Raw genomic sequence first — 56,981 nt, 5'->3', positions numbered from 1 at the left:
ACGAGATCGGCCACCGGCATCGCCATGTTGGGGAATTTGGCCAGGAAGTCGGCCGGCAGGCTTTCCATCGCCGGCTTGTTCGGCACCTTGTAGTCGATGTTCTGCGCCGCCCAGGCGTGGTTCTTGGCGTCGAGCATGAAGTTGATGAACTTGAAGGCGTCGTCCTTGTGCTCGGACGCCTTCATCACCACCATCGTGTCGACCCACAGGTCCGAACCTTCTTTAGGGATGACGTATTTGATCTCCGGCTTGTCGGCGATGCCGTAATTGCACCAGCCGTCCCAGGCCTGCACCATCAGCGCCTCGCCGGAAACCAGCTTGGAATAGAAGGTGGTGTCGTCATAGGCGAGCAGGGTCTTCTTGGCGGAGATCAAGAGGTCCTTGACCTCGGCCATCTTGGCCGGGTCGGTCTCGTTGACCGAATAGCCCTTGTCGAGCTGCCCGGCGGCCAGCAGCCAGCGATCGGTCGCCAGCATGGTGGTCTTGCCCTTCATCTCGTCGGAAGGGGCGAGCAGGTCGCTCCAGCTCGTGGGCGCCGTCTTGACAAGGTCAGAGCGGTAGCAGAGGCCCGTCGTGCCCCAGGTGTAAGGCACGGAGAAAGCGTTGCCGACATCGTGCGGCAGCTTGGTCGCTTCGGGATAGAGGTTGGCGAGGTTGGGGATCTTGGCATGGTCGATCGGCTCGGTCAGGCCAAGCTTGTTTAATACTTCGGCGAAGGGCGAGGAGACGAAGACCACGTCATAGCCCTTGCCGCCGGCGGCAATCAGCTTGCCCATGATCTCTTCATTGGTGGCGTGCACCACCACTTCGCCGGCAACGCCGGTGGCGGTCTTGAAAGCGGCCATGGCGTCGGGTGCCATGTACCCATCCCAGTTCGAAATAACGAGGTCGGCTGCGGCGGCCGGCACCGAGAGCGTCAGGGCGAGACCGAGAGCGATTGAGGATGTATTGAGCGCACGGCGCCGCAGGCTGGTAGCGGTCATGGCAGTCTCCCATTCGGTTTGATCGTCGAAATCATTTGCCGGACCAAGGCCGGCGACGCGCGCGCCTGCCTTGATCCTGTTCCCTCGGTCTTTTCTCGCCGATTGTGCCGACAGTACTATTGCAGAAAAAAGTACGTCAATCCATAATCTGTCAACGACGGAGGAATTTGGCCGATTGTCCCTGTTCCGGCGATCAGCCAGACCAATGCGCCACATTCGCATTCGAGAAAAGTCATGCAAGCCGTAGCCAGACGACCTCGCACCAACCATCTCGATCTGGCGCAGCGCATCCTGGATGTGGCGCGGCAGCGTGGCTTCGAGCCTGGCGCCCGCCTGCCCGAACAGCAGATCGCCTCGCTGTGCAATGTCTCGCGCACGCCGGTACGCGCCGCACTCGGCCTGCTCGCGGAACGGGGCGTGGTGCGCTGGGAGGCCGACAGCGGTTATCATCTGACGGTCGACCTCGCCGCCCAGCCCGCCATTGCCGCCGAACTACCCAGTGCGGAGGAAGACGAGCTCGCCGAAGCCATCCTGCGCGACCGCTCGGCGCGACGGTTGGACCAGACGGTGACCATCGCGGGGCTGATGCGACGCTACGACGCTGATCGCAAGACGGTACTAAAAGCACTTAACAAACTGACCGACGAGAATCTTCTGGATCGTGCGCCTGGGCAATCCTGGTTGTTTCGCCGCGCGCCGGACGATCCGGAGGCGCAAGGCGAAAGCTACGAGTTCCGCCTGGTGCTGGAGCCGGCGGCCATCCTGACGCCAGGCTTTCGGCTGGACGGGGCGCGGGCAGCAATGTTGCGGCAAGGCATGGAAGCGCTTGCAGCGCTGCCGGACGAGACATTCGACACGCGCGAGTTCCAGCGGCTGGACATGGATTTTCATGGCATGATCGCCGAGGGCTGCGCCAACCGTTTTGTGTCGGATGCATTGGCCGATCATCTCCGCCTGCGCCGGCTGCCGGGCATCTATTCCGGCGTCAACGTGTTTCGGCTGCGGCAATCGCTGCGCGAACACTCGGGCATACTCGACTATCTTGAAAGCCGGCAGTATGAGGTGGCTGCCGATCTGCTTCGCATCCACCTGCGGCTCTCCCGCAGCCAGCGACCGCAAGCAGCCAGCCGCGGAGCTCCCGCACTGTTCGGCATGATCAGCCGGCCGGATTGAAGAGGAATAATTGACGCGTAAAGCCAGCCCGACCATCGCGCTGTTTCCCGAAGCCAGTTTCGGCGCCGCGTTGAATTGCGTCGGTATCGCACAGGCATTGCGCGCACGGGGCGCTCGCCCCGTCTTCATCTGCCATGCCGGCTTCTCCGGCGTCTTTACCGACTATGGCTTCCAGGAATACCATCTGCCGACGGATGAGCCGCTGAGCGACAGCGACCGCCAGAGCTATTGGCAGGCCTTCGTGCGCCGGCACCTGCCGCATTTCCGGCTGAGCCCGATCGACCAGCTCGAGACCTATGTCGCGCCGACCTGGCAAGCGATCGTCGACACCGCCGTCAACGCCGAGGCGCCGCTGCGCCAATTGCTGGCGCGGCTGAAGCCGGACGCGGTGGTGCTCGACAACGTCATCATGTTCCCGGCGATCGCCGCCGCCGGCTGCCCGTGGGTGCGCGTCGTCTCCTGTGCCGAGACGGAACTGCNATCATGTTCCCGGCGATCGCCGCCGCCGGCTGCCCGTGGGTGCGCGTCGTCTCCTGTGCCGAGACGGAACTGCCGGATGCCGAGGTGCCGCCTTATCTCTCGGGGATGGGTGCCGAGGACCCGCAACGTGCGGCGTTCGAAGCGCGCTATCTCGCGGCCTCCGCACCCGCGCATGAGTGCTTCAACCGTTTTCGCGCGGATGCCGGCCTGGCGCCGTTGCCCAAGGGCCTGTTCCTCGAGACATCTCCCGACCTCAATCTGCTGCTGACGCCAGCGATCGTACGGCGTGAGCGGGCCGAGCCGCTCGACCCCAAACGCTTCGTTTATCTCGAAGGCTGCGTGCGCTCGGAAGGGCCGTTCGAGGTGCCGGTGTTTCCGCGCAATGGCGGGCCGCTGGTCTATGTCAGCTTCGGCAGTCTCGGCGCGATGGATGTCGGGCTGATCGAACGCATGCTCGCCGTCTTCGACCGGCTGCCGGCGCGCTTCATCGTCAATGCCGGCGGCCTGCGCGACGCCTACCGCGCGGTGCCGGACAATGTCTATCTCGACGCCTGGTTTCCGCAGCCTTCGGTGGTGGCGAAGTCGGACCTGTTTATTCATCACGGAGGAAACAACAGTTTTTGCGAGGCGCTGCGCTTCGGCGTGCCATCGCTGATCATGCCCTATTGCTGGGACGGACATGACAATGCGCAACGCGCGGGAGAGACGGGCGTGGGCGACCATATCGGCCGCGACGCCTGGACCGAAGGGGGATTGGAGAGAGCCATTCTCGGCCTGCTGGCCGACGATGCGATGCGCGCCCGCCTCAGGGACAATGCTGCCAAGATGGCGCTGACCCCTGGAACGGATGTGGCCGCGCAAGCCATACTCTCTCTCATAGGTACGTGAACCAAAATGCAGGACAAAAATACCAACACCGCTCTCTTCACCGGCAACGATCCCAAGGCCTGGCTCGCCCAGCACGGCATCACGGAGGTCGAGTGCCTGGTGCCCGACATGAATGGCGTGCTGCGCGGCAAGGCGCTGCCGACAGCAAAATTCCTCAAGGCGCTGGAAGACCGCGCACTCTACCTGCCGAGCAGCGCTTTCCTGGTCAGCATCGATGGCCGCTACTCCGGTTCGATCGACGAAGGCTTTGCCTATCAAGACCCGGATATGCGCATGGTGCCTGATATGTCGACGCTGTGCCTGGCGCCGGGCGGTGGCGCTGGCAAAGCCTATGTCTTCGCCGACGCCTTCCACATGGAAGGCAAGCCCTGGATGGCCTCGCCACGACATGTGCTGCGCGCCGTGCTCGATCTCTACCGGAAGCGCGGTTGGCGCGCGGTGGTGGCGCCGGAAGTCGAATTCTATCTGGCCGCGCCCAATCCGAATCCCGACCAGCCGCTGACGGCACCGGTTGGCGCCAATGGCCGCGCCGAGGGCTCGCAGCATCCCTATGACATGGTGGCGCTGGAAGAATTCGAGCCGGTGATAAGGCGCGTCTATGATTATGCCGCAGCCGCCGGCCTGCCGCTCGACACGCTGATCCATGAATCGGGCACCGCGCAGCTGGAGATCAATCTGCTGCACGGCGACGCGGTGCCACTCGCCGACCAGGTGCTGCTGTTCAAGCGGCTGACTCGCCAAGCGGCGCAGCAGAGCGGCATGCACGCCACCTTCATGGCCAAGCCGATCGCCGCGCAGGCCGGCAGTTCGATGCATCTGCACATGTCTGTCGTCGATGAAACGACAGGCGCCGCGCTGTTTGCCGACAGAGATGATGCAGACACCGAAATGTTCGGCCATTTCATCGGCGGCCTGCAGAGATATGTGCCCGAGATCATGCCGCTGTTCGCACCCAACGTGAACTCGTTCCGCCGCATCCGGCCGAACCACAGCGCACCGGCCAACATCGAATGGTCGCATGACAACCGCTCTTGCGGCCTGCGCGTGCCGGCAGGTGGCCGCGCCGCCCGGCGGGTAGAGAACCGCTTGCCGGGAGCGGATTGCAATCCCTATCTGGCGATCGCCGGTTCGCTGCTTGCCGGCTATCTCGGCGTCGAGCAGAAGCTGGCGCGCTCGGCTGAGGCCTCGGGCAATGCCTACAAGATCAAAAGCACGCTGCCGAAAACGATGGAGGAGGCGCTTGATCGTTTCATTGCTTGCGAGCCGGTGCGGGCATTGCTCGGCGAGGATTTTTTCCAGACCTATCTGCGCGTCAAGAGCGTCGAACTCGACCTGTTCCAGAGCGTGGTGACGAGCTGGGAACGCGACCATTTGCTGCTGAAGGTGTGATCATGGCCTCCGGCTCAACGGGTTTCAATTCGAGCCTCGATATCGGCAATTCCTATTATGTCGCCACCGCCAATCCGGCGCCGGACCATCCGGCGCTGGTGGGAGATGTCGGCGCCGATCTGGTGGTGGTCGGTGGCGGCTGCACCGGCCTGTCGGCCGCCCTTCATGCCGCCGAGCGCGGCCTGAAAGTAGTGCTGCTCGAAGGCGGCAAGATCGGCTGGGGCGCGTCGGGCCGCAATGGCGGCCAGATGATCCCCGGCCTGCGCAAAGGCGCCAAGGGGCTGGTCAAGCTCTATGGCCCCGAGCGGGCGAAGGCGCTGTTCGATCTCGCCTTCGAGGCGCGGGGCCTGGTGCTCGACATCATCGAGCGCCACGCCATCGACTGCGATCTGTGGCTGACCGGCCACCTCGTCGGTGCCGTTAATGGCTCCGACCTCAGGGATCTCGAAGACGAGGCCAAATGCCTCGAGAGCGTGATGAAGTTCCGCGACGTCGAGATCCTGTCGGCGGCGCAGGCACGCGGCAAGGTGGACACGCCCTATCATGGCGCGATGTATGAGCCGCTCGGCGGCCATATGCATCCGCTGAACTACACGCTCGGCCTTGCCCGTGCCGCCGTGGCGGCCGGTGTCGTCATCCACGAGAATTCGGTGGCGGTGAAACTTGAGCGCGAACCTTCGATCCGGGTCTCGACATCAAAGGGTTCGGTCAGGGCCAGGCATGTCGTGCTGGCGGGCGATGCGCTGCTGCATGGGCTGGAGCCGCGCGTCAACAGCTGCATCATGCCGGTAGGCAACTATATCGTCGCCACCGAACCGCTGGAGGGCAAACACAATGTGATCCCGGCCAATGTCGCGGTGTCCGACACACGCTTCGTCGTCAACTACTACCGCATGTCGGCGGACGGTCGGCTGCTGTTCGGCGGCGGCGAGCGCTACACGCCATCGCCGCCGGCCGACATCGCCGGCTTCGTGCGGCCGCACATGGAGGCCACCTTCCCGCAACTGAAGGGCTGCCGCATCGATCATGCCTGGGGCGGCCTGGTGTCGGTGACCACGTCGCGGCTGCCGCATGTCGGGCACTATGGCGAGGTCTATTTCGCGCATGGCTATTCCGGCAAGGGCGTCATCCTGTCAACGCTGTCGGGCAAGCTCTTGGCCGAAGCGATTACGGGCGACGCCTCGCGGCTGGACCTGTTCTCGACGCTGACGCCGATGCCGTTCCCGGGCGGTACGGCGCTGCGGGGCCCGCTCTATGTGCTGGGGATGTTGTGGTACGCCATGCGCGACCGTATCAAGCATTGAGGTTAGTACCGGCGGGTGGATCATCGGAGGATTGCATGCGTGATTTTCAGTTCCCCGGCCGCTCGCCGGTTCGCGCAACGGAAGTTATGGCGGCGACATCGCATCCGCTGGCGACGCTGGCCGCCATCGACATGCTGCGCTCAGGCGGAAATGCGATGGACGCCGCCGTCTGCGCGGCGGCGGTGCAAGGCGTCGTCGAGCCGCAATCGACCGGCATCGGCGGCGACTGTTTTGTGCTCTACAGTCCCAAAAGCGAGGGCGAGGTGCTGGCCTTCAACGGCTCGGGGCGGTCGCCTGCTGCTGCAAATGCCGATTGGTATCTGGAGCGGGGCCATGGCGAACTGCCTGCGGCCGGACCGCATGCCGTCACCATACCAGGCGCCATCGATGCATGGTGCCGGCTACTCGAGGACCACGGAAAAAAGGGCATCGACGCCGCGCTGGCGCCAGCCATTCGCTATGCCGAACAAGGCTATGTCGTTCATGATCGCGTCGCCTTCGACTGGGCCGACGAGGTCGCCCTGCTCTCAGCCGATGAACATGCCGCGCGCATATTCCTGCCCGAGGGAAGGGCGCCGCAAGCCGGCGATGTGCATCGGCAGCCGCACTTGGCGGACACCTTGCGCATCATCGCCAACCGAGGCCGTGCAGGGTTTTATGAAGGTGAAGTCGCGGACGATCTGGTGGAACGTCTTCGCGCGCTGGGCGGGCTGCATGCATTGGAGGATTTCGCCGAGACCCAAGGCGACTACGTCACGTCGGTGAATACGTCCTATCGCGGCTACGATATCCATCAGATGCCACCGAACAATCAGGGCATGACGGCGCTGATCATGCTGAATGTGCTTTCGGGCTTCAGCCTTGGTTCGTTGGAGCCGAACAGTGCCCAGCGGCTGCATCTCGAGATCGAAGCCGGCCGGCTTGCCTACCAGGACCGCGATACTTTCATCGGCGACCAGGATTTCGTCCAGGTCCCCGTCGAACAACTGCTGTCGGGAGCTTATGCGGAGCGGCTGCGCGCCGCCATCGATCCGGCCCGCGCCATGACGCATCTGCCGCGGCTTGAGCTGCCGCGCAGCGACACGGTCTATATCTCCGTGGTCGACCGCGACCGCAATGCAGTCAGCTTCATCAACTCGACCTTCGGTTCCTTCGGCAGCGGCGTCGTCGGTCCCAAGACAGGCGTCGTGCTGCAGAATCGCGGCAGCAGTTTTCGCCTCACGGAAGGCCATCCAAATCGTATCGCGGCGCGAAAGCGACCGATGCACACCATCATGCCTGGCATGGCGACGCGAGGGGGTAAGGTGGTGATGCCGTTCGGGGTGATGGGCGGCGGCTACCAGCCGTTCGGCCATGTCCATCTGTTGACCAACATGATCGATTTCGGGATGGACCCGCAGCAGGCACTGGATGCGCCACGGGTGTTCTACAAGGACAATGCCGTGCTGGCCGAGCGCGGGATTCCGGCTGAGGCGATCGCCGGCCTGCGTCAGCGCGGCCATCAGGTTTCGATCGCCGAGGAGCCGCATGGCGGCGGCCAGTTGGTGCTGATCGATTGGGAAAAGGGCACGCTCACCGGTGCCTCCGATCCGCGCAAGGACGGTTGTGCGCTGGGCTACTGATCTGCGTTGCTGGAATGCGCATTCAGAACCAGATCAGCCAGACAAGCTGCAGGATTACCAGTGCAATGGCGTCCCAGAAGATGAGTTCCCCCATCGAGAACCAGCGCCGCGACAGGTTGAAGCTGTAGAACAGCCGCCAGACAAGTGCCGCGGCGGCCAGCGGCACCAAAGCGAGTAGCGAGCTCACGGCAGCCGCGCTCCCGAAACCGCATCGAACGTGTGCAGCGCCGCCGGCGGAAAGCGTAGATAAAGCGGCTGGCCGGGATCGAAAGCGCGATCGTCATTCACAGTCCTGACGATCAGCGCGTTGGCCTCGCTCTTGGCGAAGATCAGGACGTCCGGCTCGACCGGTTCGACGACGTCGACGGCAAACTGGATGGCATCGCTTGCGGAGGCGTCGACCAGCTGGATCTGTTCCGGGCGAATGCCGAGCACGATCGGGCCGTCAGGCTTTCCCGGCAGCGGGCAAGTGAAACCGCTGGCGTGGAAGACGCCGGCGCGGACATCGCCATCGAACGTGTTCATCGCTGGACGGCCGATGAATTCGGCGATGAAGCGATTGGCAGGCCGCCGATAAATCTCGCGCGGGTCGTCGTACTGGATCAGCGCGCCTTCGCGCAGCACCGCGACCCTGGTCGCCAGCGTCATCGCCTCTTCCTGGTCGTGGGTGACGAAGACGAAGGTCTTTTTCAGCTCGCGATGCAGCCGCTTCAGCTCGGTGCGCATGTGGAGCCGCAACAAGGCGTCGAGATTGGACAGCGGCTCATCCATCAGACAGAGGCTAGGTTGCCAGACCAGGGCGCGGGCCACAGCGACGCGCTGCGCCTGGCCGCCCGACAATTGCGAAGGGCGGCGGTCGAGGTAACGGGTGATTTCGAGCAGCTCGGCCATGGCGCGGACGCAGCGGTCGAGCTCGGCGGCCGGCATCTTTCGGATGCGCAAGGGATAGGCGATGTTCTCGTAGACGCTCTTATGGCTGTAGAGCGCATAGTTCTGGAACACCATGCCCATGCCGCGCAGGCGCGGCGGCAGGTCGGTGACATCAAGGCCCTCGACCATGATGCGCCCGGCGGTCGGCCGCTCCAGCCCGGCGAGCAGCCGGCAGGCTGTCGTCTTGCCGGAACCAGAGGGCCCGAGCAGAACCAGGAATTCGCCGGGCTCGAAAGCAAGATCGAGCGCCTGCAGCGCCACCGTCCCGTCCGGGAAGGCCTTGGTGACGCCGTCGAAAACAATTGCCATGCAAGGATCCCTTCAACCCTTGACCGCGCCGAAGGTGAGGCCGCGGACGAGCTGTTTCTGGACAAGGAAAGTGAAAAGCACGATCGGCAGCGTCGCCACGATGGCGACCGCCGCGACTTGGCCCCATAGCGTGCCATGCGGCGTCACCAGCCCCGGTATGCCGACGGTCAGCGGCCGCCCGTCGAAAGCGACGAGGATGAAGGCATAGAGGAACTCGTTCCACGACAGGATGAAGCAGAGCACCGCTGTGGCGCCCATGCCGGGTGCGGCCAGCGGCGCGACGACGAAGAAGAATGCGCCGAGCCGCGAGCGGCCGTCCATCATCGCGGCTTCGTCGATCTCCCTGGGGATTTCGGCGAAGAAGCCGCGCATCATCCAGACGACGAGCGACAGGTTGAAGGAGGTGTGGGCGATCACCACGGCGTAGATGGTGTCGATCAGGCCGAGCGAGGTGAAGAACAGGAACAGCGGCACGGCGATCGAGATCGGCGGTGCCATGCGCGTGGTCAGGAAGAAGAAGAACAGGTCTTCCTTGCCGGGGAAATTGGAGCGGGCAAAGCCGTAGGCAGCCGGCGCGCCGATGACGATGCAGAGCACCGTAGACGACACCGAGATCAGCACCGAGTTGATTGCCAGCGGCCAGTATTCCTTGTCGATGAAGACGGCGGGATAGTTGGCAAGCGTCGGCGAAAAAATCCATTTCGGCACAGAAGACAGAAGATCGACGCGGTTCTTGAACGACGCCAGCACCATCCAGACATAAGGCGTCAGCGCCACCACGACGGCGACGAGCAGCACGGCCCAGGCAAAGCTCCTCCAGGCGCGGTTGGTGGATTGATCGATCATCGCAGCGCCCTCAAAACGCCCCCACCTGCTTGCGGCTCGACCAGTAGACGGCCTTGTAGAAGACCGAGCACAGGATCAGCACGACGAGATAGATCATGAAGGCGACCGCGGCGCCGTAGCCGAGGTCCCAGTTACGGAAATTGACGCGGTAGGCGTAGATCGAGACCAGCTCGGTCAGCGTTCCCGGTCCGCCGCCGGTCATCAGGAAAACCTTGTCGAACTCCTTGAAGGCGTCGATGCCGCGCAGCAGCAGCACGAGCGCGATGACCGGCCGCAGCAGCGGCAGCATGACGTCTCGGAAAATCTGGAACGGTTTGGCGCCATCCATCATCGCCGCCTCGAACGGCGCGCGCGGCAGGCTCATCATCCCGGCGAGCATGATCAGGGTGACGAAAGGCGTCCACTGCCAGACATCGATGGCGACGATGGTCGGAAACACCAGGTCGGGTGCCGAAAGCACCGCCGAATTCTGCGCCAGCAGGCCGACCTTGCGCATGTAGAAGGTGAGCATGCCGAAATCGCCCTGCAACAGCAGCCGCCAGATCAGCCCGACGGCGACCGGCGCGATCATCATCGGGATGAGCAGCAGTGTGGTGAGAAGCCGCTGGCTGGCGACGAAGCGGAAGATCAGGAAGGCCAGCGCAAAGCCGAGCAGGAATTCCAGGCCGACGGCGATGATGACGAATTTCAGCGTCAGCAGGAACGATGCCCAGAAGAATGGGTCGTTGCGCATCAGCTTGCGGAAATTGTCGAAACCGACGAAGGCGCCGGCATGGCTGGCGTCGGCGAAGCTGAGGTCGGTCAGCGCGGTGTAGACCATGTAGTAGAACGGGCCGACCAGGAAGACGACGACGAGCAGCGTCGCCGGCAGCATCAAGAGCGGCCCCACCCCACGGTCGAGAAGCGGCATTCCGCGCGGCGATGGAGTGCGGTTCGTCACGGGCGTTTCCTGCGGACAAGAACGGCTACCCGCTTGTGCGGGTAGCCTCTGCGCGACATCTCAAGGCCTATCGTGCCGGATAGGTCATGGGTGCGCAAGAACCGAGCAGTGTCGAGATGTCGGTGGCGGCGGTGTCGAGGGCGGCCTGCGCCTCCTTTTCGCCGGCGAGGTAGGATGACAGTTCGCGCACCAGTATGTCGGTCATCTCGGCCGATTGCGGCAGCGTCGCCTTCGGCACCGCATGCTCGTTGGCCTCCATCGAGGCCTTGGCGTAGGGCAGTTTCTGCACCTCCGCCGAGGCATAGACATCGGGCCGGCCCGAGGCGCCGCCATTGAGATGCTGCTCGAGCTGGCGGTCATAGCCCATCATCCACTGGACGAAGAGGAAGGCGGCCTGTGGGTTCTTCGAATAGATAGGGATGAGATAGGTCCAGCCTTCGACCTGGCCGATCTTGCCGCCTTCGCCTTGCGGCACGAGATCGAAGCCGACCTTGCCGACGACGGTGGAGGCGGTTGTGTCGACCGACACGGCATAGGTGGCGTCGTTCCACATGATCAGCTCGGCGACCTTGGCTTGCTGCATCAGCGCCATGACGTCGTCCCAGAAATAGTTGAGGCTGTCCGGCGGCGAGAATTGCAGCAGGCTCTTGTAATATTCGAGCGAGGCGACGGCCTTGGGGCTGTTGACGATGACCGGGCCGCAGGCCGAGCCGCTCTTCACGTCGAGCACGTCGCCGCCGAAGGAATAAAGGAAGTTGAGCCACTCATACCACAGCGCCTCGTGGCGCTTGCCCTGCAGGGCGGTGCCGTAAAAGCCCTGGTCGGGGCGATAGAACCATTCGGCGATATCGCGATACTGCTTCCAGTCCTTGGCGGGAGCGAGGTCGTAGCCATACTTGGCCTTGAAGCCTGCCTGCTCCTTGGGATCGGCGAGCAGGTCCGACCGATACCACATGAACATGTTGAGCACGGTGAAGGGGAAACCGTACTCCTTGCCGTCATACCAGGAGATTTCGTGCCAGGCAGTCTGGTAGAGCTGCTTCTCCGGCTCGAAGCTCGGATCGCGCAAAGCCGGGTCGGCCATCATCTTGGCGATTTCGACCAGATGGTTGTTGGTGGCGAACTTGCCGAGTTCGCGATGCGGCTGGATGATGACGTCGTAGCGGCCGCGGTGCGAGTTGAGATCGAGCTGCACCTTGTTGACGGCTTCCGAGTGCTCGTACATCTCGACTTCGACATGGATGCCGGTCTGTTTTTCAAACTCCGGCGCCATCTTCTTTAGCGCTTCGAGCGGCGGCAGCGCCTCGCCGACCATGCGGATGGTCTGGCCGGTATAGGGTTTCGACGCCTCTTTCAGATCCCACGCGGCCGCTTGTGTCACTTGCCACGTCAGGGGCCACACAAATACGGCTGCGACGAGCAGTCTGGACGCGGTACGTCTCAGCGGCTTGAGCATTCTTCCCTCTCCCTAGACGTCGTGCCTGGCGGGCCGGCGCCCGTTCTGTCATAAAATGTGTGGTACTGCAAATCAAAATGTGGCACCTTGCAACAAATGGTTGGGAGGTGTTAACAGACCGGCAGCAAACCGGCTTTCCCGACCAGGCGAGGGACCTTTCGGATGGACTTCATCTTCATGCTGACGCGCCACGATCGCACGGTCGAGGACTGTCTCGACCTGGTCGATTTGATTGAGCCGGTCGGCCTGAAGCATGTCGGCTTCAAGGATATTGGCGTCGCGCCGGATGTGCTGCGCAAGCTCGCTGTCGCCATTGGCCGGACAGGCGCCACCACTTACATGGAAGTTGTCTCGACGACGGCTGAGGCCTGCCTTAATTCCGCGCGCATCGCCAGGGATCTCGGCATCCAGCGCCTGCTCGGTGGTACTCAGGTCGACGAGATCATGGCGTTGCTGGAGGGGAGCGGCACCGAATACTACCCTTTTCCCGGGCGGCCGGTCGGCCATCCGACCAAGCTCGGCGGTTCGGCCGAGGATGTCGAGGCCGACTGCCGCGCCTTCGCCGAGAAGGGTTGTGCGGGATGCGACATCCTCGCCTATCGCGCCACCGAGGCCGACCCGGCCGAACTGGTGCGCGCAGCCCGGCGCGGGCTTGGTCCGTCGCGGCATCTGATCGTCGCCGGTGCTGTGGCATCAGCCGATCGGATCAAGGCAATCAAGCTGGCCGGCGCCAACGCTTTTACCATTGGCACAGCGGTTTTCGATGGCTCCTATTCGCCGACGAAAGGTTCTATCCTCTCGCAACTGCGGGATGTCCTCGCGGATTGCGAGCGTGTCTAGTGCCAGTCATCGGCATCGATCTCGGCACACAAAGCCTGAAGGCGATCGTTGTCGACGACGAATTGCGGCTGCGTGGCGAGGCCGCTGTGCTGTACCAGCCGGCCTTCCCGGCGCCCGGCTGGGCCGAACTGAACCCGGCGCTGTGGCTGGCGGCGCTCAAGCCGGCCATTGCCGGCGCGCTCGACAAGGCTGGGCTTGCGCCGTCCGACATCAAGGGTATTGCCATTGCCGGCCAGCTCGACGGCTGCGTCGCGGTCGATGGCAATGGTGAGGCGCTGGCTCCGTGCATCATCTGGATGGACCGGCGGGCGGCAGGAGAGATCGCCGGCATCGATCCGGACTTCATCCGCGAGCGCACCGGTCTTGTCCTCGATGCCACGCATATGGCGGCGAAAATCCGCTGGGCAGCGCGCAACCTGCCCGAAGCGCGCCGGGTGGCGCTCTGGCATCAACCGGTATCGTTCGTGGTCGCGGCGCTGTGCGGTCGTGCCGTCATCGATCACGCGCTGGCCTCGACAACCATGCTCTATGGACTGAAGGAGCACAACTATGCCGGCGATCTGCTGGCGGCCTTCGACATCGATGCAGATAAATTGCCCGGCATCGACGATGCATCTGAGATCGCCGGCGCCTTGACGCACGCCGGCGCCGAGCTCACCGGTTTGCCTGTGGGCACGCCGCTGGCGGTCGGCACCGGCGATGATTTTTCGGCCGCCATAGGCGCCGGGGTCGTCGTGCCCGGTGTCGTCGCCTGCAATCTCGGCACGGCCGAAGTGGTCGGCGCGGTGTCCGGCACGCTTCGCCTCGACCCCGGCGGCCTGGTCGAGACCCATGGCTTTCTCGGCGACGGCTATTTCATCTCCAACCCCGGATGGCTCTCGGGCGGCGCGGTGACGTGGTTTCTAACAACCTTCGGCGTCGATTCGCCGGCGGCGATGTCGGAATTGGCGGCGACGGTGGTTGCCGGCAGCGACGATTTGCTGTTCTTGCCCGCGTTGTCCGGTGCCATGGCGCCGCGCTGGATCGCCGAAGCGCGTGCCGCTTTCTACGGCCTGACATCCTTCCACGGCAAAGCGGCCTGCGCTCGCGCAGTGCTGGAAGGCTGCGCCTTCGCCATGCGCGACGTTGTCGACCGGCTGGACGAGCTCGGCATAACAACCGGGCGCATCCGGCTCTCAGGCGGTGGCGCGCGCAGCCGGGTGTGGGGGCAAATCCGGGCCGATGTCAGCGGCAGGCCGGTCGAGATCGCGGGTGCGGCCGATGCCTCGCCGATCGGTGCGGCAATCCTTGCCGCCGCAGCCATCGGCCTTACCTCCTCAGTGCGGCAGGCGGCTGAAAGGCTGGCCGGCCACATCGAGACGATCGACCCTGATCCTTCCGCCAAGGCCGCCTACGACAGAAGTTACCGCCGGTATCGCACCTTGTTCGATGCCCTGACCCCGCTTCATGCTGACTGACCGGACTGCATCCTATGTCCAGACAAATGCTCGATCGCCTTATTGCCGGCACGCTGCCTGACCCGGATAGCCAGGGAATGCTGTCGGTGCCGCTGAAGACCATCGTCATAGGGCGCGGTCTCGGCGACGAAGCCGATGCGCTGGTCAAGCCGCTGCCGCTCGGCCGCAGGCTCGCCGTTGTCATGGATCCCGACACAAGGCTGGCTCTCGGCGAGAGAGTGTCCATTGCGCTGCGCGGCTCGATCGATGTCGACAAGATCATCCTGCCGCGCCATCCGCATCCCGACATGGACGCCGTGCGATCGGTGATCGCCCGCACGAAAGACGCCAGCGGTCTGGTCGCGGTCGGATCCGGCTCGATCAATGACATCACCAAATATGCCGCCCATCTGACCCAAAAGCCCTATGCGGTGTTCGGCACCGCGCCGTCGATGAACGGCTACACCTCGGTGTCTGCGGCAATCACAGAGGACGGCCTGAAGAAATCGCTGACGGCGAGCCTGCCGGTCGGTGTCTTCCTCGATCTCGATGTCATGGCGCGAGCGCCGCACCGGCTGATCGCTGCCGGCTTCGGCGATTCGATGGCGCGGCCGACCGCGCAGACCGATTGGCTGATGGCGCATCTTTTGCTCGGCACGCCCTACCGGGAGGCGCCGTTCATGCTTCTGGCGGAGGACGAGGAGGCGCTTATCGCCAAAGCCGGCGAACTCGGGACCGGCGACATTGAGGCGATGGAAGTGCTGGTGCGCACGCTGGTCATGTCGGGCCTTGGCATGACTTTGTGCGGCGGCTCCTATCCGGCCAGTCAGGGCGAACATCTCATCGCCCACTATATCGACATGCGGGGCCAGGGATTGCCCGAAGCGCATCACGGCGAGCACATAGCGGTGACGACGTTGACGATGGCGCGGCTGCAGGAACGCGTGCTGGCGCTGCGGGAATTGCAGCTCGCGCCCTCCGCCGATACGCCAGACCGCTTCATCGAAATCTTCGGCGAAACGCTCGGACGTTCCTGCTGGGCGGCATTCAAGCCCAAGCTGCTGGACCGCGAACGGGCAGACGTCATCAACACCATGCTGGCCAGGCAATGGCGCTCGCATCGTGAAAGGCTGGTGCGGGTGGCACGCCCGGCGCGCGAGATCGCGGCAGCACTGCGCGCCGCCGGCGCGCCGACCACGCCGCAGGAGGTTGCCATACCGGCTGGCTTCTACGACGAGGCGGTCGCCAATGCCCGGCTGATCCGCGACAGGTTCACCATGCTCGACGTCGCGGCTGCCTCGCTCGAAACGGTTGCGGCGGGAGCCTGAGCGGGTGCTGCGTCCGCTTGCCGACTTCACCGCGCTGGACCGGCGCAACATCGCCGTCGTGCTGACCGATATAGACGACACCTTGACCGACAAGGGACGGCTGCCGGCAAAGGCCTATGTGGCGCTGGAGCGGCTGAAGCAGGCCGGCTTCATTGTCGCGCCGGTTACCGGCCGCCCTGCCGGCTGGTGCGACCTGATCGCCCGGCAATGGCCGGTGGACGGCGTGATCGGCGAGAACGGCGCCTTCTATTTCCGCTACGACGACGCCAAAAAGCGGATTGTTCGCCACTACGCCAAGAGCGCTGCCGAACGGCAGGCCGATGCCGCGCGCCTCAAGGAGATCGAGCAAACCGTTCTGCGCGAAGTTCCGGGTGCGGCGGTCGCGGCCGACCAGGCCTATCGCGAGGCCGATCTGGCGATCGATTTTTGCGAGGACGTGGCGCCGCTGCCCAAAACCGAGGTTCTGAAGATCGTCGGCATCTTCCAGCGCTATGGCGCGACGGCGAAAATCTCGTCCATCCACGTCAATGGCTGGTTCGGCAAATACGACAAAATGTCGACAAGCCGGCTATTCTTGCGGGACTGTTTCGGTATAGATATCGACCACGACAAGGACAGCATTGTCTTCGTCGGCGATAGTCCAAACGATGCACCAATGTTCGGCTTCTTCCCCAACAGCGTCGGCGTCGCTAATGTGCTGGACTTCGCCGGCGAGCTTCCTGCGTCTCCCGCCTTCGTCACAAGAGGGCGCGGCGCGGAGGGATTTGCCGAGCTTGGCGACGCGCTGATTGCTGCAAAGGGAATGGAATAGTCATGGACCAGGGCCGACTGACGAAGAAGGAGCGGCACGCGCTTATCCTTTCGGAAGTGCGCCGGTCGGCGTCGATACGCATCTCCAAGCTCGCACGGCGCATCGGCGTCGCCGGCGAGACCATCCGCCGCGATCTCATCGAACTCGGCGATGCCGGGCTGATCAACCGCACCTATGGCGGTGCGACGATCTCGCTGGTGACATCAGAACCGGTGATTTCCGAGCGTGGCCTGACCCTGATCGAGGAGCGCGCCCGCATCGGCCGCGGCGCGGCAAGCCTTGTCGAGAAGGGCCAGATCGTGATGATCGATGGCGGTTCGACCACCTATGAGGTGGCGCGCAACCTTTCGCAGCTGAAGCGCGACCTGACCATCATCACCAATTCCACCGGAGTGGCCTCTGTGGCCGGCGCCAATCCGACCTTTCGGGTGCTGCTCTGCCCCGGGACCTATGATAGCCGGGAAGGCAGCGTGTTGGGCGAAGACACCGTCGAGTTCCTGCGCCGCTACAATGCCGACGTCGCCATTATCGGGGCATCGGGGATAAGCGCCGATGGTCCGAGCGACATGATCTCGGGCGCCGCAGCCGTTAAACGCGCGATGATATCGCGTTCATTGTCGACGGTGCTGGTGGTGACCCACGACAAGTTTGGCCGCAGCAGTCTCGAACGCATCTGCGGGCTCGATGACATTGCCGATATCGTCACCGACAGCGAACCGAAGGCCGACCTGCGCACTGCTGCCGAACAGGCGGGCACGGAGCTGCATGTGTTTGCCGCCGGCTGATCAGCAACTGCCTATCCGGCGGCATCCCGGTTGGTCAGCGCGATGTGGCAGCAGCCGGGGCCGTGGCCCGGCGTCCAGGTGACATTGTCGAAGCGCACGCCCGTTGCCTCGAACAGACCACGGTCGAAAGCGCCGGCGATGCGGCAGAGCGTGGCGAGTTTTTCATCACCGACACCGGCCTCGACCCAGGCGTCCTTCAGCGGACAACGCTTCACCTTGAAGGCGATGTGGTCCGGCCCGCGCTCGACATCGGTCGGATACATCAGGCCGCCATCCGGGCTGACGGCCAAAAATGCCTCGCCGATGGCCGGCGCGTCGTTAGGTCCGAAACGGGCGAAGGCGGCCGCCGCCACCTCCTTGCCGCGCTGCTCGATGGTGCGGATCATGATCGCCTGGGCCTTTTCCGCGCCGAGTTCGCCGGTCAGCTCGTCGAGAAACAGACGGTAGAGATCGGCGCGGTTTCGGAAGGCGGAATCGAGTTCGCGCGAGAGTTTTTCGGCTCTGGCTTCTGGTTCGGTCATGGTACTTGCCTGCTGCTTCTGTCCAATCTTGGCGCCGCCGCAACCAGCGCCTTGCCGATTGCCGACTGCGGCGCGTCGATAACGTTGCGGGCGTCGCCGCTCTCGGCGATCCGCCCGGCGTCGAGAAGAACGACGCGGTGGGCGATGGCCCGTACGACGCCGAGATCATGCGAAATGAAGAGATAGGCGATCCGTTCCCTGGCTTGCAGGTCGAGCAGCAACTCAAGGATCTGTCCGCGGACCGAAACGTCGAGCGCCGACACCGCCTCGTCGAGCACGATCAGCGACGGTTTGGTCGCGATGGCTCGGGCGATGGCGACGCGCTGGCGCTGGCCGCCGGAGATTTCGTGAATGGCGCGCGGGGCGAGATCGGCTGCCAGCCCGACGCGATCCAGCAAGGCAGCAATGCGGGCCGGCCTCTCGGCGCGGGAAGCGATGGCATGGATGCGCAAGGGATCGTCAAGCACGCGAGCCACCGTGGCGCGCGGGTTGAACGCGGCGAGCGGATCCTGGAACACCATTTGCAGGCGCGCGCGCTTGGTGCGCAGGGCCGCACCCTTCAAGAGCAGAAAGTCATCGCCTTCGAACTGGACGGTGCCGGCGTCGGGCTCGATCAACCTAAGCACCAGCCGCGCGATCGTCGACTTGCCGCTGCCGGAGGGCCCGGCCAGCGCCAGCGTCTCGCCGGGTTCGATGGCGAAGGAGACACCGTCGACGGCCGCGATGGCCTTGCCGCCACGACGGTATCGCTTGGTAAGACCGGAGACGGTGAGCAAGTTCATGCCGGCGCCCGTCGTAGCAGCGGATCGGCGTCGAGGCCGAGATGGGCGTCGAGCAGCGTTCGCGTATAGGCATGGCGCGGGGCGTTTATGATTTGCTCCGTCGGGCCGAGTTCGATCAGTTCGGCGTTCCGGAATACAGCGATACGCTCTGCGAGTTCGGCGGCCAGCGCGATGTCGTGGCTGATGAACAGCAGCGTCATGCCGTCCTCCGCCACCAGTTGCCGAATGAGGCTGACGATTTCGGCTTGCACAATGGTGTCCAGCGCGCTGGTCGCCTCATCGGCGATCAGCAGTTTCGGACCGGCTGCAATGGCCGCGGCAATAGCAACGCGCTGCTTCTGGCCGCCGGAGAGCTGGTGCGGGAAAGCACGCATGGCGGTTTGTGGGTCGGGCAGCCGGACACGTTGGAGCAGGGTTTTGGCTTTGGCGTAGGCTTGCGGCCAGTCGAGGCCGAGGTGGGTGCAGGCGACTTCGGCGATCTGTTTGCCGACGGTCATGACGGGGTCGAGGCTGGCGGAGGGGTCCTGGAAGACGAAACCAATGTCGCGGCCGGGAAGGGGGAGCGTGCTGGGCTCGGTTAATTTGAGAGGTCGGCGTTCCGTCACACCCCCCTCTGTCCTGCCGGACATCTCCCCCGCAAGGGGGGAGATTGCTCTCTCATCTCCGCCTTCGCCAACCACGAACGTTGCAGAAGGGAAGCCGTCGGCAAAGCTGCTGATCTCCCCCCTTGCGGGGGAGATGTCCGGCAGGACAGAGGGGGGTGGGAAGGATCGCGGCGCCTGAAATTGCCACTTGACATGCCCTTCAATCTTGGCGCTCGCCGGCAGCAGTCCAGCCACCGCCAGCGCCAGCGTGCTCTTGCCCGAACCGCTTTCGCCAATGATCGCCAGCCGCTCGCCGGCAATAACATCCAGGCTGACCCCCTTCAGTGCCGTCACCTCGCTGCCATCGCTGAAATAGCGCACCGACAGATCGCGTATCTCAGCCAGTGCGGTCACGACAGGCTCCTCCGCACCGCCGTCGTCTCCACCACGCCTTCGCCGGCGAGATAGATACCGAGCACGGTCAGCACCAAGGCGATGCCCGGAACGATCGACAGAAAGGGCGCGGTTCGCAGCACAGTGCGGCCCTCGGCAATCATGCCGCCCCAAGTGACGCGATTGGGGTCGCCGAGACCGAGGAAGGACAGCGCTGCCTCGGTGAGGATCGCGGCGGCCACGATCACCGAGGACAAGGCCAGCACCGGCGGCAACGCGTTGGGCAACACCTCGCGAAAAGCGATCTCAAGCGGATGCATGCCGATGACGCGGGCGCCGGCGACGTAATCGCGCTCGCGGATCGACAGCACTTCGGCGCGCGCTACACGCGCCGGTCCGGTCCAGGCGCCAAGCGCTATTGCCGTGACGACGACGCCGAGCGACGGCCCGACGACGCTGACGAAGGCCAGCGCCAGGAGAAAACTCGGCACGGTCTGGAAGGCATCGGTGATGCGCATCAGCCCCTCGTCCACAAGGCCGCCGGCAAAGCCGGCCAGCGTGCCGACGACCGCGCCGATGAAGAGTGCCGCCGCTGCCGCCGCCAGGCCGACCGCCAGCGAGGTGCGGGCGCCGTGGAACAGTTCGGCCAGCACGTCACGGCCGAGCCGGTCGGTGCCGAGCGGCAGCGACCAGTCCTGGAAGGGCGGCAGCAGTGCTGGTCCGGCAATGGCCTGCGGGTCGCCGGGGAAGAGCAGCGACGCAAACAGCGCCATGGCGAACAGAAGCGCCAGGATGATCGCGCCGGCGACCGCTTCCGGCCGGCGCAGGAACCGCGGCAGCGCGCTCACGCGCTGGCCTCGCCGGCGCCGACGCGCGGGTCGAGGAAGGCGTAGGCGATGTCGACGGCAAGGTTGACGGCAATGACGAGGACGGCGCTGGTGAGGATGATGCCGAGCAGCAGCGGCGTGTCGCGCGAAGCGACCGCTTCCTGCGCCAGCCGGCCGAGCCCGGGCACGGCAAAGACGCTTTCGATGACGACGCTGCCGCCCAGCATCTGCGCCGATTGCAGGCCGAGCATGGTGACCAGCGGCAAGAGCGCGTTGCGGGCGACATGGGCGAGCACGATGCGGCGGCGCGACAACCCCCTGGCGCGGGCGGCGAGCACAAAATCCTGCCGCCACGCCTCGGCCATGCCGGCGCGCATCATGCGCAGATAGAGCGCGAGATAGATGAAGCCGAGCGCGGAAACCGGCAGGATGAGATGGACGGCGATGTCGGTGGCGCGGTCAAAACCGGTCTTGTCCGAGGCCAGGCTCTCGATGCCGCCGATCGGCAGCCAGCGCAGGTCGACGGCAAAGACGACGATCAGCACCAGGCCAAGCCAGAAACCCGGCACGGCATAAAGCGCCAGCGAGCCGATCGACAGGAAGCGGTCGCGAAAGCTGCCGGGTCTGGCGCCGGCATAGATGCCGAGCGCCGAGCCGAGCCCGAAGGAGAGCGCGGTGGCGGTCACCATCAGGAGCAGTGTCGTCGGCAGGCGTTCCAGGATAACATCGCGAATTGGCCGCGAGAAGGTAACGGACTGGCCGAGGTCGAAATGCAGCAGCGCCCAGAGATAGTTCGCGAGCCGGGTCAACTCGGACTGGTCGAGGCCCCAGCGATGACGCAGCAATTCGATCATGCCGGCGTCGCCGCCGGTCGAGACGATGTAGGCGTCGACCGCGTCACCGGGGGCGGCTTCCAGGAGGAGGAATGTGCCGATGATGACGATCAGCAGCACGAAGATGCTGCCGGCGAGGCGACGGCGGATGAGGGTGAGGGCGCGGGTCATGGGGGACGCATGGCGGCGCGCCAGTCGGGAGAAGTGCGGTGTCTAGGCACCCCCCTCTGTCCTGCCGGACATCTCCCCCGCAAGGGGGGAGATTGGATTTCGCCTCTGCCTTCGCCAATCTTCGATGCCGAATGTACGCGACAGTGAAGCTGCTGATCTCCCCCCTTGCGGGGGAGATGTCCGGCAGGACAGAGGGAGGTGTGACGAAACGCGGCCCTACGCCATGCCTTCACACCAATTTCTTTGCGAACTTTCATCCGCGCAAATGTGTCACGATTCCAGATAGGTGTCCGCCCAGTTCGACACCGCCCATCGCGGGTTGTTGGCGATGTTGCCCACGGTATCGCGCGCGACGCTGATGAAGCTCCATTCGGCGACGTTGATCAGCGGCAGGTCCGCCGCGACCTGTTTCTGGAATTCCTTGTAGAGGTCGGTGCGCGCTGACGTATCCAGCGTCTCCGAAGCCTTGGCGATCAGCGCGTCGAGCGCGGCGTTCTTGTAGCCGCCCTGGTTGGAGAACGGCACGCCGTCGGGAATGCCGCTCTGCACCAGGATGGTGGTCGAGATCGCCGGGTCGCCGCGGAACACCGGCGGGCCGACGGCGAGGTCGAAGGCGTGGTCGGTGTAGACGGCCTTGATGTGCGCGGCCGAGTCGTTGTTGACGATCACGGCGTCGATGCCGATTGCCGCCAGCGCCTGGCGCAGATAGTCGCCGAACTGCTTGGTCTCGTTGAAATAGGGTGCCGGCAGGAGTTTCAGCGCAAAACGCTTGCCGTCATCGGCGCGCTTGTACCCCGCGTCGTCGAGCAAGGCGTTGGCCTTGGCGACGTCGAATGGATAGATCGGCACGTCGGCAGTGTAGAATTGCGGATCGTTCTTCGGCACCGGGCCGGTGGCGGTGGCGGCATAGCCGAGGAACACCGTCTTGACGACGAAGTCCTTGTCGATGGCATGCGCGATCGCCTGGCGGACCTTCACGTCGGCCAGTTCCTTGCGGCGATGGTTGATCTCGACGACGAGCTGATAGGTCAGCCCCTCATAGCCCTTGGAGATCACCTTCAGGCCCGGCACCTTGGAGATGCGGTCGAGGTCGGCCAGGGGCACGGCGGAGAAGGCGGCGAGCTGGATCTCATCGGCCTCGAGCGCCGCTGCAGCCGACGTGCGGTCGGGCAGCACCTGATAGATTATCTCGTCGAGATACGGCTCGTCCTTGGCCCAGTAATCCGCATTCCTGGTCAGCTTGTAATACTGGCCGGCCTTGTATTCGCCGAACTTGAACGGCCCGGTGCCGACGGGTGCATTGTTGGCCGGGTTGTCCTCGATCTTGCCGACCTCGTAGATGTGCTTCGGCACCACGCTCGACAGCGCCGGCAAGGCGTTGCGGATCAGCTGGAACGGGGTCGGCTTGGCGAATTTGAACACGGCGGTCAGATCGTCAGGCGTGTCGACGGCGGCCAGGTCCTTGAACACCGTGCGGCCGAGATTTTGCAGCGGCTTCCAGATCTGCAGCGCGGAGAAGGCGACGTCGGCCGAGGTGAACGGCTCGCCGTCATGCCACTTGACGCCGTCGCGCAGTTTGAAGGTCACAGACAGCCCGTCGGCGGCACCTTCCCAGGAGAGCGCCAGGCGCGGCTGCAGCCCGTCCTTGCCGTCGAAGGAGGCTTCGGCCAGCGTTTCGACGATCTTGCTGGAGATGAAGAAGACACCGTTGGAGGCGACGATGGCCGGATTGAGGTTGCGCGGCTCGGAATCGGCGGCAAGCACCAGCCGGCCACCCTTCTTCGGCGTCTGCGCCCAGCTGAATGTGGGCATGGCGGTGGAGGCCAGCAGTAAAGCCGAGCCGCCAAGCAGCGTGCGTCTGGAAATATCCGACATGATCAAACTCCGTCCTCTCCGCGACCAGATGGGCGCACCCCTCGACGCTGGCGGCACCCGCCAGCATCCTCGCGGCGATTATGGCCCTTGCCAACGGTTTCGCCAAAGACGGAATTGGCGCATCTTTGCTTGGCTTTGAAATTTTCGTCCGCTGGACCAGTTTAGAGGTAGCCCTTTCATTCTGATATTCTGGTAGGACCAGATTGCCTAAATGTGCAGCAATGACGACTTGGTGACAGCCTGCCGAACCATCTAACCTGTTTCTGGCTAGACCAGAGTGGACGAAATGGTGCAGATTTGATCGAAGCCAAGGGATTGGACGCAGTACGGCCGGCGATCCCACTGATATCAGGGAGAGAAAGATGAACATTGCCCCGGGCAAGAGCGCCGTCAGCAATATCCCGTTCGACCAGGCGAGGGTCGACCGGCTGATGGAAGAGGCCGGCATCGATGTTCTGCTCGCGACGTCCAAGCACAACACGCAGTATCTGCTCGGCGGCTACAAGTTCATCTTCTTTGCCGCCATGGATGCGATCGGCCATAGCCGTTACCTGCCTGTCGTCCTCTATGAAAAGGGCGGGCCCGATCATGCCGCCTATATCGGCAACCGCATGGAAGGCGCCGAGCACCAGAACAACCCGTTCTGGACGCCGACGCTGCATGCCGCCTGCTGGGGCACGCTCGACGCTGCCAATCTTGCGGTCGAGCACGTGACGAAAATCGGCAAGGTAGGCGCCCGCATCGGCATCGAGCCGGCCTTCCTGCCGTCCGATGCTTATGCACTGATCCGCAAGGCGCTGCCGGACGCGAAGCTGATCGACGCGACCGGCATGCTGGAGCGCATGCGCGCCATCAAGACGGACGCCGAGCTGGAAAAGCTGCGCATCGCCTCCGAGCTGATCACCGATTCCATGTTGGCGACCATCCAGTGGGCGCACGAAGGCAAGACCAAGGCCGAGATCATCGAGCATCTGCGGCGCGAGGAGACCAATCGCGGCGCGCATTTCGAATATTGCCTGCTGACGTTGGGCGCCAGCCACAACCGTGCGGCGTCACCGCAGGCGTGGAAAAAGGGCGAGGTGCTGTCGATCGATTCCGGCGGCAATTATCACGGCTATATTGGCGACCTCTGCCGCATGGGCATTCTGGGCGAGCCGGATGCCGAACTGGAAGATCTGTTGGCCGAGGTCGAGACCGTGCAGCAGGCGGCGTTCTCGAAGGTGAGGGCAGGCACCCTCGGCGGCGATATGATTTCGCACGCGGAGGGCGTGCTGAAGGCGTCGAAGGTCGCGCCCTATACGGATTTCTTCGCCCATGGCATGGGCCTGATCACCCATGAAGCGCCGTTCCTGATGACCAACCACCCGGTGACCTATGAAGGCACTTATTCGGCCAAGCCGCTGGAGACGAACATGGTGCTGTCGGTGGAGACGACCATGCTTCACCCGACGCGGGGGTTCATCAAGCTGGAGGATACGCTGGCGGTGACGGATGCGGGGTATGTGATGTTTGGGGATCGGGCACGGGGGTGGAATAGAGGTGGGATAGCCTAGCTCGGCGCTACCCCCTCACCCGGATTGCCATCCGAATTGCGAAGGGCAATTCGGGGCTATCCGACCTCTCCCCGAGGGGAGAGGAGTTTGCGCCGGCGCTGGCTTCTGCCTCTTCTCCCCTCGGGGAGAAGGTGGCCGCGAAGCGGCCGGATGAAGGGGGCCTTTCGCGATTACTTCCCCGCCGGGATCAGCCTGAAATCCGGCAGCTCCCGCAGCACCAGTTCGGGTCCGGCCGGCGAATAGACCACGAAGAGCTGCATCGGCCCATCGCCCGTGTTCAGTGTCGAATGGAAACGGCTTTCCGGCACATAGATGGTGCAGCCGGGGCCGACCTTGGCGACGACCGGATTGCCGTTCTCGTCCTCGACCATTTGTTCGCCATTGCCTGAGATGACGAAGATGATTTCTTCCGCGCCGGGGTGGTTGTGGCGGGTGTGGCCCTTGCCTGAGGGCACGTCGACGACGCCGCCGGAAAAGCGCTCAGCGCCATTCACTTCAGGCGCGACCGTCAGCGACAGCTTGCCCCAGTCAAAGCCGAAGGCGCTCACGTCCTTCGGGTATACGAATACCTTGCTCTTGTCGGTCATGATCTCATCCCCTTCTTTTTCTTCTGGTCGTGCGGCATGACGGCCTTGAAATCCGCCGTCTGCCTGGCGATCGCGGCTTCAGCCGGCAGCCGTTCCATCGAACTCGCGCCATAAAAGCCGTGCAGGCCCTTGCAGCGGTCGAGGATGTAGCGGGCATCATCCGGCATCGAGATCGGCCCGCCATGGCAAAGCAGGATGACATCCTTGCGCACCGAGCGCGCCGCGTTGGCGATGACGTCGATCTCGACCACGCAGTCGTCGAGCGACTTGGCCGACGTGGCTCCGATCGAGCCGCCGGTCGTCACCCCCATATGGGCGACGACGATGTCGGCGCCGGCTTTTGTCATGGCGCGCGCCTCGTCGGGGTTGAAGACATAGGGCGTGGTCAGAAGATCGAGCTTGTGCGCCTCGGCGATCATGTCGACCTCCAGCCCGAAGCCCATGCCGGTTTCCTCAAAACTCTGGCGCATGCTGCCATCGAACAGGCCGATGGTCGGGAAATTCTGCACGCCGGAAAAGCCCATCGTCTTCAGCTCGGCAAGCAGCAGCGGCATGATGACGAAGGGATCGGTGCCGTTGACACCGGCCAGCACCGGCGTCTTTTTGACCACCGGCAGCACCTCATAGGCCATTTCCTTGACGATCTCGTTGGCGTTGCCATAGGCGAGCAGGCCCGCAGCCGAGCCGCGCCCGGCCATGCGATAGCGGCCGGAATTGTAGATGATGATGAGGTCGATGCCGCCGGCTTCCTCGGCCTTGGCCGACAGGCCAGTGCCGGCGCCGCCCCCAACGATGGGCACGCCGTCGGCGATCATCGCCTTGAACTTCTTCAATATGTCCTTGCGCGGTATTGCGGGCATTTGTTGGCTCTCACTATCTGGCGATGTCGAGGAAGGCCGCGGTTGCGGCTTTGGCAAATTCCGGATCGTTGATGTGCAACGGCAGGCGTGAGACCCGGCGCGCGGCGTTCGGCTTGATGGTGCGCTCGACGGCATCGAACAGCACGGCGTCGGCTTCGGGGTCGAAGAAGGCGCCGCCCTCGATGTCGAGTGCCGAGACGCCTTTTTCGGGGATCAGGAAATGCACAGGGCCCTCGCAGCGAGCGAGCCTGGTGCCGATCCACTCGCCTATACCGCGGCATTCATCCACCGTGGTGCGCATCAGTGTGACGTTGGGATTGTGCTCGTAGAACAGCCGGCCCCTAAACTTCTCGGGAATGGTCGGCGGCGCCCAGAAATTGACCATGTCCAGCGCGCCGACCGAGCCTACATAGGGCAGCTTGGTGCGGGCGATGGCGCCGAAGCGGTCCTCCGTCGCAGGCAGCACGCCGCCGAGCAGCAGGTCGCAGACTTCCGTCGTGGTGATGTCGATGACGCCGGCGAGCAGGCCCGAGTCCGCGAGCTTCTCCATCGAGCGGCCGCCGGTGCCGGTGGCGTGGAAAACCATGCAGTCATAGTTGGCGCGCAACTGATCCGCGATGGCGGTCACGCAAGGCGTGGTGACGCCGAACATGGTGAGCCCGAGTGCCGGCTTGCCGGTGGCAGTCGGCGCCGGCTTTGTGGCCATGCCGGCGATCGCTTGCGCCGCGTTGTGCAGCACCGTGCGGGAGAGCCGGTTCAGTCCCGCCATATCGGTGACCGATGGCATCATGATGATGTCGGAGACGTCGACATAGGGCGCGGTGTCGCCGGAGGCGAGCGTCGAGACCATGATCTTGGGCAGCCCAAGCGGCAGCGCGCGCATGCCGGCAGTGATGATCGACGTGCCGCCGCCGCCGCCAATGCCGATCACGCCTGATATGTCGTCGCGCGACTGAATGAAACTGGTGAAGGCGGCGCCCATGCCGGCCACTGCCGTGCCGCGATCATCGATGCCGAGCACGCCACTGGCTCCATCCGGATGATGCGCCGCGACCTCGCTGGCCGGGATATCGACCGGCACGGTGGCGCCGCGCGTTCCGATGTCGACACGGGCAACCGAACTGCCGGTGGCGGCAATAGCATCGGCCAGGAAGGCAAGTTCCTCGCCCTTGGTGTCGGCTGTGCCCACCACGTAGATGCGCTTCATCGCGTTTCTCCCGTCACCGGCCGACCGGCGCCGGGCCGCCTGTCGCCCTTTGCCGGCCTTTCGGTAGGCAAAGGTCATTGCAATTTTTTGAGACGCGCGTATCGTATTGACATGGAAGTCTCACGTCAACAAGCCGCTGGGAACGACGACGCCAACGAGGCTGCAGAACGCGGCCCACGGGCCCGCACAAAACGGCTGATGCTGAAGACGGCGACGCGGCTGATGCAGGCGGGCGTCACCCCGTCGGTCAGCGAAGTCGCGGAGGCGGCGCAAGTGTCGCGCGCCACCGCCTATCGCTATTTCCCCAGCCAGGCAGCCCTGGTGCAGGCGGTGGTCGACGAGGGGCTTGGGCCGATCCTGACCTGGCAATCGACGTCCACCGATGCCGGGCGCCGCGTTGCCGAATTGTTCGATACCGCCATGCCGCGCATCGAAGCTTTCGAGGCAACTTTCAAGGCAGCGCTGAAACTGTCGCTCGACCAATGGGCGCAGCGGCAGGCGGGCACGCTGGGCGGCGAGCCGCAATTCACGCGCGGACATCGCGTCCAGCTGCTGAAGGATGCCATCGCACCGCTCAAGGGCCGGCTGCCGCCGCGCGAGTTCAAGCGCCTGGCGCAGGCGCTGTCGATGATGTTCGGCGTCGAAGTGCTGATCGTGCTGAAGGATATATGGGGGCTCGATAGCCGCGGCATGCGGTCGGTCGCGCAATGGGCGGCGGGCGCCCTTGTGCGCGCCGCGGTGGCGGAATCAACGGCTGAAATCGATGCGGCCCCGACAGCGGCATTGGCGAAATAGCGCCAATCTGGTTCGACCAGATTTGGATACCCACTATTGATGTTAACCGGGATGGCAGTGCCGAAACAAGGCTCTCCTATATGAACGAGTAGGAAAATTCAGGGAAAACAGTCGGATACATGAAAAATCCGGTTATACAAGGTCCGGTGGTGATCCAAGAAAGAGCTTGACGGCTATCCAAAATTGGTAATACCAGATCAGGAAAGAAAAGGCGGATCGAGAATGACAGCCGCAGTCCATTTCGGCAGGGCGAGGAGAATCATACGGATGGCGCGTGTTCCGTCCGCACGAGGTGGCGCATCGTGACGCAGACGTCGCCTCGCGCCAGTGACGGCAAGGGGATTGCGCTGCGCCTCGATGGGCTCAGCAAGGCCTATGGATCCGTGCGCGCCATCAACGACCTGAGCTTCGCCGTCGACGAAGGCCGCTTCTTCGTACTCTTCGGGCCGAGCTCCGTTGGCAAGACGACGACGCTGCGCACTATCGCCGGCCTCGTCCAGGCCGACTCCGGCACGCTTGAGATCGGCGGCCGCGACATGGCTCATGCGCCGATCGCCGGCCGAGGCATCTCGATGGTCTTCCAGTCTTTCGCGCTTTACCCCCACCTCACGGTCTATGACAATCTCGCCTACCCGCTGCGCGAGGAGAAAGCCGCGCGCGCCGAGATTGACAAGCGGGTGAAAGAGACCGCCGAGATCCTGAAGCTGACACACCGCCTGAAGGCCAAGCCGGCAACCCTGTCCGGCGGAGAGCAGCAGCGCGTCGCGCTCGGCCGCTCCCTGATCCGCCGGCCAAAGATTCTTCTGCTCGATGAGCCGCTCACCAATCTCGACGCCAAGCTTCGGCACGAGACGCGCGCCGAGCTGAAGCGGCTGCACCGCCAGTTCGGCATGACCGTGATCTATGCCACGCCCGACGAGCTCGAGGCTCTCTCGATGGGCGAGACGATCGCCGTCATGCGCGATGGGGGCATCGTCCAGATCGGCACGCCAGACGAGCTTTACGAGCAGCCGATCAATACCTATGTCGCCAGCAAGATCGGCTCGCCGCACATGAATCTGTTCACGGCCTCGGTGCGCGCCGACACCAGATCTTTCGACACGCCGCTCGGGACTCTGGTTCCGGCGACGGCGCCAAAGACTGCCGATGCCAACGAGGCCGCGCTGATCGGCATTCGCCCGAGCGACATTCGGCTCGCCGCCAAGGGCGAAGCCGGGGTTGCCTCGAAGGTGCATCTGGTCGAACCGCTCGGCGACATAACGATCGTCTCGGTCGAGGCCGGCGGCGAGATGTTGCGCATGGTGCTGCCGGAAGCGATCGCCGCCAGCATCAGGACCGGCGATTCGGCATCGATCGCCATCGATAACAGGAAAATCCACGTCTTCCGCGCCGCGAGCGGCCAGGCAATGACCTGACTCGAACGGCGAGAAGCAATCCGGTTAACCAAGGGAGGAAACGCGAATGACGGCGATGACCAAACTGAAAGGGCTAGCGACAGCCGCAAGCTTCGCTGCCACACTACTGGTGGGAGGCGTGACCTATGCCTCTGCCGAAGAAGTGACGTTGACGATGGCGGTGCCGGATTGGCCCCCGACCCGCATTATGAAGAAGTTCTTCGACGAGCAGTACAAGCCGAAGTCTGGCAATACTGTGAAGCTCGATGTGGACTTCATTCCGTGGCCGGATTTCTACACCCGCGTCAACGCCTCGTTGACCTCGGGCGAAAAGAAGTACAACTTCATCGTGTCGGACTCGCAGTGGCTGGGCGCCTTCGTCGAAGGCGGCTACTTCCGCAAGATCAACGATCTCATCGATGCCGACCCGGAACTCAAGGCGACGATGGAGTCGATGCATCCCGCCGTGCTCAACGCCTACTCGACCTATCCCAACAGCACGCCGAACTACTACGGCTTCCCGCAGTTCCCGGACGTGCTGGTCACCTACGGCCGCAAGGACGTGCTCTGCAACAACGACGAGCAGGCCGCCTACAAGGCGAAGTACAATGAGAAGCTGCCCTGCACCGGCGAGGAAATCGACGCCATGGACTGGAACACGTTCGAGCATGTTGGCGAATTCTTCCAGCGCAAGAAGGGCGACAAGCTCGCCGGCCAGGTGCTGGATGACGATTTCTATGGCATCGCCTATCAGGCAGGCAAAGGCTACGACTTCTCGACGAGCTCGGTCCACACGTTCGTCTGGGAGCATGGCGGCGGCATCTGGGATGAAACCAAGGCCCCGACCGGACATGCCGAAGGCGTCGTAAACTCCCCGAAGTCCATCGAGGGCATGGAGCATTTCCTCAAATTGCTGAAGTTCATGCCGCCGGTGGTCAAGACCGGCACCATGGACATCTTCGTCTCGGACCAGTTGTTCCGTGAAGGCAAGGTGGCCATGAACATCGACTGGATCGGTCTCGCCGAAGCCTCGCTCGATCCCAAGACGTCGAAGGTTGCCGACAAGCTGGTGTTCGGATTGGCGCCAGGCCTGCGCGGTGCCGACGGCAAGGTGAATCGTACGTCACAGATCGGCGGACAGCCTTTCGTTCTCACCACCTGGACGACGCCTGAGCAAATCAAGGAAGCGGTTGGCTTCGTGAAGTGGTGGCTCTCGCCTGATATCCAGCACCAGTTCGCCGCCGGCGGCGGCCAGTCCGCGATCAAGTCGGTCTACAGCGATCCGAAGTATGTGACCTATCGTCCGTGGGACCGCGCCTGGGCGAACTCGCTCGACTGGCAGAAGGACATGTGGCACGTGCCGCAGTTCTTCGAACTGCTCACCCAGCAGCAGGACCAGTACGACCTGGCCATCACTGGCAAGCAGGACGCCAAGACCACCTTGGATAACATCGCCAAGTTCCAGGAGGACCTCCTGAAGAACGATGGTCTTATCCAGTAACCTTCCGACATAGCTGCGGGGAGCGGGCAAAAGCCGCTCCCCGTCATTGCCACTTCAGGCGCTCCATATTTCGGACTCCCATGACCGCTGTTTCAAGCACGCTGCTGACACCACGCCTTACCGCGGTTGTTGCCCACAACTGGAAACTCGCCATCGCTGTCGCTGTCGTCGTGTCGGCCATATCAATGGCGGGCTTGCCTGCGGCTGTCTCCTTCTGGGTGGTGGGCGCCGCGGTGGCGTTGGTCGCGGCCGCATTTACCGTCAACGCGTATCGCCGCCACTACTTCGGCGCCTTGCTGGTCGCTCCGGCAATCGCCGTTCTGTTTGTGATGAATATCTTCCCCCTGCTGTGGTCGCTGGGCCTTTCGTTCTTCGCCTACCAGGCAAACCAGCAGACGATCCGCTTCGTCGGACTCGGGAACTACATCCGGATCCTTACCAACGATCTCGCTGCTCACGCGACTTGGGGCGCGCTGATCAATACCGCCATGTTCGTCGTGTTCACCGTCTCCGCGCAGATGATCGTCGGCTTTCTGCTGGCCATCCTGTTCGCCAAGCAATTTCCGCTGCGCAAGTATTTGTTGATCCTGGTGCTGACACCGATGATGCTTTCGGTTGTCGCCTCTGGCGTGTTCTTCACCTACTACTATGACCCGACATTCGGGATTCTCAGCTACGTCATCAATTCCATCTCCGGCAACCAGTTCATCCTGATGAGCAACAAAGTCGGTGCCGTGGCGGGAATCGTTTTCGCCGACGCATGGATGTGGTCGCCCTTCGTCATGCTCCTTGTGCTGGCGGGCCTCGTCTCGGTGCCGAAATACCTTTACGAGGCCGCTGCCATCGACCGTATTTCCAGCTGGCGGCAATTCTGGATGATCACCTTCCCCTACATCCGCGGCCTTCTGATGTTGGCCCTTCTCTTCCGCACCATCGAGGCATTCAAGCTGGCGGATCTCGTCATCCTCCTCACCAAGGGCGGCAACGACACGCTGACGATCTCCTATCACTTGATCCGCATCGCCAACGAGCAGAACAAGACGAGTGAGGGCGCGTCGATCTCCTATCTGATGCTGTTCATGGTGATCGTTCTCACCAACCTCTACCTGTACCTCGCAAACCGCCGTACGCAGGGAGCCTAACCCGTGACCGAATCGATATTGGGAAAGCTCGGCTTCCGCAGGGCCAGCGGAGTAGACGAGGCCGGCTGGGGGCGGACGCTCGCCGTGGCCGTCGTCGCCTTTATCTATTTTCTGCCGGTGCTGTTCATCATATTCACCGCCTTCAAACCGCAGGGCGACGCGCTTCTGGTGCCTCCGACGCTGTCGCCCACGTCGCTGTTCGGCTTGATTCCGGATCATTTTGTGTTCAAGCCCACGCTCGAAAATTTTGGGTCCGTCTTTTCTCGCTCGATGACGTCGGGCGGTGCCCCGGAAGCGACAGGATTCGACCGTTATTTCTTCAACTCGATCTTCATCGCCTCGGCTTCGGTGCTGCTGGCGCTGGTCATCGGCACCCTGGCGGCCTTCGGCTTCTCGCGCTATCCGCTGAAAGGCAATGACACCTACCTGTTCATCATCCTGACCACGCGCATGCTGCCGGCGATTGTGGTGATCATTCCGGTGATCCTGATGTTCCGCGTAGTGGGCCTGTCGGGCTCGTATCTCGGCATCATCATGCTCTACACCGCCTTCAACCTGGCCTTCACCATCTGGATGATGAAGAGCTTCTTCGATGAATTGTCGCCAGACGTCGAGGATGCCGCCCGCCTCGACGGATCGTCCGGAATGCGGGTGTTCTTCAAGATTTGCCTGCCCCAGGTCATTGCCGGGCTCGCCGCCACGTTCGTGTTCGGCCTGATCCTCACCTGGAACGAGTTCCTCTTCGCCCTCTTGCTCTCGGGGCCCGACACGAGGACGGTCCCGGTCGCCATGAACCAGGCCGTGTCGTCGGGTGGACGCGGCACCGACTGGACTTTGCTTGCCGCCATCGAAACCCTGTTCCTCGTCCCAGTCTTCCTGGTCACCTTCTTCTTGCAAAACCATCTGTTGCGCGGTGTTACCTTCGGCACGGTGAAGCGCTGAGATGTCAACCATCGAACTCCGCAAAGTCACCAAGCGCTTCGGCTCCTTCACCGCGGTCAAGGACGTTGACCTGTCGGTGGCCGCCGGTGAGGTCGTCTGCCTTCTCGGCCCGTCCGGCTGTGGCAAGACGACGACCTTACGCGTCATCGCCGGGCTGGAAAGCGTCACTGACGGCGAGGTCGTCGTCGCCGGCAAGGTGATGAACAAACTGCCGCCCGAAAAGCGCGACATCGCCATGGTGTTCCAGTTCTACGCGCTCTACCCGTCGGCATCGATCGCCGAGAACATCGCCTTCCCGCTCTATCATGACGGCATTTCCGGGGCTGAGCGGACTGCCCGCGTCAACCGCGTCGCCGCGGTCCTTCACCTGGAGCACGTTCTCGACCGGCTGCCGAACCAGATATCCGAGGGCGAAAAGCAGCGCGCCGCCATGGCCCGCGCCATCGTCCGCGACCCCAATTGCTTCCTCTTCGACGAGCCCTTGTCGCGTCTCGATGTCGAACTGCGCCAAACCATGCGTGGCCAGATCAAGGAAGTGCTGCAGGGCCTCTCCAAAGCGACCGTGATCGTGACCCATGACCAGCTCGAAGCGCTCACCATGGCCAACCGCATCGCCATCATGAAGGACGGCCTGATCGAGCAAGTCGGCTCACCGCACGAGGTATTTGCCAAGCCCGCCAATGCTTTCGTGGCGAGCTTCATCGGCACGCCGCAGATGAATCTTCTCGAGGCCGACCTCAAGGCCTTCGCCGATGGCACGGCGGACATGACCGTGGCCGGCATTAGTCTGGCGATCCGCACGGACGCGGCGGTCGCGCGCCTGCAGCCCGGCAAGGTGACGATCGGTGTCCGCCCCCGTGCTTTCACCGTGACCGATACGGGGGACCGTGGCACCATCTCCGCCAGAGCCGAGCTCATCGAGCCCATGGGCGCCGAAACCCTTATTCATGCCCGCACGGCGGCAGGCGCCGACATCCGCGTCGTGGTGACGAGAAGCCAGTGGGTCAAGGTCGGCGAGGCGCTGAATCTACGCCCCGATCCCAGGCAAACCCATGTCTTCGATGGCGCCGGAAAGGCGGTGCGGTCATGAGCGACAGTTCTTCCGGCATGAGCCGCGCCGGCGCGTTCCGCCTCGAGCTCTTCATCATTGGCCTCGGCGTCTTGGCGCTGGTGCTGATCTTTCAACCCTTTTCCATCGGCCTGTACGCGGTCGGCAGCGGTCTCGTGGTGCTTGCCGGGCTCATCAACAACCTGCTGCCGTTGGCCCAGCCGGGCGTCAAGGTGCGCAGTGTGGTGACCGTAGCGCTGGTCGTGGCGCTGGTCTTCTGCATTGCGCTGCTGGTATCGATCACGGCGGCGCATCTCTACGGCGTCTTCTTCCTCAATCCACCGGACCCCAACACTCTCGCCGGCAAGGCGCAGCTCGCCACGCCGCCTTTCTACAAGCAGGCTTTCGTGTGGGAAATCGCCGCCGCGGCGGTGATTCTCGCGCTGATCGTCACCGCTCTCAACAAGACAGCGCGATGATCAGCAGCTGACGCTATCCGGCAGGTCGCGCTCGCGCCCGTCCGCGACGGTCGGTGTGCGTCGCCCTCTCAACTCTCACGCCGTCATCCTCCGGCTTGACCGGAGGACCCGACGTCGAGATCAAGGATCGTGTCGACCGCGCCGCCAAAACACTCAGGATCGAACATCTGCTCGACCGCAAGACCGACCGCCTTTCAGGCGGCGAAATGCAGCGCGTCTCTATCGGGCGCGCCATCGTGCGCAAGCCGCGCGTGTTCCTGATGGACGAACCGCTGTCGGCGCTCGACGCCAAGCTGCGCGAGGCGCTGCGCACGGAACTGAAGAACCTGCAGATCCAGCTCGGCGCCACCTTTCTGTTCGTCACTCACGACCAGATCGAGGCGATGTCGATGGGCGACAAGGTGGGCGTGCTCAACCATGGCCGCATCATCCAGACCGGCACGCCGCACGAGATCTACAACAATCCGCGCGATACCTATGTGGCCAGCTTCGTCGGCTCGCCGCCGATGAACCTGATCGATGGCAAGCTGGTCAACGGCCGCGCGGTGATGGCGCCGCTGAATTTCGAACTGCCTTTCTCTGGGGGTGCCAAGGCGGGCGGTGCGACCGACGGTCGCCCGCTCATCTTCGGTATTCGACCTGAGGATGTGTATCTTGAAAGCGGTGCGCCGGTCGAGGCACGCGTCCACGATGTCGAGAACCATGGCGTGGAAAAGATCCTGACTCTGCGGGTCGGCGACACGACGCTGCGCGCCACGGTGCCGGCCAGAACCGATGTCCAGATCGAGCAGCCGGTGCGCTTTGCCTGGAATCAGGACAAGGTGGTGCTGTTCGACAAGGGCAGCGACGTGAGCTTGCGGCACGCCAGCTAGTTGCGGTCGAACGACGGCGCCGCCTGACTATTTCTGGAAGTAGGTCTCGTAAGGCGTATCGTTGATCAGCAGGATCACGCACTCCGTCTCTGAGAGGCAGGCGTCGTCGTGCATCTCGTTGGCCTTCTGGGTCCAGTAGGATCCCGGCGGCAATTCGACCTTCGTCGCTTCGCCGCCGTCCATTTGCCAATGCGCCCACAGTCCCTTGATGACCACCGCGCGATAGTCGGCGGTGTGCGCATGAACCGGCGCGCGCCAGTTGCCGGGAACTTTCAGCAAGGTGCCCGCCGGGCCTTTGGCCCGGTCACCCCACAACGGGCCAAGGCGATGCGGCTGGTCTGGCACTTCGGCGACATAGGGGATCTTGTCGGCCGGGAGATAGCTGTCCTCGAGGGCAAAGGCGCGAGCGGGAAAGACGCAAGAAACGGCGAGCGCCAGAAACGCGCCGTCTTCGGCGGCCTGGTGGTCGACAATGCCGGTGTGGCCAGCGCCTTCGCCTATTGTGGCGCTGCGACCTTGCTGGCGGCGATCGTTGTGTTCGCGCGCGGCCCTAAGCGCGTCGAATAGCCGATAGCCATCCTTGGCTGAAGCAGCGGGCCCGAGAACTATCAAGGTTTTCGGGGCGTTGCTTTTGTGGTGAGAGGCCACCGTAGGGTCAGACCGCGCGGCCGTCGAAGTCGAAGACCGGCAGGCCGGTGGGATCGAAATCGGCGACGCAGTTGAGGTTGATGTAGGCGCTGCGTTCGCTGCCCTGACTGACATCCTCGGCAAAGGGATGGATGCCGCAGGTGCGGCAGAAGCGATGCGCCATTGCATGATTGCCGAATGTGTAGGTGCCGAGATCGTCGCCCCACGCCAGCACCGTCAGGCTGTCATGCGGGATGGCGGCCAACAGCGCGCCCTTGCGCGAGCAGATCGAACAATTGCACCGCACGGCGCCGGTCAGCTGCGCCTTGAATTCGAACGCAACCTTGCCGCAGTGGCAGCTGCCTTTGTACAGCATCAGTCCCTTCCTATCGCTGGCAGGTGCAAAGGCACGCTGTCCGGGCTATTCCTTCCGCTGACCTAGCGGCCCATATGCCTTAAAGACGCTCCACCTTGACGGAATCCGACATCGACATGCAATCAATCCGCGATCGTCTCGAGATCATCCTGTCACGTCTTGCCAGTTGCGCGGCAGGCGAGAAGGTGTTCACCAAACTCTATGCCGAGGCGGCGCGCGCAGCGGCCGAGGCCACCGATGCGCGCAAGAAGGCCGGCGTATCGCTCGGGCCGCTCGACGGCACCATCGTGTCGATCAAGGATCTGTTCGATGTCGCCGGCGAGCCGACCACGGCCGGGTCGCTGATGCTGAGGGACACCGCGCCCCGTCGGCACGACGCTGCGGTCGTCAGCCGTCTGCGCCAGGCCGGCGCCGTCATCATCGGCAAGACCAACATGACCGAATTCGCCTTCACCGCTATCGGCGACAACATGCACTACGGCACACCGGGCAATGCCGCCGACACCAGCCGCATTCCAGGCGGTTCGTCGTCGGGCGCCGCCGTGTCCGTTGGCGAGGGGACGAGCGACATTTCCATCGGCTCCGACACCGGCGGTTCGGTGCGCATCCCGGCATCGCTGAACGGCGTCGTCGGTTTCAAGCCGACGGCGCGGCGCGTGCCGCTGACTGGTGCCTATCCCCTTTCCGCGACGCTGGATTCGATCGGGCCGCTGGCGCTGAGTGTTGCTGCGTGTGCCCTGGCTGACGCCGCGATGACGGGCGAGCAGATGCCGCAACTGCCCCTGCCGTTAGCGCTTGCCGGGCTTCGTGTCGGCATTCCGCGCGGCCTGCTTTTCGAAGACACGGAAACGGAGATTGCCGCCGCGTTCGATCGCAGCCTTGCCGGGATCGAGCAGGCAGGCGCGTGGCTCACGGACATTTCGATCGACGACCTCATTGCCGATCTGCGCCTGGCCACCAAACGCGGCTCGATCGCGGCCATGGAAGGTGCTGAAATCCATGCCGACTGGCTGGCGACGGGCGCATCGGTGCCGGTCGATCCCCATGTCAGCGGGCCGCTGTCGCGGGCGGCGGCCATACCGACGCCGGTTTATATCAGGGCAATGCGTCGTCGCGCGGCACTGTGCATAGCCATGGACGAGCGGTTGGGTTCGGTCGATGTGCTGGCTCTGCCGACCACGCCGGTGACAGCGCCGACTATCGTTTCGATGGCCGAGGATACGGCTCTGCGTGAACGCACCGAAGGTCTGCTGCTGCGCAATACCCAGGTCGCCAACCAGTTCGACCTCTGCGCGATCTCGCTGCCGATGCCCGGCATGACGCTGCCGGCCGGACTGATGCTGGTGGCGCGCAATGGCCACGACCACCATCTGCTGCGCATCGCGGCTGAAGTCGAGCGGCTGCTCCGATAGGCAGCGAGCCGTAGGTCGGCAGTCAACGTGCCGCGCAGCGCTTGCGCTCGCTTTTCTTGGAGGAGCGTTCGATTTTGGTAACGACCAGCATCGGCGGATCGTTCGGCTGGCCGCGATGCTGGATCGATCCTCGGACGACGAGTTTTCCAGCATAAAGCTTGTCGGAGAGGTCAGGTGCCGATCTGTCCAGCGGCGGCAATTCCGTAGTGTTGAGCTCCACGCCTTTAACGACATTGCCGGTGGTCAGATCCAGCGCATTGCCTGACGGGCAGGGCGCCATCATGCAGACGATCCCATTGCTGCAATAGACATAATCGCTGCTTTGTGCCGCCGCGAGCGAAGGTAAGGCCACGATCGACGACACTGCGAGAACCAGAGATGCGAAGCGAAAACCGGACATGGTTCACGCGTCCGCCGGGAACCGTCTGCGGTAATGCTCGACCACGTCGGGATTGCGCAGATTGACAGGCAGCCGGTTGGCCAGCACCAGCAAGGTCTCGCCGGCCGCGCCCACGCCCATGCGCATCATCGATTGCTCGGTAATCCCCGCCATATGCGGGGTGACGATAACATTGTCGAAACCGAAATAGGGATGGTTTGCCGGCAGCGGCTGCGTGGCAAAGACGTCGAGTGCGGCGCCGCCGATCCGGTCTTGGCGCAAGGCCTCGATCAGCGCCTCGTCGTCGATCACCGGTCCGCGCGAAATGTTGATCAAAAGCGCGTCCGGCTTCATGCGGGCAATGCGTTCGCGGCTGATCAGGCCGCGCGTTTCCGGCGTCAGCGGGCAGCAGAGCACGATGATGTCGCTCTGTTCGATCAGCGCATCGATCGACAGGAAGCCGATCCTGTCGGGTGCCGGCTGCATGCTGCGGGTCGTCGCCACGACGTCGAGGCCGAAGCCGTGCGCGGCGATATGGGCGACCGCCTGACCGATGGCGCCGAAGCCGATGATGCCGATGGTCTTGCCGGCAAGCTCGCTGGCATGGCTGGCGTGGTCGCGGCCGGCATTCCAGCCCTTGGCGCGCAAGTCGCGGTCGACCGAACGGAAGCGCCGAAGCAGGGCAAGGGCCGCGAACATCACATATTCGGCGACCGAACGCGCATTGACCGCCGGCACGTTGGCGACCAGCACGCCGGCCGCGGCCGCGGCCTCCATCGGCACCATGTCGAGCCCGGCGCCGTGGCGGACCGCTGCTCTGAGTTTCGTGGCGTTTTCGAACAGCGACGGCGGCAGCGGTGCGCGAACGATGATGACGTCGGCATGCTTCGCCTCGGCGGTCAGCGTTGCCGCATCGAGCGCTGAGGCGACGACGAGTTCACCGGCGCCCGCCAGCATTGCGGAGGCACGCGGATGCAGCGTGTGCGTCGACAGGATTCTGGGCATGGGGCTCTCGCTAGTCGCAATTCTCAAAGGAAAGCGCCGCGCGCTTTTCCCAGAAAAACCGTTTCACACCTTTCCTGGAATTGCACTAGACCTTCTCAAGTGCCAGGCTTTGCGCTTGCGCCTCCCGGCCCTCGATGATCCCCTTCCAGTAGCTTTCCGCGCCTTGCAGGTGGGCGCTCATCAGCGCCTGGGCGAGATTGCCGTCGCGACGCAGCAGCGCCTCGTAGATCTGGATATGCTCGGCATGCGAGCGCACTGAGCGCTCGGGATCGTTGAAGTAGATCGGCAGCCGCTGCTCGCCCATCAGGTAATAGACGCTGCAGATATTGTGGAAGACGCCGTTCTTGGTCGCCCGCACGATTTCGAGGTGGAATTCGCGGTCTTCCTTGGCGAGGCCTTCGCCGGCGGCGATGCACTCCTCCGAGGCTTTCAGGATCTCCCGCAGGCGTTCGAAATTCTCTTCGGTGGCACGCGAACAGGCAAGTTCGGCGGCCTTGATCTCGTGGATCTTGCGCAGTTCGACGGTCTCGTAGATCTGCACCGGATCGAGCGGCAGGCCCGCGCGGGCGAAAAGAGCCAAGGCTTCTACACTGGCCTGCCTGGTGTCGACATAGATGCCGGATTTGGCGCGGCGCTCGACGATGCGCATGGCCTCCAGAATGGCCAGCGCTTCGCGGATCTGGCCGCGGCTGACGACGAAATGCTCCGCCAGTTCGCGCTCCGAAGGCGTGCGGCCGGTCTCCTTGTCCGAATGGGCGAAGAGATAGGCGGCGAGCTCGGCGAGAAGGTTCTTTTCTTTCATCGTCAACCGCGTTGCGCGTGCGCCTCCAGGAACCGCTCCGAAATGGTGAATCCCAGACCCGGCTTTTCAGGGATCGCTATCATACCGTCCCTTGCTTCGACAGTCTCTTCGATAAGATCGTGGATCATCGGGTTGGCGCCGAGCGAATATTCGACGGTAAAACTGGCAGGCGAGGCCGCACAAACATGCAGGCCGGCGAAGAAGCATGGCGCGCCGGCCCACAGATGCGGGGCAAAGCGCAGATTGAAGGCACTGGCGATGGTGCCGATCTTCATCGCCTCGCTGATACCGCCGCAAAAGGCCGGATCCGGCTGGAAGATGTCGGCGGATTTCAGCACCGCGAGATCGCGGAAGGCGTAGCGCGTCGCTTCGCTTTCGCCGGTGGCGATCGGGATCGAGCCCGAGGCGCGCACCTCGGCCATACCAGCCTTGTCGTCGGCGATAACAGGCTCCTCGAACCAGGCGAGGTCGAGATCGCTGGCCAGGCTGATGAAGCGCTTGGCCTCGGCCACCGTATAGGTGCCGTGCGCGTCGACCATCAACTCGACGTCAGGACCGAGCGCCTGCCGTGCGGCGCGGACGCGGGCGGCGGAAATGTGCGGGGCGCCGTCCATGGCGCCGACGCGCATCTTCAGCGCCCTGAAGCCGCCTTTGGCGATGTAGGATTTGAGCTGCTCGCCGATAGCCTCGGCGGCAGCCCAGCCGCCGGAGGCGTAGGCCGGCATGCGGTCGAGCTTGCGGCCGCCGATGAGCCGCCACACCGGCTGTCCCAACGACTTCCCCAGAATATCCCAGAGCGCGATATCGACGGCGCTGATTGCCGCAATGCTCATGCCGCGCCGCGCCAGCTGCGGCATGGCATGGCCGGCGCGCGCGGCACTGTCATGGCGCACGCCGTTGTAGAGCATCTCCCAGATCATGCCGATGTCGGCGGGGTCGCGGCCGATCAGCTGCGGCCCGACCTCGTGATTCAGCATGTAGACCAGCGCACCATAGCTGCCGGCGCTGCCGGCGGCGTTCTTGCCCTCGCCCCAGCCGATCAGCCCGTCGTCAGTCTCAATGCGCAGGATGGCGGCGTCGAACGTCGTCACCTGGCCAAAGTCGCTGCGATGCTGCTTCGCGGCCTCAATCGGCACGCGGACCCACCACGCCTGGACCGTTTTGATGCGCATCCCGATCGGCTACTTGATCAGCGGCAGCAGCGTTTCGGCCGTGATGCGCATCTGGTCGGTGTAGAATTTCTCCGTCAGCACGCTGGAGCCGTGATCCTGGATGAACTTCAGCTGTTCGGGAGAAATGTCGACCGGATTCCGGTCGACCATGTCGGGATAGGGCGCGGCGGGTGTGCGGTCGACGGGCGCGACGAATTCGTTGGTCAGCGCGCCGTCATAGCCGACTTCCTTCAGCGTCTGCACGATCCGTGGCCAATCGATCTGGCCAAGGCCGGCGGCAAAGCGGTTGTTGTCGGCGACGTGGAAGTCGAACAGCCGTTTGCCGACCTGGCGGATCGCGTCATGGACGTTAAATTCTTCCATATGGATGTGATAGGCGTCGAGGCAGACGCCGCATTCGGGGCTGACCGCATCGGCCAGGGCCAACGCCTGCGCGCCGCGGTTGAACAGATAGGTCTCGAAGCGGTTGAGCGGCTCGACCGCGATCTTGACGCCGACCTTCTTGGCATGGGTGAAGCATTCGCGGGTGGCGTCGACCACCCACTTCCATTCCTCTTCCTCGGTGCCGTCCGGTACCACTTTGCCGACGGTCGCGGGCACCAGCGTTATGATCTCGCCATCAAGTTCGCTGACCATGGTCAGCACGTCCTTGACGTACTGCACCGAGCGTTCGCGCTGGCCCTGGTCCCTGGCGGCAAGGTTGCGTTCGCCCAGCATCAGCGTCACCGACCCCCAGCAGCGGATGCCGTATTCTTTCAGCAGCGCGCGGGTCTCCTTGGTCTTGTATTGCTCGGGCTCGCCGGAAATCTCGATCGACTCGTAGCCGAATTTCTTGATGCGCTTCAGCGTCACCTCCAACGGTTCCGCGCGCATCCAGTTGTGCGTCGAAAGATGCATGGTCTATCCTTCCCAGAATTCGTCTGTGCCAGTTCGCCTGCGATGCGCCCCACAAGGCGCGTCGCGTGTTTCCTCCCCAAGGCGCTCCAGCGTTTTTGCGCAACTGGTTCGACCAATTGGGCCCTAATGGAGGTCTACAGCAATTTTTGTCGCGCGGCAAGAACCGCCGCCATGCGATATCGGCATCTGTGTACCGTATTGATTATGCTGGTATATATCGCCAAAAATGGAATGCCCTGGCAGCTTTGCGCGTGAGTCAAATGGCTTGACCCATTTTCGGTATTTGGTAATACCAGAATGCCGATACGAGAATGCACATCAGAAGAGACCAAAGAGGCTGGCCCTGCTTTCATCAGGCGCTATGCTTGGTCCTTGGAAAAATGAATTGGGAGGATGCCGATGCCGTCGACAATGAAGGGTCCGGGGCTGTTTCTGGCGCAGTTCGCGGGGGATACCGCGCCGTTCAATTCGCTGGCCTCGATCACCAAATGGGCGGCCGGTCTCGGTTACAAGGGCGTGCAGATCCCGACCTGGGATGCACGCCTGTTCGACCTCAAGAAGGCGGCATCTTCCAAGACCTACTGCGACGAGGTGAAAGGCATCTGCGCGGATGCCGGCGTCGAGATCACCGAACTGTCGACGCATCTTCAAGGGCAGCTGGTGGCGGTGCACCCGGCCTATGATGCCCAGTTCGACGGCTTTGCACCGCCTGCGGTGCACAACAACCCCAAGGCCAGGCAGAAATGGGCGGTCGAACAGATGGAGTTCGGCGCCAAGGCCTCGAAGAATCTTGGCCTGAAAACCTCGGTGACGTTTTCCGGCGCTCTGGCCTTCCCGTATCTCTATCCCTGGCCACAGCGGCCGGCCGGGCTGATCGAGGAGGGCTTTGCCGAACTCGGCAAGCGCTGGAAGCCGATCCTCGACGTCTATGACGATAACGGCGTCGACGTCGGCTATGAGATCCATCCCGGCGAGGACATCTTCGACGGCGCCACCTTCGAAATGTTCCTCGATGCGGTTGGCGGCCACAAGCGCTGCAGCATCAACTACGACCCATCGCATTTCCTTTTGCAGCAGCTCGACTATCTCGAATTCATCGACATCTATCACGAGCGGATCAAGGCCTTCCATGCCAAGGATGCCGAGTTCAATCCGACGGGGCGGCAAGGCGTCTATTCCGGCTATCAGAGCTGGACCAATCGCGCGGGGCGATTCNGCCGAGTTCAATCCGACGGGGCGGCAAGGCGTCTATTCCGGCTATCAGAGCTGGACCAATCGCGCGGGGCGATTCCGCTCGCTTGGCGACGGGCAGGTCGATTTCGGCGGCATCTTCTCCAAGCTTACCCAGTATGGCTACGATTCCTGGGCGGTGCTGGAGTGGGAGTGTTGCCTCAAGCATCCGGAGGACGGCGCGGCCGAAGGCGCGCCCTTCATCCAGCACCACATTATCCGGGTGACGGAAAAGGCCTTTGATGATTTCGCCGGCGGCACCACCGACAAGAAGATGCTGCGCGCCATGATGGGTATTTGAGACAAGCAGGAGAAAGACATGGTCGGCGCATCGAAGTCGGAAGCGGGAGGCGGCCCGATCCGCTATGGCATGGTCGGCGGCGGCCAAGGCGCCTTCATCGGCGCGGTGCACCGGATCGCGGCGCGCATGGACAATGACTTCGTGCTGGTGGCCGGCGCCCTGTCGGCCAATCCCGAGCGCGCCAAGGCTTCCGCCGCCGAACTCGGTCTCGACCCGGCGCGCAGCTACGCCTCCTATGCCGAGATGGCCAAGGCCGAGGCCAAGCGCCCGGACGGCATCGAAGCGGTGGCGATCGTCACCCCCAACAATGTTCACGTGCCGGCGGCCAAAGCGTTTCTCGAGGCCGGCATCCACGTCATCTGCGACAAGCCGCTGGCGACGACTTTGGCCGAGGCCAAGAAGCTCGCGGCCGTGGTTGAAAAGACCGGCAAGGTGTTCGTGCTGACGCACAATTACACTGCCTATCCGATGATCCGGCAGGCGCGCGAGATGGTGGCCAAGGGCCAGCTTGGCGACATCCGCATCGTGCAGTCCGAGTACCCGCAGGACTGGCTGACCGAAGATCTTGCCGCCACCGGCCAGAAGCAGGCGGCGTGGCGCTCCGACCCCAAGCAGGCGGGCGCGGGCGGCGCGCTTGGCGACATCGGCACGCATGCCTACAATCTGGCGCGCTTCGTCTCGGGTCTGGAGCTCGATTCCCTGTCGGCCGATCTCGACGCTTTCGTGCCGGGGCGACTGCTCGACGACAATGTCAATGTCATGCTGCGCTTCAAGCCGGTCGGCAAGGTGCATCCGGCCAAGGGCATGATCTGGGCAAGCCAGGTGGCGCCCGGCCACGAGAACGGGCTGAAGCTGCGCATCTATGGCTCGAAAGGCGGGCTGGAATGGGTGCAGGCCGATCCAAACTATCTCTGGTACACGCCGTTCGGCCAGCCCAAGCAGCTGCTCACCCGCAACGGCGCCGGCGCGCTGCCGGTTGCGGGACGCGTCAGCCGCGTTCCGTCTGGCCATCCGGAAGGCTATCTCGAAGGCTTCGCCAACATCTACCAGGAGGCGGCGCGCGCGATCCGCGCGGCACGCAAGAAGGGCGGCAAGCCGGGCAAGGACGTGGTGTTCCCGACCATCCAGGACGGCGTCGAAGGTATGGCGTTCATCGAGGCCTGCGTGAAGTCGTCGAAGAAGAACGGGGCGTGGACGAAACTTTAGGTAGCGCCGGCGCCAAGTCTCTTCTCCCTTCGGGGAGAAGGTGGCCGCTAAGCGGCCGAATGAGGGCGCATGGTGCGAGGTGCGAAAGAAACCAGCGCGCCGTCAAATGGGGAGGGGCTGTCGATGAAAATCGGCATGTGCATGTTTTTGTGGACGACTTCCGTGTCTAAGAAACACGAGCCGTTGCTGCGCGACATCAAGGCGACCGGCTTCGACGGCGTCGAGATACCGATCTTCTCAGGCACGCCAGAGGACTACAAGAAGCTTGGCGATTTGCTCGACCGCATCGGGTTGGAGCGCACGGCTGTTACGGCGATGGGCGACCCGGCGATGAATCTGATTTCGCCGGATGCCGCGACCCGCAAGGCCGGCATCGGCTACATGAAATGGGCGATCGATTGCGCCCAGGCGCTCGGCGCGAGTACGCTGAGCGGGCCGCTGCATTCGACGCTCGGCGCCTTCTCCGGCAGCGGGCCGACCGCTGCCGAGAAGAAGCGCTCGATCGCCTCGCAGCGCGCCATTGGCGATCATGCCGGCAAGCGGAACGTTACCATCGGGTTGGAGGCGCTCAACCGTTTCGAGTGCTATCTGCTGAACACGATGGCCGATCTGTCCGAGCACGTCGATGCCATCGACCGGCCGCACATCAAGGCGATGTACGACACCTTCCACGCCAATATCGAGGAAGCCGACCCGATCGGCGCCTACATGAAGCACCGCAGGAATGTCGTGCACATCCACATTTCGGAGAACGATCGCGGCGTGCCGGGACGCGGGAACATTCCGTGGAAAGAGACTTTCGCGGCCATCCGCAAGAGCGGCTATGACGACTGGCTGACGATCGAGGCGTTTGGCAGGTCGCTGAAGGATCTGGCGGCGGCGACCAAGGTGTGGCGGGATTTTTCCGAGACGCCGGAGGCAGTTTATCGCGAGGGATACAGGCATATCAGGGATGGGTGGAAGCGGGCGGCTTAGCCGCTCACTTCCCTCATCCACGGGCGCAGCGGACGCGGAGACTCGAGGACCCATGCCGCGACTGTCGCGCGCCGCAGCGGTGCAGGTAGGAGATGCGAATGGACGCCTCTTTTTGCACCGCTGGATTCTAGCGCAGACGTCACCGAATGAAACCTCGGGTCTGCGCCGCGTCGCTTCGCTCCTTGCTCCGCCCGTGGATGAGGAAGCGACGGGCCTTTTCGCAAATCGCCGAGGTATGCGATCTGCCTTAACTCGGCACTTATCGCTCCACCAAATTTTTCGGATGTCTTACCCCACCTCGATCACAGCCTTGATCAACCCCGATTTCTCATGCGCCCAGCGGGCGAGATCATCCGGCGTGCCGGCCAGCGTGGTGCGGTGGGTGACGAGTTTTGCCAGAGGCACGGCGCCGTTGCGGATCGAGGCAGCGACGTGGTCGAAATCGACCCTCAGCGCGTTGCGGCTGCCGATCAATGTCATTTCGCGCTTGTGGAATTCCGGATCGGAAAAGACGATGTCGTCCTTGACGACGCTGACCAGCACGAGCGTGCCACCATGCGCGACATGGGCGAAGGCCGACTGCACCGAGGCGGTGTTGCCGGTGGCGTCGAAGACGACGTCGAACCCTTCGCCGCCGGTTGCCTCGCGCACCAGTTCGGCTGCCGCTTTTTGTGAACCGTCGAGCGTGGCGAAGCCGAGTTCGCCTTTTGCAAAATCCAGCCGCTCCGTGCTCATGTCGAGCAGGCTGACATCGAGCCCGGCGATGCGCGCAAACAGCGCTGCGCCAAGGCCGATCGGCCCGGCGCCGATGACCAGCGTGCGGGCGCCTGGTTCGGCGCGGGCACGCCGCACGGCATGCGCGCCGATGGCGAGGAATTCCACCGCCGCCGCGTCGGCCAGCGACAAGCCGTTTGCCGGATAAAGATTCTGCGCCGGCACCAGGATCTGCTCGGCCATGGCGCCGTCGCGATGCACGCCAAGCACTTCGATCCTGACGCAGCAATTCGGCTTGCCGTTCCGGCAGGCGATGCATTTTCCGCAAGCGAGATAGGGATTGATGATGACGGGCTCGCCCACGGCAAGGTCGACATCTTCGCCGGTCTCGACGACGGTGCCCGACACTTCATGGCCCATGATGCGGGGATAGGCAAGGAACGGGTGCTTGCCTTCGAAGATGTGGTAGTCGGTGCCGCAGATGCCGACATGGCTGACGGCAACCAGCGCCCAGCCGGCAGGCGGCGCTCCTGGCGCCGGCCGGTCTTCCAGGACAAGCTCGCCGGGCGAGCGGCAGACAACAGCTTTCATTCGGCAATTCCAGTGTTCAAAAAGGCGCCGGTCCGTTGTTGAGCGGACCGACACGGAAGGTCAGGGAGGATTACTTGCCGCGACGGCGCAGCCCGTCGAAATAGACGATGATGATGATCAACGCGCCGGTGATGATGCGCTGCCAGAACGAGTTGACGTTGAGCAGATTGGCACCGTTGTTGATGGTGGCCAGGATGAAGGCGCCGAGCAGCGGGCCATGCACCGAGCCGACGGCGCCGAATAGCGAAGTGCCGCCGATCACCGATGAGGCGATCGCCTGCAACTCCCAACCTTCGGCCTGGGTCGGGTTGCCGATGCCGATGCGCGCCGCCAGCAGCACGCCGACGAAGGCCGCGCATAGGCCCGACAGCGTGTAGGCCATGTAGATGGTGCGCTGGACATTGACGCCCGAGAGGCGCGAGGCCTCGGCATTGGATCCCACAGAGAAGAGATAGCGGCCCCAGCGGCTGTGGTGCAGGAAGATGTAGGCCGGGATGCCGACCAGGATCACCATCCAGAACAGATTGGGGATGCCGACAAAGGAACTGCGCGAGAACGCGGTGAAGCTGTCGCTGTTGATGTTGATCGAGTTGCCGTTGGTCATCAACAGGCCGATGCCGCGCAACGAGGTCAGCGTCGCCAGCGTGATGATGAAGGGCGGCAGGCCCATCTTGACAATGCCGAAGCCATGGAACAGGCCGATGGCAACGCCGACCAGCAGCGTCACCAGAATGGCGACCCAGATCGGGAAGCCGGCATTGATCATCATGGCGACAATGACGGTGGCGAAGCCGACCACGGCGCCGACCGAGAGGTCGATGCCGCCGGTGATGATGACGAAGGTCTGGCCGACCGCCATGATGGCGATCATCGAGCCCTGCCGCAAAAGATTGGCGATGTTGTTGGAGGAGGCGAAGCTCGGCGTCGCCACCGACAGCACGATCCAGAGCAGAACCAGCAACGCCAGAAGCGTCAGCCCAAACAGGACGTTGTAGTTCCGTTTCGGTTTTTCGATCGCGATGGTTTCGATGCTCATGGTTCCTCCCGTTTCTTGTTTTGTCAGCCGATCGCCTGTGTCAGCACGTCTTCGTGGCTGGCGGCGCGAAAGCCATGGCTGGCGACCAGTTTGCCGCGCCGGAACACGTGCAGCGTATCGGCGAGTTCATAAACCTCGGGCAGATAGGACGAGATCAGGATGATGCCGGCGCCCTTGGACAACAGTTCCCCGAACAGGCGGTAAATCTCGGCCTTGGTGCCGACATCGACGCCGACGGTCGGCTCATCGAAGATGAACAGCTTGGCGCCGTGCGCCAGCCATTTGCCGATGACGATCTTCTGCTGGTTGCCGCCGGACAGGCTGGAGGCCAGTGCGCCGCGTGTCGGCGTCTTGATGCGGAGGCCGGCGATCTGGCGATCGGCTTCAGCCTTTTCCTTCGTGTTCGAAATCAGCAGGTTGTTGGAGATGCGCTTGTAGATCGGCAGGTTGAGGTTGAGGCCGACCGGCAGGTTCAGGCACAGGCCCTGGTCGCGGCGGCTTTCCGGCGCCAGCGCCATGCCGAGCTTGATCGCGTCGTGCTCGGAATTGATGTGGACCGGCTTGCCTTGCCAAAGGACCTGTCCGGCCGACTTCTTGTGGCGGCCATAGAGCGTGGTGACGAACTCGCTCCGCCCGGCGCCGATCAGGCCATAGAGCCCGACGATCTCGCCGGCGCGCACCGTCATCGAGACGTCTTCGAAACCCTTGCCCGACAGGTTTTTCGCTTCAACGATCACGGCACCGGGGGTGAAATGCTCCTTGTGGTAGACTTGCTCGATCGAGCGGTTGATCATCATCTTGACCAGCTCGGCGTCATTGGTCTCGGCAATGTTGCGGGTGCCGACCAGTGTGCCGTCGCGCAGCACCGAGACGCGATCGGCGAGCTCGAACACCTCTTCCATGCGATGGCTGATGTAGATGATGGTGACGCCTTCGCCCTTGAGCCTGCGGATCAGCGTGAACAGCTGGTCGGCTTCCTTGCGGGTGAGATAGGCGGTCGGCTCGTCGAAGATCAGGAATTTGGTGCCGCGCACGGTGGCGCGGGCGGCGGCGATCAGCTGCTGCTGGCCGATGGTGAGGTCACCCAGCATGACATGCGCCGGCAGGTCGAAGCCGAGACCGTCGATGATCTTCTGCGCTTCCTTGACCATGGCGCGCTGCTGCAGGATGCCGAAGCGCGAATTCTCCTCGCCGAGGAACATGTTGGCGGCGACGGTGAGATGGCGACAGAGCACGACCTCCTGATGCACGGCGTTGATGCCCAGCGCCATTGCCTCGTGCGGGGTTGCCAGCGCTGCCGGCTTGCCCTCCCAGATGACATCGCCGGAGGTGCGCGGCATGACGCCGGTCAGAAGCTTGATCAAGGTGGATTTGCCGGCGCCGTTCTCGCCGACGATGGCGTGGATCTCACCTGCCTTGAAGGCAAGGTGAACGGGCTTCAGCGCATGCGTGCCGGGATAGCGCTTTTCCAGCCCGTGCAGTTCGAGGATCGTCCTGCCGGGCGCTAGCGTTGGGGCCGGGTGCAGTTCCTGCGCCATGGGCGTCATGACAATCCTCCCAGATTGGCCTTACGATTGGCACGTCGCGATGCAGTCAAGCCGCATCGTCGAGGTGATTCAAGCCGGTGGATATTCAAGCTTGTATCCGGTGTTTCCGGGGCGCGAGGCCCCGGAAAGGATTTTTGCCTGACGGGCTCAGAGCTTCGGGTTGAGCAGGGCGTCGATCTTGGGGTCTTTCATGTTTGCCTTGGTCACCAGGTTGGCGCCGGTGTCGACATTGGCCTCGACCTTCTCGCCCTTCGAGGCGGCGAGCGCGGTCTTGATGCCGTCATAGCCCATCCGGTACGGATCCTGGACGACGAGCGCGGAAATGACGCCGTCATTGAGGAACTTGATCAGCTTCTCGTCGCTGTCGAAGCCGACCAGCGCCAGCTTACCGCCAAGGTTGTTCTCGGCGACAGCCTGACCGACGCCCTGCGCCATGATCAGGTTGGACGCGAAGATGCCCTTGAGGTTCGGGTTGGCCGTGATCAGGTCGGTGGCGATGTTGAGACCGGTCGTTGCCTGGCCGTCGGCATATTTGTCGGCGACGAGCTTGAGCCCCGGATATTTCGCGGCCAGCTGCTCGGTGAAGCCCTGCTTGCGCTGCTCCAGCGAACCGGCGCCCGGCGCGTTGGTGATCAGGGCGACGTCGCCCTCGATCTTGCCGCCATTGGCTTCGCCGATGGCTGCTGCAAGACCGTCAGCGGCGACGCGTCCGCCCTGCACATTGTCGGTGGTCAGGAACGAGGTGAAGGCCTTGGAATCGGCGCCGGAGTCGATGCCGATGACCTTGACCTTGCTGGCTGCTTCATCGATCGGCTTGCCGAGCGCCTTGAATTCGGTCGGCGCGATGACGATCGCGGCCGGGTTGCCGGCGACGGCATTCTCGAGGATCGAAACCTGGCCGTTGACGTCGGTTTCAGCCTGGGCGCCGAGTTCGGGTACGTTGACGCCGAGATCCTTGCCGGCCTTGCGGGCACCGGCCAGGACGATCTGCCAGTAGAAGGATGTGGTGTCCTTGACGATGATCGGAATGGTCACGTCCGCCGCCGAAGCGGGCGCCGTGTGCAGCGTGCCTGCAAGCATCGAGGCGGCAGCAAGTGCCACCAGTGAACGGCGGTTGAGAATGCTGGTCACGAATTTCATTAGGAATCCTCCCTAGATCGCCCGGTGAAGGTTGCGGAAGCTCCATTTGGATAGGCGCGGCCCAAACAGACCTTTATCAATAAAAAACAGTTGCCGCTTTTTGATAGTGCATCGGTCCGGCCGACGCAAGCGGTGTTTCATATCGGCCTGCGCATGGCTTGGCTGAGAAGCCTCCCTGCCGATCCTCAGTGCCACGTCCAGACGCTCCCGATCCTCCTTGATCATCATGGAATATTAATTCCACCGTCGAGTTAATATGGAATATTCATTCCTTCTTGAGAACCGTGATTGTGGCGTTTCGTCAGCCGAGCTCCTGCACGATGGTGTAGGGAGTGTAGCGGGCGAATTCCGCTTGCGGCACCTGGACGTCGAACAGGTCGAGGTTGCGCGTCAGGTTGGCAGGCTTGGCCGTTCCGGTCAGCACGCTGGCCACGACAGGCTCCTGCAGCGGAAACTGCAATGCAGCCGCCGCCAGCGGATATCCGCCCTCATCAGCGATTTTCTCTATCGCGCCGACACGCTCAAGTATGTCCTGCGTCGCCGGCAGATAGTCGAAATGCGCACCGTGCACCGGTCCGGTCGCCAGGATGCCGGAGTTGAAGACGCCGCCGATGATCAGGGAAGTCTGTCGCTCACGGCATAACGGCAGCAACTCGGCTTCAGCAGAGCGGTCGANGGCCAGCAGGATGCAGTCGAGCGGTGCTTCGCGCAATACGTCGAGGCAGATCTGCACCTCGTTGACGCCGAGCCCATAGGCGGAAATCACACCGGACGTTTTAAGCTCTTCCAGCGCCTTCAAGCCGCCGTCCATCAGCTGGCGAAAGTGCAGCTTCGTCTTCTCGACGCCATGTGTGTAGGTGCCGATGTCGTGCACAAACAGGATGTCTATCCGGTTCAGCCCGAGCCGGGCATAGGAGAACTCGACCGAGCGCATGATGCCGTCATAGGAGTAGTCGTAGTCGAGCGCGAAGGGCAGCGGGTCGACATAGGAATGATCGGGAACCTGGTCTTCCGGCACCGGGCGGAACAGCCGTCCGACCTTGGTCGACAGCACATAGGAATCCCGCGGCTTGTAGCGCAGGAAGTCGCCGGTCCGCCGCTCCGACAGGCCGAAGCCATAGAAGGGCGCGGTGTCGAAATAGCGCAGGCCGGCATCCCAGGCTGTCTGCAGCGTCTCCATCGCCGCTTCGCGCGGACAGGCCCGGTAGAGCCCGCCGATCGCCGCCCCGCCGAAGCTTATCTCGGTTACCTCGAGCGCAGTCGTGCCGATGCGGCGTTTGTCCATCCAAAGCCTCCCCTTGTGAGCCGTCGTTGCAGCCCGTTTTTTTTCGTCGGTGGTTAGAGCGTCGCGCCGAGGTGCCACGGCACGAACTCGTTGTCGCCGTAGCCGAACGCCTCGCTCTTGGTCTTGCGGCCCGATGCCGTCTCGACGATGAGTTCGAAGAGTTCCCGGCCCATGCCGGCGATGGTCTTCTCACCCGAAGCGATGACGCCGCAATTGACGTCCATGTCCTCTTCCATCTGGTGGTACATGGTCGAGTTGGTGGCGACCTTGATCGACGGCGTGGGCCGGCAGCCGAAGCAGGAGCCGCGGCCGGTGGTGAAGACGATGATGTTGGCGCCGCCCGCCACCTGACCGGTCGCCGAGACCGGGTCGTAACCGGGCGTGTCCATGAACACCAGGCCACTGCCGGTGACCTTTTCGGCATAACCGAAGACGCCGTTGAGCGGAGTCTGGCCGCCTTTGGCCACGGCGCCCAGCGACTTTTCCAGGATGGTGGTCAGGCCACCGCGCTTGTTGCCGGGCGAGGGGTTGTTGTCGATCGAGGCGCCGTGCTTGGCGACATGGTCCTCCCACCATTTGACGAAACCGTCGAGCTTCTTGGCGATCTCCGGCGTTGCCGCGCGATAGGCGAGCAGATGTTCGGCGCCATAGATCTCCGTCGTCTCCGACAGGATGCCGATGCCGCCGACGCCGGCCAGGATGTCGACCGCCGCTCCCAGCGCGGGATTGGCGGTGATGCCCGACATGCCGTCGGAACCGCCGCATTGCAGGCCGACGACGATCTCCGAGACCGGGATCGGCTCGCGCTGATACTGGCCGACTTCCTCGGCGATTTCGGCGAGCACGCCCATCGCCTTTGCGACCGATTTGCGCGAACCGCCGGCGTCCTGGATGTTGAAATGGCGTTTTCCCGCCGCCGCACCCTTCTGGCCGTAAAGGGTGAGCTGGTTGACCTCGCAGCCGAGGCCGACCATCAACGCGCCGCCGAAATTCGGATGGCGGGTGTAACCGGCGAGCGTGCGGTGTAGCACCATCATGCCGTCGCCGGTGCCGCTCATGCCGCAGCCCTGGCCATGGACGATCGGGACGAAGCCGTCGATCCCCGGATATTTCGGCAACAGCACGCGGTTGGCCTCGTCGGCAATGGCGTGGCAGACGGTGGCCGAGCAATTGACGCTGGCGATGATGCCGATGAAGTTGCGCGTGCCGGCACGGCCATCGGCGCGACGATAGCCCATGAATGTCCGGGCGCGGTCAGCTTCGGTGGCATGCTCCGCTTCGCTCGGCGGCACGACCGGCAGACGGCCGGACTCGAAGACCAGATTGTGCGAATGGACGTGGTCGCCGGGCGCGATGTCCTGGGTGGCGCGGCCGATGGCCTGGGCATACTTGACCACCGCCTCGCCGGCGGCGATAGGCTTGATCGCCACCTTGTGGCCGGGCTCGATCAAGGCCGTGGCGACGGCGCCGCCGGGCAGAGGGGTGCCGATCTCGATGCGGCCATTGGCGACCGCGACATTGTCGGCGGGGGACAGAAGAATGCTGTTCGAAGCGTTCACGGGCAGTTTCCTGGGTCTGTTCCTGGGGATGCGCGGATTGACACGCGTCTGTTTACATATAATGTCTTTTATCGTGAAAAAACATTTGTGCGTCAATTGTTTTTTCAGGAGGAGACCATGCGTCCGATGGACGCTTGGCTTGTGGGGAGCGGCGTCTGACACGCAGAGCGTTTTGCTTAGCCGGGTGAGCGCCAGGACATTGATATCGCGCTTCAAGCCAGCCACAGCAAGCGCCGGCGCGCAACGGGGCAGGGATGTCGAAGAGCAACAACGTCTACAAGGACGCTTACAATAGGGGTCTGCGGCTGCTCGATGAGACGCAGAGCCTGCCGTCGGAGCCGGAGCTGGGCACTTTGCTTGGCGTCAGCCGTACCACCGTGCGCACCATTCTGGCGCGCATGGAAGAGACCGGGCTGATCGCGTGGAACAAACGCAGCAAGACAGTGCTCAGGACGCCGAAGCCGGATGATTTCTTCCCCGAGGAGGAGACAGACACACTGGCCCAGATCATCGAGCGGTCGTTTATGCGCAGGTTGCTGGCCGGCGGTGCAGAGGCCGGCATGCAGATCAACGAGCTCGAACTGGCGCGCGAGATCGGCGTCGGCACCACCAGCGTGCGCGAGTTCCTGATCCGCTTCTCCCGCTTCGGCCTGATCGAGAAGCGGCGCAACAGCCACTGGGTGCTGAAAGGATTTACCCGTGCCTTTGCGCTCGAACTCACTGAAATCCGCGAAATGTTCGAGATACGCTCGGCGGCGGCCTTTGCCGCCTTGCCTGGGGATAGTCCGGTCTGGGCGGATCTCGACCGGCTGGAAGACGAGCACCGGCTTCTGGCCAGCGAAATCGCCATCCGCTTCAACGAATTCTCGGAGCTAGACGAGCGCTTCCACCGGCTGATCCACCGGGCGTCGCACAACCGCTTCATCGTCGATTTCTACGACGTCATCGCCATGATCTTTCACTACCACTACCAGTGGAACAAGGCGCAGGAGCGCGAGCGCAACGAAGTCGCGGTTGGCGAGCATCTCGCCTACATCGCGGCGCTGAAATCGCGCGATCTCGGCAAGGTCGACGCCGCCTGCCGCAAGCATCTGAAGTCGGCACGCCACACGCTGTTGACGTCGATTCCGGAAATCGGCGGCCGCCCGGCTTCCTGAGCGCGACTTCCGAAGGGAGGTTATGCGCACAAGATCTCTGCCTCATGCGTTATCCCAAACCGCTGCGCACTTTTGTGCGACATGGATCGAACGCGCCGCGTTGCCGCAGCGATGATTTGGCGATTTTCCGCCGACATGCCGCGTGCTAGATATCCACGCGTTGCTGCGTGAAGAGGCAGGTCTTTGGACTTCCGGCGTAAGAGATGGAGCATGACGGCCGCCTTTGTCGCGGCCTGTGTGCTGCTGCTCCAGTCGACGCTCGGCGTGTTTGCCTTCGGCATTGCGCCGGATGCCTCGCAACTCGACGCTTTCGGCAATGTCATCTGCAGCCATGAGGGAGCGGTCAAGCTTCCCGGCGGCGATCCGCACCAGCAGCATATGCCGGCGTGCTGCATGCTCGGCTGCAGCATGGCCTCCGTCGCCTATGCGCCGCCGGCAGGCGTCGGCCTGGCGCCGGTCAGCCAGTACTTGGAAACAGTCGCTTTTGCCCCGCCGGCAGTCAGGCATCCCGACGTCACGCGTGAGCGCTCTCCGGCCAATCCGCGCGCGCCGCCGCTTGCGGGCTGAAAAACCGCCGCTCGCTTCGCGTAACCTGCGCAGGCGATAATCATCCAATGATAAACACGTTCGCAGCCGGACAAAGGCGCGACCTCATATTCATGGAGCCTACCCATGTTCCTTTTTCTTCGTGCCGGCGCGTTGCGTCGCAGTGCCCCTTTCTCCACCACTATCGAGCAGCGTCTCGGCAGCGCCCTCTTCGCCTTTGCACTGTTGTTCGCCGGCCCCCATTCCGTCCTTGCGCATGAGTTCAAGGCCGGTGACATCGAGATCAAGCATCCCTGGTCGCGCGCCACGCCGGCCGGCGCCAAGGTTGCCGGCGGCTATTTCACCATCGTCAACAAGGGCAGCGCACCAGACCGGCTGCTGTCGATTGCCTCCGATATTTCGGGCAAGGCCGAACTGCATGAAATGGGAGTCAAAGACGGCGTCATGACCATGCGCCCGGTCAGTGGCGGCCTGGACATTCCGGCGGGCGGCAAGATCACGCTGGGTCCCGGCGCCTACCACGTGATGTTCATGGATTTGAAGCAGCCGCCTAAAGAAGGCCAGATGTTTGCCGCCACGCTGACTTTCGAGAAGGCCGGAGCGGTGACCGTCGAGTTCGCGGTGCAAGCCATAGGCAGCGCACCGCCAGAGGAAGACAACGACTGACCAATATTGCCAACCGTTTTTCGAGAGGGACCCATCATGAACAAGTATCTTTTGCCCGCCGCTGCATTCCTCGTCCTGGGGACAAGCGCCGCCTTCGCCCATATCACCCTCGAAACCCAGGAAGCGCCTGTCGGTTCGACCTACAAGGCCGTGCTGCGCGTGCCGCATGGCTGTGAAGGAAAGGCGACGATTGCCGTGCGCGTGCAGATCCCGGAAGGGGTGATCGGGGTAAGCCGATGCCCAAGCCCGGCTGGACGCTGCAGGTCAAGAAAGGCAAGTACGAGAAATCCTACCAGCTCTATGGCGAGGCGGTGACCTCGGGCGTCAAGGAAGTCGACTGGAGCGGCGGCAGCCTGCCGGATGAATTTTATGACGAGTTCGTCTTCCGCGGCACGTTGGCCGCCGATCTGCCGGCCGGGCAAAAACTCTATTTTCCGGTGGTGCAGGAATGCGATGGGGCCACCACGCGTTG

The 56,981-nt window shown here is 63.5% G+C and carries 52 protein-coding genes and 4 pseudogenes (2 of these 56 only partly in view); 27 read left to right on the top strand and 29 right to left on the bottom strand.

What is annotated here, in order from left to right:
- Positions 1-983: the 5' portion of a spermidine/putrescine ABC transporter substrate-binding protein gene (locus X756_RS161650; protein ID WP_023685711.1), read on the bottom strand. It extends 82 nt beyond the left edge of the window; 983 of the gene's 1,065 nt are visible here — the first part of the coding sequence; the start codon lies at positions 981-983; its stop codon lies beyond the left edge, outside the window.
- Positions 984-1,217: 234 nt separating this feature from the next.
- On the opposite strand from X756_RS161650, the gene X756_RS161655 reads away from it, so the two are divergent.
- The 5 genes and pseudogenes from X756_RS161655 (at position 1,218) to ggt (ending at position 7,839) form a co-directional block, all read left to right on the top strand.
- Positions 1,218-2,156 carry a GntR family transcriptional regulator gene (locus X756_RS161655; RefSeq protein WP_023685712.1) on the top strand — a complete coding sequence of 313 codons (939 nt, stop codon included), beginning with the start codon at positions 1,218-1,220 and terminating at the stop codon, positions 2,154-2,156.
- A gap of 10 nt (positions 2,157-2,166) precedes the next feature.
- Positions 2,167-3,524, top strand: a pseudogene (locus X756_RS01000000165145) (glycosyltransferase).
- A 6-nt stretch (positions 3,525-3,530) separates the two neighbouring features.
- The gene (locus tag X756_RS161660; RefSeq protein ID WP_023728596.1) at positions 3,531-4,913 is read left to right on the top strand and encodes a glutamine synthetase family protein; all 1,383 of its coding nucleotides are present in this window, start codon (positions 3,531-3,533) and stop codon (positions 4,911-4,913) included.
- Between the two features lie 2 nt (positions 4,914-4,915).
- A complete protein-coding gene (locus X756_RS161665; protein ID WP_031237764.1) occupies positions 4,916-6,217 on the top strand; it encodes an FAD-binding oxidoreductase in 1,302 nt (433 codons plus the stop codon).
- A gap of 35 nt (positions 6,218-6,252) precedes the next feature.
- Positions 6,253-7,839, top strand: a complete 1,587-nt coding sequence (ggt, locus tag X756_RS161670) for a gamma-glutamyltransferase (RefSeq protein ID WP_023728594.1) — start codon at positions 6,253-6,255, stop codon at positions 7,837-7,839.
- 22 nt (positions 7,840-7,861) lie between these two features.
- Here ggt and X756_RS1000000168560 read toward each other — a convergent pair whose 3' ends face one another.
- From X756_RS1000000168560 to X756_RS161690, 5 genes are all read right to left on the bottom strand, one after another.
- Positions 7,862-8,026: a hypothetical protein gene (locus X756_RS1000000168560; RefSeq protein ID WP_023728593.1), complete on the bottom strand. Its 165-nt coding sequence runs from the start codon at positions 8,024-8,026 to the stop codon at positions 7,862-7,864.
- Entirely contained in the window at positions 8,023-9,078 is a 1,056-nt protein-coding gene (locus X756_RS161675) for an ABC transporter ATP-binding protein (protein WP_023728592.1), read from the bottom strand. Before X756_RS161675 ends, X756_RS1000000168560 begins: the two co-directional genes overlap by 4 nt.
- A 12-nt stretch (positions 9,079-9,090) precedes the next feature.
- Positions 9,091-9,924 (bottom strand): carbohydrate ABC transporter permease, encoded by an 834-nt coding sequence (locus X756_RS161680; protein ID WP_023728591.1) that lies wholly within the window; start codon positions 9,922-9,924, stop codon positions 9,091-9,093.
- Positions 9,925-9,934: 10 nt separating this feature from the next.
- Entirely contained in the window at positions 9,935-10,864 is a 930-nt protein-coding gene (locus tag X756_RS161685; RefSeq protein ID WP_156941321.1) for a sugar ABC transporter permease, read from the bottom strand.
- Positions 10,865-10,931: 67 nt separating this feature from the next.
- Positions 10,932-12,245: a sugar ABC transporter substrate-binding protein gene (locus X756_RS161690; protein WP_031237761.1), complete on the bottom strand. Its 1,314-nt coding sequence runs from the start codon at positions 12,243-12,245 to the stop codon at positions 10,932-10,934.
- 237 nt (positions 12,246-12,482) lie between these two features.
- Between X756_RS161690 and X756_RS161695 the strand changes: the two genes are divergently transcribed.
- Genes X756_RS161695 through X756_RS161715 form a run of 5 tightly spaced genes read left to right on the top strand, consistent with a single transcriptional unit; the run spans position 12,483 to position 17,520 of the window.
- The gene (locus X756_RS161695; protein ID WP_023712278.1) at positions 12,483-13,160 is read left to right on the top strand and encodes a hypothetical protein; all 678 of its coding nucleotides are present in this window, start codon (positions 12,483-12,485) and stop codon (positions 13,158-13,160) included.
- Positions 13,160-14,617 (top strand): FGGY family carbohydrate kinase, encoded by a 1,458-nt coding sequence (locus X756_RS161700; RefSeq protein ID WP_023728588.1) that lies wholly within the window; start codon positions 13,160-13,162, stop codon positions 14,615-14,617. Before X756_RS161695 ends, X756_RS161700 begins: the two co-directional genes overlap by 1 nt.
- 14 nt (positions 14,618-14,631) lie before the next feature.
- Complete coding sequence (locus X756_RS161705; RefSeq protein WP_081731100.1) at positions 14,632-15,924, top strand: iron-containing alcohol dehydrogenase; 1,293 nt, start codon at positions 14,632-14,634, stop codon at positions 15,922-15,924.
- A gap of 7 nt (positions 15,925-15,931) precedes the next feature.
- Positions 15,932-16,735, top strand: a complete 804-nt coding sequence (locus tag X756_RS161710; protein WP_023728586.1) for an HAD-IIB family hydrolase — start codon at positions 15,932-15,934, stop codon at positions 16,733-16,735.
- 2 nt (positions 16,736-16,737) lie between these two features.
- The gene (locus X756_RS161715; RefSeq protein ID WP_023672930.1) at positions 16,738-17,520 is read left to right on the top strand and encodes a DeoR/GlpR family DNA-binding transcription regulator; all 783 of its coding nucleotides are present in this window, start codon (positions 16,738-16,740) and stop codon (positions 17,518-17,520) included.
- An 11-nt stretch (positions 17,521-17,531) separates the two neighbouring features.
- On the opposite strand, the gene X756_RS161720 is transcribed toward X756_RS161715, so the two are convergent.
- The 6 genes from X756_RS161720 to X756_RS161745 all read right to left on the bottom strand — a co-directional run bounded on the left by X756_RS161720 (position 17,532) and on the right by X756_RS161745 (position 23,512).
- Positions 17,532-18,041, bottom strand: a complete 510-nt coding sequence (locus X756_RS161720; protein ID WP_023728585.1) for an L-2-amino-thiazoline-4-carboxylic acid hydrolase — start codon at positions 18,039-18,041, stop codon at positions 17,532-17,534.
- Positions 18,038-18,823, bottom strand: a complete 786-nt coding sequence (locus X756_RS161725; RefSeq protein WP_023728584.1) for an ATP-binding cassette domain-containing protein — start codon at positions 18,821-18,823, stop codon at positions 18,038-18,040. Before X756_RS161725 ends, X756_RS161720 begins: the two co-directional genes overlap by 4 nt.
- Positions 18,820-19,821, bottom strand: coding sequence for an ABC transporter ATP-binding protein (locus tag X756_RS161730; protein WP_023728583.1), 1,002 nt, complete (start codon positions 19,819-19,821; stop codon positions 18,820-18,822). Before X756_RS161730 ends, X756_RS161725 begins: the two co-directional genes overlap by 4 nt.
- Positions 19,818-20,648 (bottom strand): ABC transporter permease, encoded by an 831-nt coding sequence (locus X756_RS161735; protein ID WP_023728582.1) that lies wholly within the window; start codon positions 20,646-20,648, stop codon positions 19,818-19,820. The genes X756_RS161730 and X756_RS161735 overlap by 4 nt, the downstream gene beginning before the upstream one ends.
- The gene (locus X756_RS161740; protein ID WP_023728581.1) at positions 20,645-21,631 is read right to left on the bottom strand and encodes an ABC transporter permease; all 987 of its coding nucleotides are present in this window, start codon (positions 21,629-21,631) and stop codon (positions 20,645-20,647) included. Before X756_RS161740 ends, X756_RS161735 begins: the two co-directional genes overlap by 4 nt.
- 270 nt (positions 21,632-21,901) lie before the next feature.
- Entirely contained in the window at positions 21,902-23,512 is a 1,611-nt protein-coding gene (locus X756_RS161745) for an ABC transporter substrate-binding protein (protein WP_023728580.1), read from the bottom strand.
- A 356-nt stretch (positions 23,513-23,868) separates the two neighbouring features.
- Between X756_RS161745 and X756_RS161750 the strand changes: the two genes are divergently transcribed.
- Positions 23,869-25,059, top strand: a complete 1,191-nt coding sequence (locus X756_RS161750) for a Xaa-Pro peptidase family protein (protein WP_023728579.1) — start codon at positions 23,869-23,871, stop codon at positions 25,057-25,059.
- A 170-nt stretch (positions 25,060-25,229) separates the two neighbouring features.
- Here X756_RS161750 and X756_RS161755 read toward each other — a convergent pair whose 3' ends face one another.
- Genes X756_RS161755 through X756_RS161765 form a run of 3 tightly spaced genes read right to left on the bottom strand, consistent with a single transcriptional unit; the run spans position 25,230 to position 27,713 of the window.
- On the bottom strand, positions 25,230-25,646 hold the full coding sequence (locus X756_RS161755; RefSeq protein ID WP_023728578.1) for a cupin domain-containing protein: 417 nt from the start codon (positions 25,644-25,646) through the stop codon (positions 25,230-25,232).
- Positions 25,643-26,506 (bottom strand): phosphoenolpyruvate hydrolase family protein, encoded by an 864-nt coding sequence (locus tag X756_RS161760; RefSeq protein ID WP_023728577.1) that lies wholly within the window; start codon positions 26,504-26,506, stop codon positions 25,643-25,645. The genes X756_RS161755 and X756_RS161760 overlap by 4 nt, the downstream gene beginning before the upstream one ends.
- Positions 26,507-26,519: 13 nt before the next feature.
- Positions 26,520-27,713 carry a Tm-1-like ATP-binding domain-containing protein gene (locus tag X756_RS161765; protein WP_023728576.1) on the bottom strand — a complete coding sequence of 398 codons (1,194 nt, stop codon included), beginning with the start codon at positions 27,711-27,713 and terminating at the stop codon, positions 26,520-26,522.
- A 111-nt stretch (positions 27,714-27,824) separates the two neighbouring features.
- Here X756_RS161765 and X756_RS161770 point away from each other — a divergent pair, with 111 nt between their 5' ends.
- The 8 genes and pseudogenes from X756_RS161770 to X756_RS161800 all read left to right on the top strand — a co-directional run.
- Entirely contained in the window at positions 27,825-28,508 is a 684-nt protein-coding gene (locus X756_RS161770; protein ID WP_023704248.1) for a TetR/AcrR family transcriptional regulator, read from the top strand.
- A 302-nt stretch (positions 28,509-28,810) separates the two neighbouring features.
- Positions 28,811-29,923 (top strand): ABC transporter ATP-binding protein, encoded by a 1,113-nt coding sequence (locus tag X756_RS161775; protein WP_031237758.1) that lies wholly within the window; start codon positions 28,811-28,813, stop codon positions 29,921-29,923.
- A gap of 46 nt (positions 29,924-29,969) precedes the next feature.
- Positions 29,970-31,403, top strand: coding sequence for an ABC transporter substrate-binding protein (locus X756_RS161780; protein ID WP_023728574.1), 1,434 nt, complete (start codon positions 29,970-29,972; stop codon positions 31,401-31,403).
- A gap of 80 nt (positions 31,404-31,483) precedes the next feature.
- Complete coding sequence (locus tag X756_RS0133500) at positions 31,484-32,545, top strand: sugar ABC transporter permease (RefSeq protein ID WP_023835039.1); 1,062 nt, start codon at positions 31,484-31,486, stop codon at positions 32,543-32,545.
- Positions 32,546-32,548: 3 nt separating this feature from the next.
- Positions 32,549-33,487 (top strand): carbohydrate ABC transporter permease, encoded by a 939-nt coding sequence (locus X756_RS161785; RefSeq protein ID WP_023728572.1) that lies wholly within the window; start codon positions 32,549-32,551, stop codon positions 33,485-33,487.
- Position 33,488: 1 nt separating this feature from the next.
- Positions 33,489-34,577: an ABC transporter ATP-binding protein gene (locus X756_RS161790; RefSeq protein ID WP_023728571.1), complete on the top strand. Its 1,089-nt coding sequence runs from the start codon at positions 33,489-33,491 to the stop codon at positions 34,575-34,577.
- Positions 34,574-35,014, top strand: a complete 441-nt coding sequence (locus X756_RS161795; RefSeq protein WP_023728570.1) for a hypothetical protein — start codon at positions 34,574-34,576, stop codon at positions 35,012-35,014. Before X756_RS161790 ends, X756_RS161795 begins: the two co-directional genes overlap by 4 nt.
- A gap of 113 nt (positions 35,015-35,127) precedes the next feature.
- Positions 35,128-35,886: pseudogene (locus tag X756_RS161800) on the top strand (ABC transporter ATP-binding protein); the annotation flags it as partial.
- 27 nt (positions 35,887-35,913) lie between these two features.
- On the opposite strand, the gene X756_RS0133495 reads toward X756_RS161800, so the two are convergent.
- Complete coding sequence (locus X756_RS0133495; protein WP_027048960.1) at positions 35,914-36,324, bottom strand: DUF4437 domain-containing protein; 411 nt, start codon at positions 36,322-36,324, stop codon at positions 35,914-35,916.
- A 217-nt stretch (positions 36,325-36,541) separates the two neighbouring features.
- Positions 36,542-36,889, bottom strand: coding sequence for a GFA family protein (locus tag X756_RS161805; RefSeq protein WP_023669842.1), 348 nt, complete (start codon positions 36,887-36,889; stop codon positions 36,542-36,544).
- Between the two features lie 116 nt (positions 36,890-37,005).
- Here X756_RS161805 and X756_RS161810 point away from each other — a divergent pair, with 116 nt between their 5' ends.
- Positions 37,006-38,301, top strand: a complete 1,296-nt coding sequence (locus X756_RS161810; protein ID WP_023728568.1) for an amidase — start codon at positions 37,006-37,008, stop codon at positions 38,299-38,301.
- A gap of 22 nt (positions 38,302-38,323) precedes the next feature.
- Here X756_RS161810 and X756_RS161815 read toward each other — a convergent pair whose 3' ends face one another.
- From X756_RS161815 to X756_RS161835, 5 genes are all read right to left on the bottom strand, one after another.
- Positions 38,324-38,701: a hypothetical protein gene (locus tag X756_RS161815; protein ID WP_023692018.1), complete on the bottom strand. Its 378-nt coding sequence runs from the start codon at positions 38,699-38,701 to the stop codon at positions 38,324-38,326.
- Between the two features lie 3 nt (positions 38,702-38,704).
- Entirely contained in the window at positions 38,705-39,685 is a 981-nt protein-coding gene (locus tag X756_RS161820; RefSeq protein WP_023686626.1) for an NAD(P)-dependent oxidoreductase, read from the bottom strand.
- Between the two features lie 85 nt (positions 39,686-39,770).
- Complete coding sequence (locus X756_RS161825) at positions 39,771-40,487, bottom strand: FadR/GntR family transcriptional regulator (protein WP_023686625.1); 717 nt, start codon at positions 40,485-40,487, stop codon at positions 39,771-39,773.
- A 2-nt stretch (positions 40,488-40,489) separates the two neighbouring features.
- Positions 40,490-41,659 carry a mandelate racemase/muconate lactonizing enzyme family protein gene (locus X756_RS161830; RefSeq protein ID WP_023700157.1) on the bottom strand — a complete coding sequence of 390 codons (1,170 nt, stop codon included), beginning with the start codon at positions 41,657-41,659 and terminating at the stop codon, positions 40,490-40,492.
- 9 nt (positions 41,660-41,668) lie between these two features.
- Positions 41,669-42,556, bottom strand: a complete 888-nt coding sequence (locus X756_RS161835; protein ID WP_023669836.1) for a sugar phosphate isomerase/epimerase — start codon at positions 42,554-42,556, stop codon at positions 41,669-41,671.
- 399 nt (positions 42,557-42,955) lie between these two features.
- Here X756_RS161835 and X756_RS01000000165140 point away from each other — a divergent pair.
- From X756_RS01000000165140 to X756_RS161845, 3 genes and pseudogenes are all read left to right on the top strand, one after another.
- Positions 42,956-44,087: pseudogene (locus X756_RS01000000165140) on the top strand (sugar phosphate isomerase/epimerase).
- A gap of 18 nt (positions 44,088-44,105) precedes the next feature.
- Complete coding sequence (locus X756_RS161840; protein WP_023728567.1) at positions 44,106-45,293, top strand: Gfo/Idh/MocA family oxidoreductase; 1,188 nt, start codon at positions 44,106-44,108, stop codon at positions 45,291-45,293.
- A gap of 123 nt (positions 45,294-45,416) precedes the next feature.
- On the top strand, positions 45,417-46,268 hold the full coding sequence (locus X756_RS161845) for a sugar phosphate isomerase/epimerase (RefSeq protein WP_023692014.1): 852 nt from the start codon (positions 45,417-45,419) through the stop codon (positions 46,266-46,268).
- A gap of 288 nt (positions 46,269-46,556) precedes the next feature.
- Here X756_RS161845 and X756_RS161850 read toward each other — a convergent pair whose 3' ends face one another.
- The 7 genes from X756_RS161850 to X756_RS161880 all read right to left on the bottom strand — a co-directional run bounded on the left by X756_RS161850 (position 46,557) and on the right by X756_RS161880 (position 54,140).
- Positions 46,557-47,573, bottom strand: a complete 1,017-nt coding sequence (locus tag X756_RS161850; protein WP_023704240.1) for a zinc-binding alcohol dehydrogenase family protein — start codon at positions 47,571-47,573, stop codon at positions 46,557-46,559.
- Positions 47,574-47,643: 70 nt separating this feature from the next.
- Positions 47,644-48,609, bottom strand: a complete 966-nt coding sequence (locus X756_RS161855) for an ABC transporter permease (protein ID WP_023692012.1) — start codon at positions 48,607-48,609, stop codon at positions 47,644-47,646.
- 23 nt (positions 48,610-48,632) lie between these two features.
- Positions 48,633-50,156, bottom strand: a complete 1,524-nt coding sequence (locus X756_RS161860) for a sugar ABC transporter ATP-binding protein (protein ID WP_023700145.1) — start codon at positions 50,154-50,156, stop codon at positions 48,633-48,635.
- A 147-nt stretch (positions 50,157-50,303) separates the two neighbouring features.
- Positions 50,304-51,296, bottom strand: coding sequence for an ABC transporter substrate-binding protein (locus X756_RS161865; protein ID WP_023728566.1), 993 nt, complete (start codon positions 51,294-51,296; stop codon positions 50,304-50,306).
- Positions 51,297-51,308: 12 nt separating this feature from the next.
- The gene (locus X756_RS161870) at positions 51,309-51,524 is read right to left on the bottom strand and encodes a hypothetical protein (RefSeq protein WP_023728565.1); all 216 of its coding nucleotides are present in this window, start codon (positions 51,522-51,524) and stop codon (positions 51,309-51,311) included.
- Positions 51,525-51,597: 73 nt separating this feature from the next.
- Positions 51,598-52,581 (bottom strand): aldo/keto reductase, encoded by a 984-nt coding sequence (locus X756_RS161875; protein ID WP_023728564.1) that lies wholly within the window; start codon positions 52,579-52,581, stop codon positions 51,598-51,600.
- Between the two features lie 53 nt (positions 52,582-52,634).
- Complete coding sequence (locus tag X756_RS161880) at positions 52,635-54,140, bottom strand: altronate dehydratase family protein (protein WP_023728563.1); 1,506 nt, start codon at positions 54,138-54,140, stop codon at positions 52,635-52,637.
- A 254-nt stretch (positions 54,141-54,394) separates the two neighbouring features.
- Between X756_RS161880 and X756_RS161885 the strand changes: the two genes are divergently transcribed.
- The 4 genes and pseudogenes from X756_RS161885 to X756_RS01000000165135 form a co-directional block, all read left to right on the top strand.
- On the top strand, positions 54,395-55,297 hold the full coding sequence (locus tag X756_RS161885) for a GntR family transcriptional regulator (RefSeq protein WP_023700141.1): 903 nt from the start codon (positions 54,395-54,397) through the stop codon (positions 55,295-55,297).
- 210 nt (positions 55,298-55,507) lie between these two features.
- Positions 55,508-55,864, top strand: coding sequence for a DUF2946 family protein (locus tag X756_RS161890; RefSeq protein WP_023728562.1), 357 nt, complete (start codon positions 55,508-55,510; stop codon positions 55,862-55,864).
- Between the two features lie 105 nt (positions 55,865-55,969).
- The gene (locus X756_RS161895) at positions 55,970-56,509 is read left to right on the top strand and encodes a copper chaperone PCu(A)C (protein WP_023728561.1); all 540 of its coding nucleotides are present in this window, start codon (positions 55,970-55,972) and stop codon (positions 56,507-56,509) included.
- 36 nt (positions 56,510-56,545) lie between these two features.
- A pseudogene (locus X756_RS01000000165135) lies at positions 56,546-56,981 on the top strand (YcnI family protein); it runs 82 nt beyond the window's last position.

Origin of the sequence: Mesorhizobium sp. LNJC405B00 (assembly GCF_000502615.1) — a bacterium.
GTDB lineage: Bacteria > Pseudomonadota > Alphaproteobacteria > Rhizobiales > Rhizobiaceae > Mesorhizobium.
This window is presented reverse-complemented; position numbering and strand designations above follow the sequence as displayed.

Excerpts from the sequence above, each read along its gene's own strand:
- ggt (WP_023728594.1), top strand. The coding sequence starts at position 6,253 with ATGCGTGATTTTCAGTTCCCCGGCCGCTCGCCGGTTCGCGCAACGGAA.
- X756_RS161810 (WP_023728568.1), top strand. The coding sequence starts at position 37,006 with ATGCAATCAATCCGCGATCGTCTCGAGATCATCCTGTCACGTCTTGCC.
- X756_RS161890 (WP_023728562.1), top strand. The coding sequence starts at position 55,508 with ATGACGGCCGCCTTTGTCGCGGCCTGTGTGCTGCTGCTCCAGTCGACG.
- X756_RS161665 (WP_031237764.1), top strand. The coding sequence starts at position 4,916 with ATGGCCTCCGGCTCAACGGGTTTCAATTCGAGCCTCGATATCGGCAAT.
- X756_RS161820 (WP_023686626.1), bottom strand. The coding sequence starts at position 39,685 with ATGCCCAGAATCCTGTCGACGCACACGCTGCATCCGCGTGCCTCCGCA.
- X756_RS161835 (WP_023669836.1), bottom strand. The coding sequence starts at position 42,556 with ATGCATCTTTCGACGCACAACTGGATGCGCGCGGAACCGTTGGAGGTG.
- X756_RS161715 (WP_023672930.1), top strand. The coding sequence starts at position 16,738 with ATGGACCAGGGCCGACTGACGAAGAAGGAGCGGCACGCGCTTATCCTT.
- X756_RS161655 (WP_023685712.1), top strand. The coding sequence starts at position 1,218 with ATGCAAGCCGTAGCCAGACGACCTCGCACCAACCATCTCGATCTGGCG.
- X756_RS161770 (WP_023704248.1), top strand. The coding sequence starts at position 27,825 with ATGGAAGTCTCACGTCAACAAGCCGCTGGGAACGACGACGCCAACGAG.
- X756_RS161805 (WP_023669842.1), bottom strand. The coding sequence starts at position 36,889 with ATGCTGTACAAAGGCAGCTGCCACTGCGGCAAGGTTGCGTTCGAATTC.
- X756_RS161720 (WP_023728585.1), bottom strand. The coding sequence starts at position 18,041 with ATGACCGAACCAGAAGCCAGAGCCGAAAAACTCTCGCGCGAACTCGAT.
- X756_RS161830 (WP_023700157.1), bottom strand. The coding sequence starts at position 41,659 with ATGCGCATCAAAACGGTCCAGGCGTGGTGGGTCCGCGTGCCGATTGAG.
- X756_RS161760 (WP_023728577.1), bottom strand. The coding sequence starts at position 26,506 with ATGCCCGCAATACCGCGCAAGGACATATTGAAGAAGTTCAAGGCGATG.
- X756_RS161795 (WP_023728570.1), top strand. The coding sequence starts at position 34,574 with ATGAGCGACAGTTCTTCCGGCATGAGCCGCGCCGGCGCGTTCCGCCTC.
- X756_RS161790 (WP_023728571.1), top strand. The coding sequence starts at position 33,489 with ATGTCAACCATCGAACTCCGCAAAGTCACCAAGCGCTTCGGCTCCTTC.
- X756_RS161750 (WP_023728579.1), top strand. The coding sequence starts at position 23,869 with ATGAACATTGCCCCGGGCAAGAGCGCCGTCAGCAATATCCCGTTCGAC.
- X756_RS0133500 (WP_023835039.1), top strand. The coding sequence starts at position 31,484 with ATGACCGCTGTTTCAAGCACGCTGCTGACACCACGCCTTACCGCGGTT.
- X756_RS161695 (WP_023712278.1), top strand. The coding sequence starts at position 12,483 with ATGGACTTCATCTTCATGCTGACGCGCCACGATCGCACGGTCGAGGAC.
- X756_RS161855 (WP_023692012.1), bottom strand. The coding sequence starts at position 48,609 with ATGAGCATCGAAACCATCGCGATCGAAAAACCGAAACGGAACTACAAC.
- X756_RS161895 (WP_023728561.1), top strand. The coding sequence starts at position 55,970 with ATGTTCCTTTTTCTTCGTGCCGGCGCGTTGCGTCGCAGTGCCCCTTTC.
- X756_RS161815 (WP_023692018.1), bottom strand. The coding sequence starts at position 38,701 with ATGTCCGGTTTTCGCTTCGCATCTCTGGTTCTCGCAGTGTCGTCGATC.
- X756_RS161780 (WP_023728574.1), top strand. The coding sequence starts at position 29,970 with ATGACGGCGATGACCAAACTGAAAGGGCTAGCGACAGCCGCAAGCTTC.
- X756_RS161755 (WP_023728578.1), bottom strand. The coding sequence starts at position 25,646 with ATGACCGACAAGAGCAAGGTATTCGTATACCCGAAGGACGTGAGCGCC.
- X756_RS161840 (WP_023728567.1), top strand. The coding sequence starts at position 44,106 with ATGGTCGGCGCATCGAAGTCGGAAGCGGGAGGCGGCCCGATCCGCTAT.
- X756_RS161675 (WP_023728592.1), bottom strand. The coding sequence starts at position 9,078 with ATGGCAATTGTTTTCGACGGCGTCACCAAGGCCTTCCCGGACGGGACG.
- X756_RS161725 (WP_023728584.1), bottom strand. The coding sequence starts at position 18,823 with ATGAACTTGCTCACCGTCTCCGGTCTTACCAAGCGATACCGTCGTGGC.
- X756_RS161870 (WP_023728565.1), bottom strand. The coding sequence starts at position 51,524 with ATGATGATCAAGGAGGATCGGGAGCGTCTGGACGTGGCACTGAGGATC.
- X756_RS161765 (WP_023728576.1), bottom strand. The coding sequence starts at position 27,713 with ATGAAGCGCATCTACGTGGTGGGCACAGCCGACACCAAGGGCGAGGAA.
- X756_RS161865 (WP_023728566.1), bottom strand. The coding sequence starts at position 51,296 with ATGAAATTCGTGACCAGCATTCTCAACCGCCGTTCACTGGTGGCACTT.
- X756_RS161740 (WP_023728581.1), bottom strand. The coding sequence starts at position 21,631 with ATGACCCGCGCCCTCACCCTCATCCGCCGTCGCCTCGCCGGCAGCATC.
- X756_RS161825 (WP_023686625.1), bottom strand. The coding sequence starts at position 40,487 with ATGAAAGAAAAGAACCTTCTCGCCGAGCTCGCCGCCTATCTCTTCGCC.
- X756_RS161885 (WP_023700141.1), top strand. The coding sequence starts at position 54,395 with ATGTCGAAGAGCAACAACGTCTACAAGGACGCTTACAATAGGGGTCTG.
- X756_RS161845 (WP_023692014.1), top strand. The coding sequence starts at position 45,417 with ATGAAAATCGGCATGTGCATGTTTTTGTGGACGACTTCCGTGTCTAAG.
- X756_RS161680 (WP_023728591.1), bottom strand. The coding sequence starts at position 9,924 with ATGATCGATCAATCCACCAACCGCGCCTGGAGGAGCTTTGCCTGGGCC.
- X756_RS161660 (WP_023728596.1), top strand. The coding sequence starts at position 3,531 with ATGCAGGACAAAAATACCAACACCGCTCTCTTCACCGGCAACGATCCC.
- X756_RS161850 (WP_023704240.1), bottom strand. The coding sequence starts at position 47,573 with ATGAAAGCTGTTGTCTGCCGCTCGCCCGGCGAGCTTGTCCTGGAAGAC.
- X756_RS161860 (WP_023700145.1), bottom strand. The coding sequence starts at position 50,156 with ATGACGCCCATGGCGCAGGAACTGCACCCGGCCCCAACGCTAGCGCCC.
- X756_RS161705 (WP_081731100.1), top strand. The coding sequence starts at position 14,632 with ATGTCCAGACAAATGCTCGATCGCCTTATTGCCGGCACGCTGCCTGAC.